Source organism: Brevibacterium sp. HMSC08F02, from assembly GCF_001807555.1.
Taxonomy (GTDB): Bacteria; Actinomycetota; Actinomycetes; order Actinomycetales; family Brevibacteriaceae; genus Brevibacterium; species Brevibacterium ravenspurgense.
Window position 1 is genome coordinate 36,022 of sequence record NZ_KV789340.1, and the last position, 57,671, is coordinate 93,692.

The 57,671-nt window shown below is 63.0% G+C and carries 49 protein-coding genes and 4 tRNA genes (1 of these 53 running past the window's edge); 15 read left to right on the top strand and 38 right to left on the bottom strand.

The window, feature by feature from the left end:
• Positions 1–788: 788 nt before the first annotated feature.
• A complete protein-coding gene (locus HMPREF3172_RS00400) occupies positions 789–4,667 on the bottom strand; it encodes a DNA-directed RNA polymerase subunit beta' (RefSeq protein ID WP_070514649.1) in 3,879 nt (1,292 codons plus the stop codon).
• A 59-nt stretch (positions 4,668–4,726) separates the two neighbouring features.
• Positions 4,727–8,209, bottom strand: coding sequence for a DNA-directed RNA polymerase subunit beta (gene rpoB / locus HMPREF3172_RS00405; protein WP_070423791.1), 3,483 nt, complete (start codon positions 8,207–8,209; stop codon positions 4,727–4,729).
• A 781-nt stretch (positions 8,210–8,990) separates the two neighbouring features.
• On the opposite strand from rpoB, the gene HMPREF3172_RS00410 reads away from it, so the two are divergent.
• Both HMPREF3172_RS00410 and HMPREF3172_RS00415 read left to right on the top strand, forming a co-directional pair.
• Positions 8,991–12,338: a hypothetical protein gene (locus HMPREF3172_RS00410; RefSeq protein ID WP_070514651.1), complete on the top strand. Its 3,348-nt coding sequence runs from the start codon at positions 8,991–8,993 to the stop codon at positions 12,336–12,338.
• Positions 12,339–12,362: 24 nt separating this feature from the next.
• Positions 12,363–13,145 carry an MBL fold metallo-hydrolase gene (locus tag HMPREF3172_RS00415; protein ID WP_070514653.1) on the top strand — a complete coding sequence of 261 codons (783 nt, stop codon included), beginning with the start codon at positions 12,363–12,365 and terminating at the stop codon, positions 13,143–13,145.
• A gap of 87 nt (positions 13,146–13,232) precedes the next feature.
• Here the strand turns inward: HMPREF3172_RS00415 and rplL are convergent, their stop codons facing one another.
• The 15 genes from rplL to HMPREF3172_RS00490 all read right to left on the bottom strand — a co-directional run bounded on the left by rplL (position 13,233) and on the right by HMPREF3172_RS00490 (position 22,042).
• Positions 13,233–13,622, bottom strand: coding sequence for a 50S ribosomal protein L7/L12 (gene rplL / locus HMPREF3172_RS00420; RefSeq protein ID WP_070514654.1), 390 nt, complete (start codon positions 13,620–13,622; stop codon positions 13,233–13,235).
• Positions 13,623–13,694: 72 nt separating this feature from the next.
• Entirely contained in the window at positions 13,695–14,219 is a 525-nt protein-coding gene (gene rplJ, locus HMPREF3172_RS00425) for a 50S ribosomal protein L10 (protein WP_019174622.1), read from the bottom strand.
• 309 nt (positions 14,220–14,528) lie between these two features.
• Positions 14,529–15,221: a 50S ribosomal protein L1 gene (gene rplA, locus HMPREF3172_RS00430; protein WP_019174621.1), complete on the bottom strand. Its 693-nt coding sequence runs from the start codon at positions 15,219–15,221 to the stop codon at positions 14,529–14,531.
• Positions 15,222–15,284: 63 nt separating this feature from the next.
• Positions 15,285–15,722: a 50S ribosomal protein L11 gene (gene rplK, locus HMPREF3172_RS00435; RefSeq protein WP_019174620.1), complete on the bottom strand. Its 438-nt coding sequence runs from the start codon at positions 15,720–15,722 to the stop codon at positions 15,285–15,287.
• Between the two features lie 240 nt (positions 15,723–15,962).
• Entirely contained in the window at positions 15,963–16,688 is a 726-nt protein-coding gene (nusG, locus tag HMPREF3172_RS00440; RefSeq protein WP_019174619.1) for a transcription termination/antitermination protein NusG, read from the bottom strand.
• Positions 16,689–16,754: 66 nt separating this feature from the next.
• On the bottom strand, positions 16,755–17,012 hold the full coding sequence (gene secE / locus HMPREF3172_RS00445) for a preprotein translocase subunit SecE (protein WP_019174618.1): 258 nt from the start codon (positions 17,010–17,012) through the stop codon (positions 16,755–16,757).
• Positions 17,013–17,075: 63 nt separating this feature from the next.
• A tRNA-Trp gene (locus HMPREF3172_RS00450) sits at positions 17,076–17,148 on the bottom strand.
• Positions 17,149–17,261: 113 nt separating this feature from the next.
• A complete protein-coding gene (locus HMPREF3172_RS00455; protein ID WP_070514655.1) occupies positions 17,262–18,338 on the bottom strand; it encodes a UDP-N-acetylmuramate dehydrogenase in 1,077 nt (358 codons plus the stop codon).
• On the bottom strand, positions 18,335–18,793 hold the full coding sequence (locus HMPREF3172_RS00460; protein ID WP_070514657.1) for a MaoC family dehydratase: 459 nt from the start codon (positions 18,791–18,793) through the stop codon (positions 18,335–18,337). Before HMPREF3172_RS00460 ends, HMPREF3172_RS00455 begins: the two co-directional genes overlap by 4 nt.
• A complete protein-coding gene (locus tag HMPREF3172_RS00465) occupies positions 18,786–19,235 on the bottom strand; it encodes an FAS1-like dehydratase domain-containing protein (RefSeq protein WP_061940627.1) in 450 nt (149 codons plus the stop codon). Before HMPREF3172_RS00465 ends, HMPREF3172_RS00460 begins: the two co-directional genes overlap by 8 nt.
• A 143-nt stretch (positions 19,236–19,378) precedes the next feature.
• Positions 19,379–19,452, bottom strand: a tRNA-Met gene (locus tag HMPREF3172_RS00470).
• Positions 19,453–19,478: 26 nt separating this feature from the next.
• Positions 19,479–19,551, bottom strand: a tRNA-Thr gene (locus HMPREF3172_RS00475).
• A 94-nt stretch (positions 19,552–19,645) separates the two neighbouring features.
• The gene (locus HMPREF3172_RS00480) at positions 19,646–20,437 is read right to left on the bottom strand and encodes a glycerophosphodiester phosphodiesterase (RefSeq protein WP_083281327.1); all 792 of its coding nucleotides are present in this window, start codon (positions 20,435–20,437) and stop codon (positions 19,646–19,648) included.
• Entirely contained in the window at positions 20,437–21,774 is a 1,338-nt protein-coding gene (gdhA, locus tag HMPREF3172_RS00485; protein ID WP_083281328.1) for an NADP-specific glutamate dehydrogenase, read from the bottom strand. Before gdhA ends, HMPREF3172_RS00480 begins: the two co-directional genes overlap by 1 nt.
• 186 nt (positions 21,775–21,960) lie before the next feature.
• Positions 21,961–22,042 (bottom strand) — tRNA-Tyr (locus HMPREF3172_RS00490).
• A gap of 151 nt (positions 22,043–22,193) precedes the next feature.
• Here HMPREF3172_RS00490 and HMPREF3172_RS00495 point away from each other — a divergent pair.
• Complete coding sequence (locus HMPREF3172_RS00495) at positions 22,194–22,964, top strand: ABC transporter permease (protein ID WP_070514660.1); 771 nt, start codon at positions 22,194–22,196, stop codon at positions 22,962–22,964.
• A 43-nt stretch (positions 22,965–23,007) separates the two neighbouring features.
• Entirely contained in the window at positions 23,008–23,496 is a 489-nt protein-coding gene (locus tag HMPREF3172_RS00500) for a YajQ family cyclic di-GMP-binding protein (protein WP_019174611.1), read from the top strand.
• Between the two features lie 99 nt (positions 23,497–23,595).
• On the opposite strand, the gene HMPREF3172_RS00505 is transcribed toward HMPREF3172_RS00500, so the two are convergent.
• Positions 23,596–24,984 (bottom strand): FAD-dependent oxidoreductase, encoded by a 1,389-nt coding sequence (locus HMPREF3172_RS00505; RefSeq protein WP_256173007.1) that lies wholly within the window; start codon positions 24,982–24,984, stop codon positions 23,596–23,598.
• Positions 24,985–25,103: 119 nt separating this feature from the next.
• On the opposite strand from HMPREF3172_RS00505, the gene rarD reads away from it, so the two are divergent.
• The gene (rarD, locus tag HMPREF3172_RS00510; protein ID WP_070514662.1) at positions 25,104–26,147 is read left to right on the top strand and encodes an EamA family transporter RarD; all 1,044 of its coding nucleotides are present in this window, start codon (positions 25,104–25,106) and stop codon (positions 26,145–26,147) included.
• A 29-nt stretch (positions 26,148–26,176) separates the two neighbouring features.
• On the opposite strand, the gene HMPREF3172_RS00515 is transcribed toward rarD, so the two are convergent.
• The 3 genes from HMPREF3172_RS00515 to HMPREF3172_RS00525 form a co-directional block, all read right to left on the bottom strand.
• Complete coding sequence (locus tag HMPREF3172_RS00515; protein ID WP_070514664.1) at positions 26,177–27,247, bottom strand: polyprenyl synthetase family protein; 1,071 nt, start codon at positions 27,245–27,247, stop codon at positions 26,177–26,179.
• Between the two features lie 80 nt (positions 27,248–27,327).
• Positions 27,328–28,650, bottom strand: a complete 1,323-nt coding sequence (locus HMPREF3172_RS00520; RefSeq protein WP_062022124.1) for a geranylgeranyl reductase family protein — start codon at positions 28,648–28,650, stop codon at positions 27,328–27,330.
• Positions 28,647–29,354, bottom strand: a complete 708-nt coding sequence (locus HMPREF3172_RS00525) for a demethylmenaquinone methyltransferase (RefSeq protein ID WP_062022121.1) — start codon at positions 29,352–29,354, stop codon at positions 28,647–28,649. The genes HMPREF3172_RS00520 and HMPREF3172_RS00525 overlap by 4 nt, the downstream gene beginning before the upstream one ends.
• 86 nt (positions 29,355–29,440) lie before the next feature.
• Between HMPREF3172_RS00525 and HMPREF3172_RS00530 the strand changes: the two genes are divergently transcribed.
• Entirely contained in the window at positions 29,441–30,784 is a 1,344-nt protein-coding gene (locus HMPREF3172_RS00530) for an isochorismate synthase (protein WP_070514666.1), read from the top strand.
• A 47-nt stretch (positions 30,785–30,831) separates the two neighbouring features.
• Here HMPREF3172_RS00530 and HMPREF3172_RS00535 read toward each other — a convergent pair whose 3' ends face one another.
• The gene (locus tag HMPREF3172_RS00535; protein ID WP_070514668.1) at positions 30,832–32,706 is read right to left on the bottom strand and encodes a thiamine pyrophosphate-binding protein; all 1,875 of its coding nucleotides are present in this window, start codon (positions 32,704–32,706) and stop codon (positions 30,832–30,834) included.
• A gap of 34 nt (positions 32,707–32,740) precedes the next feature.
• Here HMPREF3172_RS00535 and HMPREF3172_RS00540 point away from each other — a divergent pair, with 34 nt between their 5' ends.
• The 3 genes from HMPREF3172_RS00540 (at position 32,741) to HMPREF3172_RS00550 (ending at position 36,047) form a co-directional block, all read left to right on the top strand.
• Complete coding sequence (locus tag HMPREF3172_RS00540; RefSeq protein ID WP_070514669.1) at positions 32,741–33,709, top strand: CPBP family intramembrane glutamic endopeptidase; 969 nt, start codon at positions 32,741–32,743, stop codon at positions 33,707–33,709.
• A 158-nt stretch (positions 33,710–33,867) separates the two neighbouring features.
• On the top strand, positions 33,868–35,364 hold the full coding sequence (locus HMPREF3172_RS00545) for an alpha/beta hydrolase (RefSeq protein WP_070427725.1): 1,497 nt from the start codon (positions 33,868–33,870) through the stop codon (positions 35,362–35,364).
• Positions 35,365–35,381: 17 nt separating this feature from the next.
• Positions 35,382–36,047, top strand: a complete 666-nt coding sequence (locus tag HMPREF3172_RS00550) for a hypothetical protein (RefSeq protein WP_070427724.1) — start codon at positions 35,382–35,384, stop codon at positions 36,045–36,047.
• Here the strand turns inward: HMPREF3172_RS00550 and HMPREF3172_RS00555 are convergent, their stop codons facing one another.
• Positions 36,048–37,214 (bottom strand): o-succinylbenzoate synthase, encoded by a 1,167-nt coding sequence (locus HMPREF3172_RS00555; RefSeq protein ID WP_083281331.1) that lies wholly within the window; start codon positions 37,212–37,214, stop codon positions 36,048–36,050.
• Positions 37,215–37,301: 87 nt separating this feature from the next.
• On the opposite strand from HMPREF3172_RS00555, the gene HMPREF3172_RS00560 reads away from it, so the two are divergent.
• Genes HMPREF3172_RS00560 through HMPREF3172_RS00570 form a run of 3 tightly spaced genes read left to right on the top strand, consistent with a single transcriptional unit; the run spans position 37,302 to position 40,567 of the window.
• A complete protein-coding gene (locus tag HMPREF3172_RS00560) occupies positions 37,302–38,219 on the top strand; it encodes a 1,4-dihydroxy-2-naphthoyl-CoA synthase (RefSeq protein ID WP_070514671.1) in 918 nt (305 codons plus the stop codon).
• Between the two features lie 9 nt (positions 38,220–38,228).
• Positions 38,229–39,569: an AMP-binding protein gene (locus HMPREF3172_RS00565; protein ID WP_070514673.1), complete on the top strand. Its 1,341-nt coding sequence runs from the start codon at positions 38,229–38,231 to the stop codon at positions 39,567–39,569.
• Between the two features lie 59 nt (positions 39,570–39,628).
• Positions 39,629–40,567, top strand: a complete 939-nt coding sequence (locus HMPREF3172_RS00570) for a 1,4-dihydroxy-2-naphthoate polyprenyltransferase (protein WP_070514675.1) — start codon at positions 39,629–39,631, stop codon at positions 40,565–40,567.
• 25 nt (positions 40,568–40,592) lie between these two features.
• Here the strand turns inward: HMPREF3172_RS00570 and HMPREF3172_RS00575 are convergent, their stop codons facing one another.
• Positions 40,593–40,859: a DUF4229 domain-containing protein gene (locus HMPREF3172_RS00575; RefSeq protein WP_019174596.1), complete on the bottom strand. Its 267-nt coding sequence runs from the start codon at positions 40,857–40,859 to the stop codon at positions 40,593–40,595.
• Between the two features lie 44 nt (positions 40,860–40,903).
• Here HMPREF3172_RS00575 and HMPREF3172_RS00580 point away from each other — a divergent pair, with 44 nt between their 5' ends.
• Complete coding sequence (locus HMPREF3172_RS00580; protein WP_176746113.1) at positions 40,904–41,341, top strand: PLD nuclease N-terminal domain-containing protein; 438 nt, start codon at positions 40,904–40,906, stop codon at positions 41,339–41,341.
• A gap of 276 nt (positions 41,342–41,617) precedes the next feature.
• On the opposite strand, the gene ccsB is transcribed toward HMPREF3172_RS00580, so the two are convergent.
• The 13 genes from ccsB to HMPREF3172_RS00640 form a co-directional block, all read right to left on the bottom strand.
• A complete protein-coding gene (ccsB, locus tag HMPREF3172_RS00585) occupies positions 41,618–42,733 on the bottom strand; it encodes a c-type cytochrome biogenesis protein CcsB (RefSeq protein WP_070514678.1) in 1,116 nt (371 codons plus the stop codon).
• Positions 42,734–44,341 carry a cytochrome c biogenesis protein ResB gene (locus tag HMPREF3172_RS00590; protein ID WP_070514680.1) on the bottom strand — a complete coding sequence of 536 codons (1,608 nt, stop codon included), beginning with the start codon at positions 44,339–44,341 and terminating at the stop codon, positions 42,734–42,736. It lies immediately after the preceding gene.
• Positions 44,341–45,165, bottom strand: a complete 825-nt coding sequence (locus HMPREF3172_RS00595; protein ID WP_083281332.1) for a cytochrome c biogenesis CcdA family protein — start codon at positions 45,163–45,165, stop codon at positions 44,341–44,343. Before HMPREF3172_RS00595 ends, HMPREF3172_RS00590 begins: the two co-directional genes overlap by 1 nt.
• A gap of 2 nt (positions 45,166–45,167) precedes the next feature.
• Entirely contained in the window at positions 45,168–45,803 is a 636-nt protein-coding gene (locus HMPREF3172_RS00600; protein WP_070514681.1) for a TlpA family protein disulfide reductase, read from the bottom strand.
• A complete protein-coding gene (locus HMPREF3172_RS00605) occupies positions 45,800–46,462 on the bottom strand; it encodes a histidine phosphatase family protein (RefSeq protein ID WP_062022079.1) in 663 nt (220 codons plus the stop codon). Before HMPREF3172_RS00605 ends, HMPREF3172_RS00600 begins: the two co-directional genes overlap by 4 nt.
• The gene (gene hemL, locus HMPREF3172_RS00610) at positions 46,459–47,796 is read right to left on the bottom strand and encodes a glutamate-1-semialdehyde 2,1-aminomutase (protein WP_070427717.1); all 1,338 of its coding nucleotides are present in this window, start codon (positions 47,794–47,796) and stop codon (positions 46,459–46,461) included. Before hemL ends, HMPREF3172_RS00605 begins: the two co-directional genes overlap by 4 nt.
• Positions 47,796–48,257 (bottom strand): MarR family winged helix-turn-helix transcriptional regulator, encoded by a 462-nt coding sequence (locus HMPREF3172_RS00615; RefSeq protein WP_061940699.1) that lies wholly within the window; start codon positions 48,255–48,257, stop codon positions 47,796–47,798. Before HMPREF3172_RS00615 ends, hemL begins: the two co-directional genes overlap by 1 nt.
• The gene (gene hemB, locus HMPREF3172_RS00620; protein ID WP_062022073.1) at positions 48,254–49,249 is read right to left on the bottom strand and encodes a porphobilinogen synthase; all 996 of its coding nucleotides are present in this window, start codon (positions 49,247–49,249) and stop codon (positions 48,254–48,256) included. The genes HMPREF3172_RS00615 and hemB overlap by 4 nt, the downstream gene beginning before the upstream one ends.
• The gene (locus tag HMPREF3172_RS00625) at positions 49,249–50,856 is read right to left on the bottom strand and encodes a bifunctional uroporphyrinogen-III C-methyltransferase/uroporphyrinogen-III synthase (protein ID WP_256173095.1); all 1,608 of its coding nucleotides are present in this window, start codon (positions 50,854–50,856) and stop codon (positions 49,249–49,251) included. The genes hemB and HMPREF3172_RS00625 overlap by 1 nt, the downstream gene beginning before the upstream one ends.
• Positions 50,843–53,329, bottom strand: a complete 2,487-nt coding sequence (hemA, locus tag HMPREF3172_RS00630; RefSeq protein ID WP_062022067.1) for a glutamyl-tRNA reductase — start codon at positions 53,327–53,329, stop codon at positions 50,843–50,845. The genes HMPREF3172_RS00625 and hemA overlap by 14 nt, the downstream gene beginning before the upstream one ends.
• 102 nt (positions 53,330–53,431) lie before the next feature.
• Positions 53,432–53,698, bottom strand: coding sequence for a glutaredoxin family protein (locus HMPREF3172_RS00635; protein WP_019174584.1), 267 nt, complete (start codon positions 53,696–53,698; stop codon positions 53,432–53,434).
• Between the two features lie 131 nt (positions 53,699–53,829).
• The gene (locus HMPREF3172_RS10220; protein ID WP_005504750.1) at positions 53,830–53,928 is read right to left on the bottom strand and encodes a 30S ribosomal protein bS22; all 99 of its coding nucleotides are present in this window, start codon (positions 53,926–53,928) and stop codon (positions 53,830–53,832) included.
• Between the two features lie 171 nt (positions 53,929–54,099).
• Positions 54,100–55,296, bottom strand: a complete 1,197-nt coding sequence (locus tag HMPREF3172_RS00640; RefSeq protein ID WP_062022064.1) for an acetoin utilization protein AcuC — start codon at positions 55,294–55,296, stop codon at positions 54,100–54,102.
• Positions 55,297–55,404: 108 nt separating this feature from the next.
• Between HMPREF3172_RS00640 and HMPREF3172_RS00645 the strand changes: the two genes are divergently transcribed.
• Positions 55,405–56,811 (top strand): TrkH family potassium uptake protein, encoded by a 1,407-nt coding sequence (locus HMPREF3172_RS00645; protein ID WP_083281333.1) that lies wholly within the window; start codon positions 55,405–55,407, stop codon positions 56,809–56,811.
• Entirely contained in the window at positions 56,804–57,481 is a 678-nt protein-coding gene (locus HMPREF3172_RS00650; RefSeq protein ID WP_070427712.1) for a potassium channel family protein, read from the top strand. The genes HMPREF3172_RS00645 and HMPREF3172_RS00650 overlap by 8 nt, the downstream gene beginning before the upstream one ends.
• A 58-nt stretch (positions 57,482–57,539) precedes the next feature.
• On the opposite strand, the gene proC is transcribed toward HMPREF3172_RS00650, so the two are convergent.
• Positions 57,540–57,671, bottom strand: the end of a protein-coding gene (gene proC, locus HMPREF3172_RS00655) for a pyrroline-5-carboxylate reductase (protein WP_070514686.1). It continues 696 nt past the right edge of the window; the window shows 132 of its 828 coding nt (coding positions 697–828); its start codon lies beyond the right edge, outside the window; the stop codon is at positions 57,540–57,542.

The window sequence follows — 57,671 nt, forward strand, 5'->3', positions numbered from 1 at the left end:
CTAAGGGGAGTTTTTGTTGCTAAAGCGTGGGTGGCAGGGAGTGCCGAGGTGAGGGCTCAGGGGCTTCCGCGCTAGGCGGGGGCTCCCGAGGTGGAGTTCCAGTACCAGCTGAGCCGGCACCTCGTGAACTTGACCGGGCGGCACCTCGTACTGTGCCTTTCCCAGCGGACCCTGCCATTCTGAGCGAACCCTCCCAAACAAAAAACACCCGCAAGCCGGAATCTGCGCCTTAGCCGCAAGAAGACTCCCCTTAGCCGGGATCTGCGGCTTAGCAACAACTGCTAACGGGAGTTTTTGTTGCTAAAGCGTGGGTGGGTTTTCAGGAGGTGGAGGTCTGGTCCCTGCCTGAGCGACAGCTGTGGGTGAGGATTCAGGAGGTGGAGGTCTGGTCCCTGCCCGGGCGGTAGCTGTAGGTGGGGATTCAGGAGGTGGAGGTCTGGTCCCTGCCTGAGCGGCAGCTGTGGGACGGGACTCCTGAGGTGGAGGGCCAAATAAGCATGAAAGCCAGGGTTGGCCAAGGGCTCCCGAGGTGGAGGTCCAGTACCAGCTGATCCGGCACCTCGTGAGCTCAACCCGGCACCACCCCGTACCTCACCAGCTTTTGTGCCCGGCCCAACCCAACACGGCCCCGTACAACGCAAACGGCCCGGAGGGAAATCCCTCCGGGCCGCCTGCCACGGGTGAGAACCAGCGGGCTCTCCCCCGCCTATTCGTGCAGCTGATTCACCCTCGCGAGCGTTCAACCCCGCGGCTGAATCAGACGCATCAGCGCTTCGCGCTCAAGCGAATCAGATGTCGCCGAAGCCTCCGAAGTCGTAGTCCTCGAGCGGAATGGTCGACCCTTCGCCGGCGAATGCCGGGTAGAAGTCACCATAGGTGTTCGAGAACATTTCCTGCTTGGCTTCGTCAGTCGGTTCGACAATCATGTTGCGGTAGCGGTGCATACCGGTGCCGGCCGGGATGAGCTTACCGAGGATGACGTTTTCCTTCAGGCCGAGCAGCGGGTCGGACTTGCCTTCCATAGCTGCTTCAGTCAGCACGCGCGTGGTCTCCTGGAACGATGCAGCCGACAGCCACGATTCGGTGGCCAGCGACGCCTTCGTAATGCCCATGAGTTCGTCACGTGCGGAGGCCGGCTGGCCGCCTTCTGCAACGACGCGCTTGTTTTCGTCCTGGTAGCGGCCGCGGTCAACGAGTTCACCCGGCAGCAGGTTGGTGTCGCCGGACTCGATGACCGTCACACGGCGCAGCATCTGACGCACAATGACTTCGATGTGCTTGTCGTGAATGCCGACACCCTGCGAACGGTAGACCTTCTGGACTTCGTCAACAAGGAACTTCTCGGCGTCGCGACGACCGCGGATGCGCAGCACCTGCTTGGGGTCGATCGCACCTTCAACCAGCTGGGTGCCGGCTTCGATGTTCTGGCCGTCTTCAACCAGAAGCTGTGCGCGACGACCGACTGCGTGCTCGATTTCGTCAGAACCGTCAGACGGGATCACGATGACGTAGCGCGTCTTACGGCTGTCGTCGATCTTGACCTTGCCGGCTGCTTCCGAAATCGGCGCGTAGCCCTTGGGCGTGCGTGCTTCGAAGAGCTCGGTGACACGCGGCAGACCCTGCGTAATGTCACCGCCACCGCCGGCGGCAACACCACCGGTGTGGAACGTACGCATGGTCAGCTGCGTACCGGGCTCACCAATCGACTGTGCTGCGACGGTGCCGACTGCTTCGCCGATGTCAACGAGCTTGCCGGTTGCCATCGAGCGGCCGTAGTGCTCAGCCGAGATCTGCGCGTCGGAGTCTGCGGTGAGAACCGACAGCACCTTGACTTCGCGAACGCCGGCGGCAACCAGCTGGTCGAGCACATCGACCGAAATGTCGGTCTTTGCAGGCACCACGACGTTGCCTTCGGCGTCGGTGACGTCGACTGCCGTGAGGCGGCCCAGAACCGAGGTTTCGGCCCATTCGTGCACAACGAGGTTGCCCTTTGCGTCTTCCTGAGCGACGGGCAGCGTGATGCCGCGCTTCGAATCGGTGGTTTCGGTGCGGATGATGACATCCTGCGAAACATCAACCAGACGACGCGTGAGGTAACCGGAGTCTGCGGTGCGCAGAGCGGTGTCTGCCAGACCCTTACGAGCACCGTGCGATGCGATGAAGTACTCGAGGACCGACAGGCCTTCGCGGTAGTTCGACTTAATCGGACGCGGGATGATTTCACCCTTCGGGTTCGTCACAAGACCGCGCATTGCGGCCAGCTGACGGACCTGCGTCCAGTTACCGGAAGCACCGGACTCGACAAGGCGCAGAATCGAGTTCTCCGAAGTGAAGTTCTTCTGCATTGCCTCGGCGATCTTGTCGGTGGTGTCCGACCAGATCTTGACGAGTTCGGTACGGCGCTCCTCATCGGTGAGCGCACCGAAGGCGTACTGTTCTTCGACCTTGTCGACGAGCTCTTCGGCTTCGTTGAGCGACTGTTCCTTGGATTCCGGAGACACGATGTCGCTCATTGCGACGGTCAGACCGGAGCGGGTTGCCTGGTAGAAGCCGGTTTCCTTGAAGTTGTCGAGTGCCTGTGCTACTTTCACGCGCGGGTAGTTGTCTGCGAGGCGGTTGACGATCTTCGACAGCTGCTTCTTGCCGATGGTCTCGTTGACGTACGGGTAGTCCTCCGGCAGGGTCCGGTTGAACAGGGCACGGCCCAGGGTGGTCTCGAGGACGAGGGTGTCGCCCTGTTCCCAGCCTTCCGGCAGTTCCATCTTCCGATGCGGAACGATGTTGCTCAGGCGGATCTTCACCTTGGCGCCGAGGTCGAGTTCGCCACGGTCGTAGGCCATGATGGCCTCCGAAACCGAACCGAAGTCGCGGCCGATGCCGGGCACGTCTTCGCGTTCGGAGGTCAGGTGGAAGATGCCGATGATCATGTCCTGCGTGGGCATGGTCACGGGCTTGCCGTCCGAAGGCTTGAGGATGTTGTTCGCCGACAGCATCAGCAGGCGTGCTTCAGCCTGTGCTTCAGCGGACAGCGGCAGGTGGACTGCCATCTGGTCACCGTCGAAGTCAGCGTTGAAGGCGGTGCAGACCAGCGGGTGGATCTGAATTGCCTTGCCTTCAACCAGCTGCGGTTCGAAAGCCTGAATGCCCAGACGGTGCAGGGTGGGTGCACGGTTGAGCAGAACCGGGTGCTCCTGAATGACTTCTTCGAGCACGTCCCACACCTGCGGGTGCTGACGTTCGACCATGCGCTTAGCCGACTTGATGTTCTGGGCGTGGTTGAGGTCAACCAGGCGCTTCATCACGAACGGCTTGAACAGTTCGAGTGCCATGGTCTTGGGCAGACCGCATTCGTGCAGCTTCAGGGTCGGGCCGACCACGATGACCGAACGGCCGGAGTAGTCGACGCGCTTACCGAGCAGGTTCTGACGGAAGCGACCCTGCTTGCCCTTGAGCATGTCGGACAGCGACTTGAGCGGACGGTTGCCCGGTCCGGTGACGGGGCGACCGCGACGGCCGTTGTCGAACAGTGAGTCGACTGCTTCCTGGAGCATCCGCTTTTCGTTGTTGACGATGATTTCGGGTGCACCGAGGTCAAGCAGGCGCTTGAGGCGGTTGTTGCGGTTGATGACACGACGGTAGAGGTCGTTGAGGTCGCTGGTTGCGAAGCGGCCACCGTCAAGCTGCACCATGGGGCGCAGTTCCGGCGGGATGACCGGGATCGCGTCGAGCACCATGCCTTCGGGCTTGTTGTCCGTGGTCATGAATGCGTTGACGACCTTGAGGCGCTTGAGTGCGCGGGTCTTGCGCTGGCCCTTGCCGGTGCGAATGAGTTCGCGCAGCATTTCGGCTTCGGATTCGAGGTCGAAGTCCTTGAGGCGCTGCTGGATGGCAGCGGCACCCATGGAGCCTTCGAAGTAGATGCCGAAGCGGGCGACCATGTCGCGGTACAGGCTTTCGTCACCTTCGAGGTCTGCGACCTTGAGGTTCTTGAAGCGGTCCCACACCTGTTCCAGGCGGTCCAACTGGCGTTCGGAGTTGCGGCGGATGTTGCCGAGTTCCTTGTTTGCCTGCTTTTCGACCTTGCTCTTGGCCGCTGCGGTTGCACCGTCGGCTTCGAGTTCCTTGAGGTCGTCTTCCAGCTTCTTGGATCGACGGTCGAGGTCCGCGTTCATGCGGTCTTCGATCTGCTTCTTTTCGACGTCCACCTGGTTCTGCAGGGTGGGCATGTCGCGGTGGCGCGAGTCTTCGTCGACCGACGTGATCATGTAGGCCGCGAAGTAGATGACCTTTTCGAGGTCCTTCGGAGCCAAGTCGAGCAGGTAGCCCAGGCGGCTGGGCACGCCCTTGAAGTACCAGATGTGGGTGACGGGAGCGGCGAGCTCGATGTGGCCCATGCGCTCACGGCGCACCTTGGCGCGGGTGACTTCAACACCGCAGCGCTCACAGATGATGCCCTTGAAGCGCACGCGCTTGTACTTGCCGCAGGCGCATTCCCAGTCGCGGGTGGGACCGAAGATGCGCTCACAGAACAGGCCGTCCTTCTCCGGCTTGAGCGTGCGGTAGTTGATGGTCTCGGGCTTCTTGACTTCGCCGTGCGACCACTGGCGAACCTCATCAGCCGTAGCCAGGCCGATGCGCAGTTCATCAAAGAAATTAACGTCAGGCACGTAAATCCTCTTCCTTGGTGACCTTCAGAAGGTCAGTAAAAATTCGGGCTGGCTGGCTGTCAGACTTCGTCGACTGTCTGGGCTTCGTCACGCGAAAGGTTGATGCCGAGCTCTTCAGCTGCTCGGTACATTTCGTCGTCTTCGCGCATTTCGACGGCGTGGCCGTCTGCCGACAGAACTTCGATGTCAAGGCACAGCGACTGCATTTCCTTGATGAGGACCTTGAACGACTCGGGGATGCCCGGGTCGGGAAGGTTCTCGCCCTTGACGATTGCTTCGTAGACCTTGACGCGGCCGGGAACGTCGTCCGACTTGGTGGTCAGGAGTTCCTGCAGCGTGTAGGCCGCACCGTAGGCTTCGAGCGCCCACACTTCCATTTCGCCGAAGCGCTGGCCGCCGAACTGTGCCTTACCGCCCAGCGGCTGCTGGGTGATCATCGAGTACGGGCCGGTGGAACGAGCGTGGATCTTATCGTCGACCAGGTGGTGGAGCTTGAGCATGTACATGTAGCCCACCGAGACCGGGTACGGGAACGGTTCGCCGGAGCGGCCGTCGAACAGGCGGGCCTTTCCGGAGCCGTCGATCAGGCGCTCACCGTCGCGGTTGAGGCGGGTGTTGTCGAGCAGGCCGCGCAGTTCGGGTTCGTGCGCACCGTCGAACACCGGGGTTGCGACGTTGGTGCCGGGTTCGGCTTCGAGGTCGAAGCCGGCGTCCTTGAGGTCCTGTGCCCATTCGGGGTTGCCTTCGATCTTCCAGCCCTGCTTGGCTGCCCAGCCAAGGTGGGTTTCGAAGACCTGGCCGATGTTCATTCGGCGCGGAACACCGTGCGGGTTGAGGATGATGTCGACGGGGGTTCCGTCTTCCATGAACGGCATGTCTTCAACCGGCAGGATGGTCGAGATGACGCCCTTGTTTCCGTGGCGTCCGGCCATCTTGTCGCCGACGGTGATCTTGCGGCGCTGGGCCACGTAGACGCGCACCAGCTGGTTGACACCGGGGGTGAGTTCGTCGTCTTCTTCGCGGTCGAAGACCTTGACGGCGATCACGGTTCCGGTTTCGCCGTGGGGCACCTTGAGCGAGGTGTCGCGGACTTCGCGCGACTTTTCGCCGAAGATGGCGCGCAGCAGGCGCTCTTCGGGGGTCAGTTCGGTTTCACCCTTGGGGGTCACCTTGCCGACCAGGATGTCGCCGTCGGTGACTTCGGCGCCGATGCGGATGATGCCGCGGTCGTCGAGGTCAGCCAGGGCTTCCTGCGCGATGTTCGGGATGTCGCGGGTGATCTCTTCGGCACCGAGCTTGGTGTCGCGAGCGTCGACTTCGTATTCCTCGATGTGGATCGAGGACAGGACGTCGTCCTGCACCATGCGCTGGGACAGGATGATGGCGTCCTCGAAGTTGTAGCCTTCCCACGACATGAAAGCCACGAGGAGGTTCTTGCCGAGGGCCATTTCACCGTTCTGGGTGGACGGACCGTCAGCCAGCACCGCACCGACTTCGACTCGGTCGCCTTCGGACACGATGATCTTCTGGTTGTACGAGGTGCCGTGGTTGGAGCGGCGGAACTTCTCGGCTCGGTAGGTGGTCTGGGTGTCGTCGTCGTTCATGACGGTGACGTAGTCAGCGGAGACTTCGGTGACCACACCGGCCTTGTCGGCGGTGATGACATCGCCGGCGTCGATGGCCGAGCGGTATTCCATGCCGGTGCCGACCAGCGGTGCTTCTGCGCGGACCAGCGGAACGGCCTGACGCTGCATGTTCGCACCCATGAGGGCGCGGTTGGCGTCGTCGTGTTCGAGGAACGGGATAAGGGCCGTGCCGACCGAGACCATCTGACGTGCAGACACGTCCATGAAGTCGATGTCTTCCTTGGGCAGCAGTTCGGCTTCGCCGGAACCGCCCTTGGGGCGAGACAGGACGAAGTCTTCTGCGAAGCGCTGGTCGTCGGTCAGCGGTGCGTTTGCCTGTGCGATGTTGTACGGGAGTTCATCGTCAGCCGTGAGGTAGCGCGTCTTGTCGGTGACAACGCCGTTCTCAACGATGCGGTACGGGGTTTCGATGAAGCCGAACGGGTTGATGCGCGCATAGGAGGCGAGCGAACCGATCAGACCGATGTTGGGGCCTTCCGGCGTTTCGATGGGGCACATGCGTCCGTAGTGCGACGGGTGGACGTCGCGGACTTCCATGCCCGCACGGTCACGCGACAGACCGCCGGGACCCAGAGCCGACAGGCGGCGCTTGTGGGTAAGGCCGGCCAGCGGGTTGTTCTGGTCCATGAACTGCGACAGCTGCGAAGTTCCGAAGAACTCCTTGATGGCTGCCACGACGGGACGAATGTTGATGAGCGTCTGCGGGGTGATCGCTTCGACGTCCTGGGTGGTCATGCGCTCGCGGACCACGCGCTCCATGCGCGAAAGACCGGTGCGGACCTGACCTTCGATCAGTTCGCCGACCGCGCGGATGCGGCGGTTGCCGAAGTGGTCGATGTCGTCCAGGGCGACCGGGATGTCGACGCTTTCGCCGTCGCGCGTGCCCTTGAGAGTTTCGTGGCCGGCGTGCAGCGCAACGATGTAGTGGATGGCAGCGGCGATGTCGTCGGTGGTAAGCACACCCTGTGTGACGTCTTCATCGACCCCGAGCTTGCGGTTGACCTTGTAGCGGCCGACCTTGGCGAGGTCGTAGCGCTTGGGGTTGAAGTAGAGGTTCTGCAGAAGGTTTTCTGCAGCTTCAACAGTGGCCGGTTCGGACGGACGCAGCTTGCGGTAAATGTCGATGAGCGCTTCTTCGCGCGTTTCGACGGTGTCCTTGGCAAGGGTTTCGCGGATCGACTCGAATTCGCCGTAGCGTTCGAGGATTTCCGAGGAGGTCCAGCCAAGTGCCTTGAGCAGCACCGTGACCGACTGCTTGCGCTTGCGGTCGAGGCGAACGCCAACCTGGTCGCGCTTGTCGACTTCAAACTCCAGCCATGCACCGCGCGACGGGATGATCTTCGCGGTGAAGATGTCCTTGTCTGAGGTCTTGTCCGGGGTCGATTCGAAGTAGGCGCCGGGCGAGCGGACGAGCTGCGAAACGACGACGCGCTCGGTCCCGTTGATGATGAAGGTGCCCTTGGGGGTCATGAGCGGGAAGTCGCCCATGAACACCGTCTGGCTCTTGATCTCCATGGTGGAGGTGTTCATGAATTCAGCGGTCACGAACAGCGGCGCCGAATAGGTGATGTCGCGCTCCTTGCACTCGTCGATCGAGTACTTGGGCGGCTCAAAGCGGTGGTCGCGGAACGACAGCGACATGGATCCGGAGAAGTCTTCGATCGGGGAGATCTCTTCGAAGATGTCTTCGAGCCCCGAGGTTTCCGGAACGGAGGTGTCGCCGTTCTCGATTGCTTCCGCAACTCGCTCCTGCCAGGCTTCCGAGCCGATCAGCCAGTCGAAGCTGTCGGTCTGCAGTCCCAGGAGGTTGGGAACTTCGAGAGGTTCGTGGATCTTCGCGAAGGAAATGCGCTGAGGCGGGTTAGCGGTCCTGATGTTTTCGTTGGCGGCGGCCAATGGGTTCCTTCCACGTTGTGGTCATCACTCGTGCGCTGCAGCGTTGAATCACCCGAGGTCCGGCCGGGTCGCTTTGCGACACTCGCTTCCGCTGACGTCACGGCGGATCCGGTCAAGGTGTGCTAGTTTGATGCCCACCGCTATATGAAGGCACAGCAAACCCACTGCAACACAAACATTCAGAATAGCTGATTGAACCTGCTGTAGCAAGACCCCCTGTGGTAGGGTCGATCTTCTCCGCACTTTTTGCGCTCTGCACTGTCCGACGAAAGCCGTGACGAGCAGGGCGCTTTTTCGTTCCCAACTGCACTGCTGGGCAGCACGTCCTCCCACCCTGCTCCCACCTCGCCCACCAGCACTTGTGACCTATAGTCACCGTCCAAAATATTGGAATCGGGGGCAGTTTCGTTCGGCAGACGTGAGGGGCTTCACGTTAACCTGGGCCTATCTATTGGGAGGCCCGATGCACAACCTGCCGCTTATACCCGCATCACTCGGCTCGATGCCATTGCTGCTCTTGGCGGCGCTCGCCGCGCTCATATACAGCGCTGTTCAGTTGGTCCTGCCCTATCTGCACAGTCGGAGAATACCGGTCGGCGCCCAAGCCCGAGCCGCCGCTCCCCTGCCGCCAACCCGGCCCGGAGTTCCGACCCAGCCCCCAGTTCCGCCTCGTCAGCCGAGCGCCCCACCCCAACCACAGCACCGGCCTGCACATCGGCACGACCCAACCCCAACAGCACGGCCACAGCACCCAGCGGCCAGGCCGCCCTACCCGGCTGCTGTGCCTCAGGCACAGCCGAACAATGACGTTGCCCTCTACGCGAACCTGCTGCTGGGAGTTGCCTCTGCGTTCCTCGTGATCGCAGCGTTCATCTTCGTGGGCATCGCCCAACACGCACTGCTGCGGGCCATCACGGTCATCGGCGTTGCCGTCATCACCTACGGCGCAGGCCTCGGCATTGCTCTGCTGTCTTCGCGTCTGAAACCCGTCGGCATTGCCCTGACGGCGGTCGGCCTCGTCCTGCTTCCAATTTCGGGGGCCGCTCTGGGCGCCCTCGACATCACGGGGGCAAAAACCGCGTGGCTTGTGGCTTCAGTGCTTGGGCTGATCAGCTGCGCACTTGCGGCAGCGCTGCTGCGTTCTGAGCTCGTCACGTGGTTTGGTCTGCTGTTCATCGGCTCGACCGTGCTGTCGGTGATCAACTTCGGCGGGCCGTCGTTTGCCTACTACGGGGTCGGCCTGGTGGTCGTGTCGATGGTGTTCATCATCATCGGCCGTGTTCTCGAGGGCCCGTATACGGGCCGCAGGACTGCTCGCTCACGAGGTGCCGCCGACTTCCGCTCTTTCCTCTCTGCTGAGCGGGGTCAGAAGGTCCGCTGGGCGCGACCCTTTGTCCTGTTGGGACAGATCATCGCACCGGCATCAGGTGTGTGCGCGCTCATCACCCTGCCTGACGATTCACCGTGGGCGAAGGGTGTTTTCTGGCTGGTGCTGACGGTGTTCTACATCGTGTTGGGCATCTGCCGCAGCTGGACTTACGCACTCGGTGCCGCGCTGCTGACCAGCACGTTCGGCATCACGACGCTGACGGGATCACTGTGCCGTACCTCCGGCAGTCCTTCGTTCGGCAAAGGCGGCCAATACATGCCCGTGTGCGAGGTGGCAGTCTCGACCGCAGGAATCGCCGCTTCAGTCGTGCAGATCCTCGTCATAACCGCCGCCTTTGCGATGTTTGTGCGGCAGGGCCGGAAGCTCACCGTGCTCATCTCGCTGTACATTTCCGCGACGATCCTCACGGTGTCGACGCTGGCGGCCATGCGGAGGACCTTCTCCATCATCAGGTTCTATGAGGACACTGGTCGTCCTGATGATTTCGGCGCGGCAGTCGATGCTGTACAGCTGCCGCTGCTGCTGATCGCAGTCTTCTTGGTGCTGGCAGGGATTATCTGCGCGTGGGCGGCCTGGCGGGCAGACTCTGCCTTCCTGCAGGCAACATCCGCAGTGTCGCTTGCAGCCGCTCCCCTGCTGGGCACGGGCTTTTCGAGGCTTGGGCCCGATTGGACTTTCAGCGCAGTAATACTCACGCTGAACACCGTCATGGTGGTCGGCCACGGTGCGCTGACTTTTGCTGCGCGCACAAAAGCGGGCAGGCAGCGCCGTCAGCTTCGCTCAGTGTCCATGATCTCTGCCACCGTCATCAGCATTGCCGGGGGCCTGCCCTTCACGCTTCTTGTGTGGTCGGACAGTTCGACTCCGATGATCTGGGCGCTGTTCGCGGCTTCCGTGGTGGCGACTGCGATCTTCATTGGGGCGGCGTTCTTCTTCCGCTCTGCTGTCATTTCATTTACAGCACTGTGCGCAGCCTTCGGTGGGACCGGTGCGCTGGGCTTCATCATCAGCCTCTCTGCCGGAGCCAACTACAGCGCGGCTCTGTTCATCCCGGTGGCCGGCATCGGATCGGCTGTCCTGTGGCTCGTGTCGCACCACCTGTGGCTGCGGGGCCGGACCCGACGGTCGTGGATGGCATACGCCCTGTCGATCGTGTGGGCGGCCTCTGCCGCCTCCGGACTCCTTCGGCACACCTTCTTCAACGAAGACGGCCGGGTGTTCAGCGCCTCCGTCGTCATGATCACGGCGGGCATTGCAGCTGCCTGCGCCGCCGCGGGAGCACAGGCAGCCGTCGTCTACCTCCGCCGCACGTGCCCCGCGGTGCCCAACCGGCGCTATCTGCTCACGGTTCCGGTGCTGATCTTCACCGGCGCGCTCTGGGCCGTTCTCATCACCCGGTTCTTGGGTCTTCCGCTTGCAGTAGTTTCCATCGCCTTCGCTCTGACCGCACTTGCGATCGCCTGGATGAGTCTGAGCCTGTCCATTCAATGGCTGCAGCTGCCCGCGGGAGCGACGCTGTTTGTCAGTCTGCTCTTCGCATCCAGCGAACTGACAACCAGCTATTCACTCACCGTGCTGCTTGCAGCCTGGGGCACATGGGCCGTTGCCTATGCCGGTCACTGGATTCTGGCCCTGTTGCACCGCAAAGTGTTGGCTTCTCTCATCACCGCCGCGCTTGCGCTTGTAATGGCACTGTTCTCACTGCCTTTGGTCACATTCAAGGAAACGTGGCTGCACGATCCCAAGCGCGCCGCAACGGGAGCGACGATCGCGATTCTTGCGCTCATGGTGTTTGGCGCCGCGCGTTTCTTCAAGAATCCTCGGCACCGGCTGGGATGCCAGGAAGGCGCCTCCTATCTTGGCGCGATCGCGCTCATGCTGGTGATCGACGGTTTTATCGACACGCGCTTTGTTGTCCTGTGGCACGTACCCGTCATCGTCGCCCTCACATGGGCTCTGTATCTGGCCCGCCGCGGCAGGCAACAACAGGCCCAGTTCCCTGCAGCAGATGAGTTTTTCAACCTCTTCGACCTGCGGATCCTCCTTGCGTGGCTGGTCTTGACGGTTGCCGGAATAGCCGCGGCGACGACCGGCCCCGGTTGGCTGACTGTGCTGTTCCTGGCCGACCACGTTGCACTGTTGGTGCTCGGCGCGCTCACATCCCGCCAATGGGCTCTGTGGTGGGGACTCGCTGCCTGCGCCGCAGCGGTGTTCTGGGGTCTGCGCAATCTGGTCTGGCTGGCTCTCGTGCTTCTGGCGCTCATGCTCATCGGCATTGTCGTGTGGATGCTGCTCCGGCCGAAAAAGGAAAAACCCGCACCGGCAGCATTTGCTGGACCCCCTCAGCCGGGCGCGGCACCCCAGCCCCACCCGGGAGGCCAGGCACATCCCGGTTCTGCCCCACAGCGGATGCACAGGCCGGCACAGCGGCCTCAACCGCAGGGACAGGTTCAGCCACAGTGGCAGCAGGGCCACTCCGGGCCACCCATGCCGCAGCAAACGCCCCACCCGCAGGGACAGCAGCCCTCGACAGCGCCCCCGCGAGGACCGATGCCGCCCGGGCTGCCGCCTCGTCAGCCCGGACAGCCACCTCGTCAGTCCGGACAGCCGGCTCGTCAGTCCGGACAGCCACCCCAGCAGCAGCCACCTCGGTCTTCTGGTCGCGGCAAACCAGACACCGCTCCGCCGCCCGGGCCGGGCTTCGGGCACACAGGCGATCCCCGGGGCCCCGGCCAGTAGACTTCAAGGGCACACAGGAGGACCATGGCAGACAGTTCTGAAGAGCAGACCGGCATCTACGCCATAACAACCGACCCGGCCGCGCTGAACAGCTACCTTGTAGTCGGCACCAGCCGCGCACTGCTGGTCGACACCGGATCGGGGCCGCAGCAGGCAAGCCGCATCTTCGAGACTGCGCGCACCGTCACAGGCCTGCCGATTTCCGTGCTCAACACGCACGACCACTGGGACCATTTCTTCGGCAACGCCCGCATGCAGGGCGAAGGTGTGGACGAATTCTTGGCCAGTGAGCGCTTCGCCCACGATCAAGCCGCAAGCACATGGCTTCAGCTGGCAGAAGTGCCGGCGACAGACGAACCGGACCTCCCGGCCGACCCCACCGAACTCATCGTCGAGCCCACACAAATCGTTGCCCACGGCGACACAATCGACCTCGGCGGCACAGTGGCCACAGTGCGCGAATACTCCGGGCACACAGAAAGCGACCTCGTCCTGCAGGTGTCAGATGTGCTCATCGTGGGCGACCTCATTGAAGAAGGTGCTCCCCCACAGTTCGGCGATGACGCTCAGCCCAGCGCGTGGGCACAGACCCTTCGGGACCTTCTCGCGATCGACGGGATCAGCGTCTACTGCCCCGGCCACGGCGAACCTGTCGACAGAGCCTTCGTCCAAGCACAGGCTGACGACGTTGCGGCTGTCGCAGCACAGCTGGCTGACCCTGACGCTGGTGATGCAGAGGTGAGCCTCCGTCAAGCCCAGCCGTTCACGTACCTGCCCAGCATAGGCGAGGCAAAGCGAATCAGGTGAGCGGCGCCTCGTAAGAAGAACCCACAAACAGCAAAACCCCCGGGAAAAATCCCGGGGGTTCGCTGTAGAACAGTCAGTGACCGATGATCACTTGAGCGAGACGGTTGCGCCTGCAGCTTCGAGCTGTTCCTTAGCCTTTTCAGCGTCTTCCTTCGAAGCGCCTTCGAGGATCGGCTTCGGAGCCGAGTCAACGAGGTCCTTGGCTTCCTTGAGGCCCAGCGAAGTCAGAGCGCGGACTTCCTTAATAACCGGAACCTTCTTGTCGCCAGCGGATTCGAGGATAACGTCGAATTCGCTCTTCTCTTCAGCGGCACCGCCGGCGTCGCCGCCGCCAGCAGCCGGAGCAGCTGCAGCAGCAACCGGAGCAGCTGCTTCAACTTCGAATTCTTCTTCGAACTTCTTGACGAAGTCGTTGAGTTCGATGAGGGTCAGTTCCTTGAAAGCTTCGATGAGCTCTTCGGGGGTGAGCTTAGCCATTGTGGCAAAGTCCTTCCATTAATGGGTCTACAGCTTTTGGGCTGTAGGAAAACCGGGTTGTGGTTATGAAGCTCAGGCAGCTTCCGATTCCTGCTTGGCGCGCAGAGCGTCCACGGTGCGAACTGCCTTGATGGCAGGTGCGGTGAACGTGTAGGCGGCCTTGTAGAGGCTGCCCTTCATAGCGCCGGCTGCCTTGGCAAGCAGCACCTCGCGGGATTCGAGTTCCGCCAGCTTCGAAACATCCTCAGCTGTAAGAGCAGCACCGTCGAAGTAACCGCCCTTGATGACCAGCTTGGGATTCGCCTTGGCAAAGTCCCGCAGGGCCTTCGCAGCGTCAACAGGTTCGCCTTCGATGAACGCGATGGCGGTCGGGCCGTTGAGCAGACCGTCGAACGCGTCAATTCCAGCTTCCTTAGCCGCGATGGCCGTCAGCGTGTTCTTTACCACGGCGTAGGTGGTGTTCTCACCCAGCGAACGACGCAGTTCCTGCATTTCGCCCACTGTGAGACCACGGTACTCGGTCAGCACTGCAGCGGAGGAGTTGTCAAAACGGTTTTTGATCTCCTTTACCGCGGCTGCCTTGTCAAGCCTCGCCATGGTATTCCTTTCAATACATCTGTTGGTTTGCCCAAAACAAAAAGCGCTCCGCATGCAGGTGCGGAACGCTTGGCGTTCGACTGACAGCACAGGTTATGCGCTTTCAGCTTTGTTCTCACCTGCGTGGGTCACTCTCATGAGTCTTCGCCGGATCCTGCTGCTTGCGCGGCATTTTCCGAGACCGACGGTCTTGGGCAGATTCAATAGTAGAGCAGGACGGTGCTTAGACGCAAATCCCGCCCCTTACGAGGCGGAGCTCGCCTTCCCGCTGGGAAGACGAGCTCCGCTCTTACTCACCTGGGCGCTGGATCAGCGCAGGGAGGCAACGTCCAGCGGGATGGCCGGACCGTTGGTCGTGGTGAGCGTCGCCTTGGTGACGTAGCGACCCTTGGAGGACGACGGCTTCAGACGTGCGATCTCTTCGACAGCGGCTGCGAAGTTGTCGCGCAGCTGGTCTTCCGAGAACGAAGCCTTGCCGATGATGAAGTGCAGGTTCGCGTGCTTGTCAACACGGAACTCAATCTTGCCGCCCTTGATGTCCTGGACAGCCTTTGCGACGTCCATGGTGACGGTGCCGGTCTTGGGGTTCGGCATGAGTCCGCGGGGACCCAGAACCTTACCCAGACGGCCGACCTTGCCCATCATGTCCGGGGTTGCAACAGCAGCGTCGAAGTCAGTGAAGCCTCCGGCCACCTTTTCCAGCAGGTCATCGGAGCCGACGTAGTCAGCACCTGCTTCACGGGCAGCTTCAGCACGGTCTCCGGCTGCGAACACCAGGACCGTAGCGGTCTTACCGGTGCCGTGCGGGAGGTTCACGGTGCCGCGCACCATCTGGTCGGCCTTGCGGGGGTCGACGCCCAGACGGAATGCAACTTCGACGGTCGAGTCGAACTTCGAAACGGCGGTTTCCTTGGCCAGGGCTACTGCCTGGTCCGGGGTGTAGTTAGTGTCAGCCGCGATTTTTTCGGCTGCGGCCCTGTAGGCCTTTGAGCGCTTTGCCATCTGCTATCTCCTTGCAGTTGTGGTGCGGGCCGCGCCGGCCCTACCACGTTTGGGTATGCCTGATCAGGCCTTGATGTCGGTGGTGATGCCCATGGAACGAGCGGTGCCGGCCACGATCTTGGATGCGGCGTCGATGTCGTTCGCGTTGAGGTCAGGCATCTTGGTTTCGGCGATTTCGCGCACCTGGTCAGCGGTCAGGTGACCGACCTTGACGGTGTGCGGGGTTGCCGAACCCGACTTCAGTCCAGCTGCCTTCTTGATCAGCTGAGCAGCCGGCGGGGTCTTGGTGATGAAGTCGAACGAGCGGTCTTCGTAAACGGTGATTTCAACCGGAACGATGTTGCCACGCATGGATTCTGTGGCCGCGTTGTAGGCCTTGCAGAATTCCATGATGTTCACGCCGTGCTGACCAAGGGCAGGACCGACCGGGGGTGCCGGGTTAGCAGCGCCCGCCTGGATCTGCAGCTTGATCAGACCGACAGCCTTTTTCTTGGGTGCCATGTTGGTCCTTAATCTGGTAGTTGTTCCCACGGTCAGAACGGCCGTGGGCTTTGGACGCGGTTGTCCGCTCCGATGAGGGCGGACGGAGTCCAAACCACAACATTATTCCACGCCCGCCCGATTTTGTTAAATGCGGGTGCCATGCACCACATAGGCCTCAGCTGGGCAGCCATTTCCAACAGAAGCAAAAGCGGGTGCCCGGCGTTAAGCCGTGCACCCGCTTTCAGCGTAAAAACAAGATCAGATCTTGGAGACCTGGTTGAAGCCGAGCTCCACGGGAACGTCGCGTTCGAAAATCGACAGAAGAACCGTGAGCTTCTGCTGTTCGGGGCGGATTTCCTGAATGGTTGCAGGCTGGCCTTCGAAGGAGCCTTCCTTGACCATGACGGATTCGCCGATTTCGAATTCGGTTTCGATGGGCGTGCCGTCTGCTGCGGCCTGTTCGCCGGCGGCCTTGGCAGCCTCTGCCTGCTGTTCTTCGAAGATCGGGGCGAGCATGCCGGCGACCTCGTCGATGCTCAGTGGGATCGGGTCGTACGCGTTGCCCACGAAGCCGGTGACGCCGGGGGTGTGGCGGACAACGCCCCACGATTCGTCAGTGAGTTCCATGCGAACGAGCACGTAGCCGGGCACACGCACGCGGCGAACGGTCTTGCGCTGACCGTTCTTGATTTCGACGACTTCTTCCATCGGCACCTGGATTTCGAAGATTTCGTCTTCTGCGTTGAGCGATACCGCACGGTTTTCCAGGTTGACCTTGACGCGGTTTTCGTAGCCCGCGTAGGAGTGGATGACGTACCAGTCGCCGTCCTTCATGCGAAGGTCGGATTTGAACTCTTCGAACGGGTCGACTTCCGGTGCAGACTGCTGGTCTGCAGCGTCCACGCCGTCGGCAATTTCGCCCGTTGCGGGGTCGAAGTTCTCTGCCTGTTCGGCTTCGACGTTTTCCGGAGTGTTTTCAGACACCGATTCTCCTTTGTTTTCGCGGTCGGCGGCGCGGGTCGTGTTCAGTGGTTCAGCTGTACTTGGGTGTTACCAGAGCGGCCACAGCGGCGAGCCCGCGAAGATGAATCCGGCAAGTTTGCCGAACACGAAGTCGAGGATGGTCACAAGCACCATCATGAGAGCCACGAAGCCCAGAACGACGAGCGTGTAGTTGAGCAGCTCCTTGCGGCTGGGAGTGACAACCTTTTTCAGCTGGTCGAAGACTTCGCGAATGAACTGAATGATGGCGCCGAAGAAGCCCTGCTTCTTCTGCGCTGTTTCGGAGTTTGCCTGAGATTCAGCCACTCGTCCTCATTCTTCCGTCTGCGTTCCCGACCTTCGGGCTTTCCCGGCCGCGCCGGGTAAGAGCAGGGGTGACAGGACTCGAACCTGCAACCTACGGTTTTGGAGACCGTTGCGCTACCAATTGCGCCACACCCCTATGCGAGCACCGGTTCATCATAGCCGCATTGCTGCAGCTGATGGAAACGGGGCGTCACCGACACAACATATTAGCCGTTCGGTGTGCTCGCGTCGAACTGAACCGGCTTTCGCCTACAGTTCCAGGCCAACGAGGTTCGGTTCGGGTACCAGTGTGATCCCGAATCGGCCCTGCACGCCATCGCGGATGTGCCGCGCCAGTTCGATGATTTCCTGTGCCTGGGCACCTCCCGTGTTGGTCAGCGCCAGGGTGTGCTTGCTCGACAGTGCAGCCTTGGAGCCGTCGAGTCGGAAGCCTTTGGCAAAACCCGCCTGCTCAATGAGCCACGCCGCCGAGGTTTTGACCACCGAGGGGTCGTCTTTGCCCGTGCTGGGGTCCACGACCGGATAGCGTGGGGCTCCTTCCGGCAGTGCCACCTGTTCGACGTCGAGGATCGGATTGGTGAAGAACGATCCAGCCGACCACGTGTCATGATCTTCGGCGTCCAGCACCATGCCCTTTGAGCTGCGCAGTTCAAGCACGGCTTCGCGCACCGCGGTGGGGCTTGCGGTGTCGCCGACTTCTACGCCGAGAGTGTTGGCCAGCTGGGCGTACCTGATGGGTACTCCCCCGGTTCCGCTGGCTTTCGGCAGGTTGAAGGTCACGGAGAGCACCACGTAGCGCGGCTGTCCGTGGTGGTGCGCTGTGCGCTTGAGGACCGACGTGCGGTAGCCGAATTCGAGCTCTGCTTTGCGCACAATCAGGGTGCGGCCGAACTCGCGGTCGAACAGGTATGCCGATTCGATCGTGGAAGACACCTCGACGCCGTAGGCTCCTACGTTCTGCACGGGTGTCGCGCCCACGGACCCGGGTATCCCGGACAGCGGTTCCAGGCCGGTGAGGCCCTGTTCAATGGTCCAGGCGACGAAGCTGTCCCAGTCTTCACCGGCGTGGGCCGTTGCGCGTGCGGTGCCGCGGCCGCGTTCCAGTTGGACGCCTTCCGTGCGGATGATGCCCACGGGACCTGCAAAGCCGTCATCGGAGACCACGAGGTTGGAACCGCCGCCGACCAGCAGTGCGGGCCCGTCTTGCAGGCGGTAGTCGTCTGCGAATGCTACGAGTTCGTTTTCGGTGGTGAGGATTTCTGCATTGGCAGCGGGGCCGCCGATCCTCAGGGTGGTGTACTCGGCAAGGTTGATGGGTGTGCTCATGCCAGGCGCACCTTGACCTGGGTGCGACCGAGGACCGAGGTGTCTTCTGCTGTGACGTTGACGTCGAGCCGGACTGTGCCGTTGTCTTCGTCTACTGCGCCTACTGCCGCTGTGACTGCGAGCTCAACTGTGGGCTGTTCGGGTGATCCGTTTTCGGCGTCCGGCACAACGACGGGCTTAGTGAAGCGTGTGCGGTAGTCGATGACGGCACCCGGGTTGCCGGCCCACTGGGTGATGGGTCCGACGGCCAGGGCCATGGTGAGCATGCCGTGTGCGATGACGTTGGGCAGGCCGACTTCTTTTGCGAAGCGTTCGTTCCAGTGGATGGTGTTGTAGTCGCCGGAGGCTCCCGCGTAGCGGACCAGGTCTGCTCGTGAGATCGGGATGGTGCGGTTGAGCACTTCCTGGCCGACTTCGAGTTCTGTCAGGACCGGAGCTTTCGAGGTGTCAGTCATCGTCGCCTCCTCGTACAACAATGGTCGAGGTCACGGTGGCAACGTGGTCGCCCGCTGCGGTGAGCTCGGTTCGGGTGGTGATCATGGCGTGACCGCCGGCTTCGCGCAGGCCGTCGACGTGGGTGACGCATTCGAGTTCGTCGCCGGCGACGATCGGCCGGCTGTAGGTGAACTGCTCTCCGCCGTGGACTACGCGGGAAAAGTCGATGCCGGAGTTTTCATCGAAGATGTAGCGCTGTTCTGAGCGCTGAGCTGGGATGACCGCGAAGGTCGGCGGGGCGACAAGGTCGGCGTATCCGGCTTCGCGAGCCGCGTCTATGTCTGTGTGGGCCGGGTGTTCGGCGCCTGTGGCGCGGGCGAATTCGGCGATGGCTTCGCGTGAAACCACGTACGGCTGCGGAAGGCGGTATTCGGCACCCTGCAGCTCGGTGTTGACTGCCATAGTTTCCTCCTCGTTCAGGGATCAAGTCTAGGCGGTCTTGGTGACGCGGAAAGCACACAGGCCATTCTGCGGCACACTCGTCTTCCCGCGTTCGGGCATAGAAAAAGGCTCCCAACAGAAATCTGCTGGAAGCCTTAGACAAGTAGCGGGAGCGGGGCTCGATCCCGCGACCTCACGATTATGAGTCGTGCGCTCTAACCACCTGAGCTACCCCGCCACAGTGCAGCGCGGTGACTACACCAGAGCCCCAAAAGGGAATCGAACCCTTGACCTTTTCCTTACCATGGAAACGCTCTGCCGACTGAGCTATTGGGGCAACGGGAACTAACTTTACACATCAGAATCGCGAATGCAAAATCCGCACAGAGAGATTAGACCGAGACCTTCGTCACAGGCGCTGACCCGGCGGCTCACACGTCAAACTTCGCGGCCAGATAGCCCTGCAGGCGTCCCAACTGGTTCGTGATGATCCCGCTGACACCAGCCGACAGAAGCGCATCCCAGCCTTCGGGAGCGTCAACCGTGTGCACATTGACGCACAGGTCAAGTTCGCGGATCTCCTCAACCAGTTCACGGCGCGATTTGAAGCCGCGGAACGACGGCGCGTAGCCGATCCCCTCAAGGCGCTGCACAAGCTCGACATCGCCCTCTTTCGGCACCACCCGCAGCAAGATCCGCGGAATGTGCCCGGCGATCGCCTGACAGTTGTGCAGGGTGTGCTGCGAAAAGCTCTGCAGAACCACGCGGTCTGCCATCCCGTGCTGGGTGATCAGGTCGACGACAGCGGCTACTCCCCCGGCCTCCCAGTCGCCCTTCAATTCCAGCAGCAGCCAGCCGCCTCGAAAAGACATGCTGTACAGAACAGCATCCAAATGCGGAATCCGCTGCCCGGCAAAACCCGGACCAAGCCACGATCCAGCATCGGCCAAAGAGATCTGCTCATCCGACAGGTTCGCAACAGCACCGGACGCATCAGTGGTGCGGTTCAGCGTGGGGTCGTGCAGCACCAGCGGGGTGCCGTCAGCACTCAAGTGCACATCGATCTCAATGAAGTCGGCCTCAAGAGCACGCGCAGCATCGATTGCGGCCATCGTGTTCTCGGGAACCGCACCCGAATAGCCCCTGTGCGCAATCGCCCAGGGCTTACCGCCTCGGCCGGGCACCCTGTCAATGCCCCGGTCCCGCAGGAACTGCGTGAACATCACACCACCCCAAAGGCGAGCATGGCATCGGCAACCTTGCGGAAGCCGGCAATGTTCGCCCCCATCGCATAGTTGCCGGGGTGGTTGTACTTGTCAGCCGTAGCCAAGCAGGTTTCGTGGATGTTCTTCATAATCTGCGTCAAACGCGCCTCCGTGTACTCAAACGTCCACGAGTCACGTTCAGCGTTCTGCTGCATTTCCAGCGCAGAAGTCGCAACACCACCGGCGTTGGCCGCCTTGCCCGGGCCGTACGGCACCCCGGCATCGGCGAAGATGGCAACCGCATCGTGCGTACACGGCATGTTCGCGCCTTCCGCAACAACGCGCAGACCGTTCTTCACCAGCTTCGCGGCCGACTTACCGTCGAGCTCGTTCTGCGTGGCACACGGCAGCGCGATGTCCATCGGGACTTCCCACACGCAGCCGTTCTTGACGTACTTCGCGTTCCCGCCGCGGCGCTGCGCGTATTCGCTGATGCGACCGCGCTCTTCCAGTTTGATCTGCTTGAGCAAGTCAAGGTCGATGCCGTCGGAGTCGTAGACATAGCCACCGGAGTCGCTGGCGGTAACAGCCAGACCGCCCAACTGGTGAACCTTCTCGATTGCGTAGATCGCCACGTTTCCAGCCCCGGAAACACCGACCCGCGCACCGTCAAAAGACCCGCCGATGCTGGCAAGCATTTCGCCGGCGAAAATCGCACAGCCGTAGCCGGTGGCCTCGGTGCGGACCAGCGAACCGCCCCAGGACAGTCCCTTGCCGGTGAGCACACCGGATTCGTAGCGGTTGGTGATCCGCTTGTACTGGCCGAACAGATAGCCGATCTCACGGGAGCCAACCCCAATGTCACCAGCCGGGACGTCGGTGTATTCACCCAGATAGCGGTACAGCTCAGTCATGAACGACTGACAGAAGCGCATGACTTCGTCATCGGACTTCCCGTGCGGATCGAAGTCAGCTCCACCCTTGCCGCCGCCAATAGGCAGGCCGGTCAGGGAGTTCTTGAAGATCTGCTCAAACCCCAAAAACTTGATGATGCCGAGGTTGACCGACGGGTGGAAGCGCAAGCCGCCCTTGTAGGGCCCGAGTGCTGAGTTGAACTCAACGCGGAAACCTCGGTTGACCTGCACCTGACCCTTGTCATCAACCCATGGGACGCGGAAGATCAGCTGGCGCTCCGGTTCGCACATCTGCGCAACGATTCGCGCATCGGCGTATTCCGGATGGCGGTTGCCCAGTGCGCGCAGCGAGCTGAGGACTTCGCGGACAGCCTGGTGGAACTCGGGTTCTGCCGGGTTGCGGGCAATGACCTTTTCCTGCAGGTCGTCAATCGTCTCCAATGGCACGCGGTATCTCCCCTCGCTTCGGACCTCGAATGGGCCGGACCGTGTGGCGGTCTCATCCGAATAATATTCTTCCGCCTGGATCCATGTGCATGCGACCATGATTTGGACCACTTCGTTTGCGGATGTTGTGTTCACAGATGCAGAAAAGGCCCCGACCGCGTGGTCGGAGCCTTTTGGCTGTGGCAGATGAAGGATTCGAACCTTCGAAGGCAATGCCGTCTGATTTACAGTCAGATCCCTTTGGCCGCTCGGGCAATCTGCCGGGATTATGCTCTGCTTTCGGCTGAGCACTCGTAACACTATAGACGCTTAAAGGTGAAAAGCGAAATCCTGTCTCGGCCCAACACCACCGCTCGCCTCATCGCAGACCGAGCACTGCTTGTGCGCCTTTTCCGCCGACTACACTTCGCGGTGTGTCCGTCGTTCCTGATCTTCTGACCTCTCTGCCCGCGGCAGTCGTTCTTCTGGCCCTGCTCACCGGGCTGCTGCTGGCTGCCCGCATCCGCGCCCCGTGGTCATCTGCCTACGCCGTTCTCCGCGGAACCGTGCAGCTGGCCGTGCTCGCGTTCGTACTCACCGGTGCGCTCACATCCATCGGCTGGGTTGTCGTCTTCCTCTTCGTCATGTTCGCGGTCGCCTGGAGGGCCGCGTTTAAACGCGCTCGCGCCCTTGGTGAGTCGGTCGGTCTTAGGCGCACTGCCGCAGTCATCGGAATCGGGATGTTCACAGGCACCGCTGTCACTCTGCTGACGGTGTTCGGTCTGCGCGGCCTCGAGTTCTCCCCGTCGTATCTGCTGGCACTCGGCGGAATCGTCATCGGCAACTGCATGACGTTCTCAACTCTCACGGTCCAGCGTCTGCGCTCTCTTCTCGATGACCGCTGGCCCGAGGTCGAGGCGTGGCTGGCTCTCGGCGCCACTCCCCGGCAGGCGACTGCTCAGCTGGGGCGTGAGGCCGTGTACTCGGCTCTTGTTCCGAACGTCGACAAGACCCGCACGACGGGGCTGGTCACGCTGCCGGGTGCTTTTGTCGGCGCGCTCTTCGGCGGATCTCCCCCGTACGAGGCGGGGCTGTTCCAGATGTTCGTGCTCATCGGCATCATGACTGCCGGGGCGGTCGTGTCGATCACGATCACCACAACGCTGGCGCCGCGCGCCAAGAAGCCCGTGTTCGACAGCGACTAACGCTTAGACTGTGGTCGATTCGTTGACGAACTAGGAGGCACTGATGGCTGATTCAAGCTTTGACATTGTCAGCAAGGTCGACAAGCAGGAAGCGGACAACGCTCTCAACCAGGCGGCGAAGGAAATCCACTCCCGCTACGACTTCAAGGGTGTGGACCCCTCAATCGAGTGGTCTGGCGAAAAGGTCCTCATGAAGGCCAATTCAGAAGAGCGCGTTTTGGCTGTTCTCGACGTCTTCCAGTCCAAACTGGTCCGCCGCGGCATTTCGCTGAAGTCGCTCGATGCCGGCGATCCCTTTGCGTCCGGCAAGGAGTACCGGATCGAAGCGGCCATCAAGGAGGGCATCGAACAGAAGACCGCGAAGGAGATCTCCAAGATCATCCGCGAGGAAGGCCCCAAGGGCGTCAAGCCGCAGATCCAGGGCGACGAACTGCGCGTCTCCTCAAAGAAGCGCGACGACCTTCAGGCTGTCATCGCTCTGCTCAAGGGCAAGGACCTCGACGTCGACCTGCAGTTCGTCAACTACCGCTGACGGTTCCAGGTGAGCGCAAGCCGCGCCACCGGCAGCCGGAACACAGAGGGCGAGGCGGAATTCCGCCTCGCCCTCTGTGTTCGGGAAATCTGGTCTGAACTAGGCCATCTTCTTGGCCGCGTCGACCATTGCCTGGCGTGTGGCCAGCTTGATGCGCTCACGGCCGTGAGGTTCACCGGCGGCCTTTTCGGCAGCCTCAATGCGGTGGTAGCCCTCCCAGTCGATGTAGTCGATGCCCTTGTCGGCCAGCAGGTCGACAATCGCGTCTTCTTCCGGCTTCGCCGGCTGGGGCAGGCGGCCTGCTTCGTAGTCTTCGATGATGTGGCCGATGGTCTCCAGGGCATCACCCTTCGTGTGGCCGATCAGGCCGACCGGACCGCGCTTGATCCAACCGGTGGTGTACAGGCCGGGAATGTGGTCTTCCGCCTGGGCGGTGGCCATTGATTCACCGTCGATGACTCGGCCTTCGATGTTCGTGATGACACCCCGGCGCTCATCAAACGGCAGCTCCGGCAGCTTGGTTCCGAAGTAGCCGACCGCGCGGTACACGGCGTCCATCGGCCAGTCGGTGGTCTTGCCGGTGCCGTTGACACCGCCGGATCCGTCGAGTTCCTGACGCTCCGTGCGCAGGGCTGTCACACCGGTTTCTTCGTCGCCGACGATTTCGACCGGAGCTTCCAGGAAGTGCAGGTGCAGGCGGCGCTTAGCGCCGGTGTCTTCGCGCAGTGTGAAGTCGGTGAGGGTTTTGGTGACCTGTTTGACCTGGTTGGATGTGCGGATGGCCTCCATGGAGCCTTCGTCGAACTCGAAGTCCTCCGGGTACACCACAATGTCGACGTCGTCCGCCTGACCGAGTTCGCGGATTTCCAGCGGGGTGAACTTCGCCTGCGCCGGACCGCGACGGCCGAAGATGTGCACGTCGGTGACAGCACTCTTCTTCAGACCTTCGTACACGTGGTCGGGAATCTCTGTCGACAGGAGGTCATCAGCCTGCTTGGCGAGGATGCGCGCAACGTCCAGAGCGACGTTTCCGTTGCCGATGACGGCAACCTTTTCAGCTTCCAGCGGCCATTCCTGTGACACGTCCGGGTGGGAGTCGTACCAGTTGACGAACTCTGCGGCACCGTAGGACCGCGGAAGGTCCACACCGGGGATCGGCAGCTTCGTGTCGATGAAGCAGCCGGTGGAGAAGATGACCGCGTCGTAGTGCTCCTGCAGTTCCTCCAGCGTAATGTCCGTGCCATAGTCGACATTGCCGAACAGGCGCAGCTGGTGGCGGTCCATTACGCGGATGAGCGCGTTCGTGATGCCTTTGATGCGGGGGTGGTCGGGTGCGACACCGTAGCGAACAAGACCGAAGGGCGCCGGCAGGCGCTCGAAAAGATCGATGCTGACATCGAAGTCACGTTCTTCTTTGGTCATGAGATCAGCGGCGTAGATACCCGCCGGACCAGCACCGACAATGGCCAAGCGCAGAGGACGACTCAAAGTATCACCTTTCCCTATATCCGACCGTCAATTGTACGCACCGCGATTTAGGAAATGAAGCTGTGCTCTATTAAGGAATACTTGCTTTCCCATCCACGTGCGGGTCTACACTCGCGAATGTGACCGACGACTCAGCTTCTTCACCGATTCAGGCCACTGCGGCAACGACGCCTGCCAGCAGCGCGTCCACCGCGAGCACAGAGCTTCCCTTTGACGAAGCGCGCCGCCGCCGCGATGGGCTCATTCTGGGCATCGGCGGATACCTGTTCTGGGGAAGCATGCCGCTCATATTCGCCGCAGCCGCCCCGGCAGGTGCCTTCGAAATCCTGGCCCACCGGATCATCTGGTGCTTGGTGTTCTGCACGCTACTGCTGGTTTTTGCCCGCGGTCTAGGACGCACGTGGAAGCTTGCGAGCAAACCGAAGATCTTCGGAACTCTGGCAGCCGCGTCTCTTTTTGTAGGCATCAACTGGCTGGTGTTCATCCTCGGCGTACAAGCCGGCCGCGTGACAGAAGTCGCGCTCGGCTACTACATCAACCCGCTGATCACAGTGGCGCTTGGCATCATCTTCCTGCGTGAGCGCCTGCGGCCCCTGCAGTGGGCCGCAATGGGACTGGGGCTCGTCTCGGTTCTCGTGATCACAATCTCCGAGGGCATCGTGCCCTGGCTGGGCCTGGCAGTAGCCGTCAGCTTCGGCCTCTACGGTCTTGTGAAGTCCAAGGTCGGTTCCCGCGTCGGCGCACTCGAGGGCCTGACAATCGAGTCCTTCATCCTCACGCTCCCCAGCATCGCCATGCTCGCTGTCGTAGAATCACAGGGGCTCGGCACTTTCACGACGGAAGGCGCCTGGCACACCGTCCTGCTTGTACTCATGGGACCGATCACCGCCATTCCCCTGCTGCTGTTCTCTGCGGCCACACGCCGGATTCCGCTCAGCTGGGTTGGCATGATGCAGTACATCACCCCGACCTTGCAGTTCCTCACCGCACTGCTGATCTTCGGTGAACACATGTCGCGCGGACAGTGGTGGGGCTTCATCATCATCTGGGTGACGGTCGCACTCATCGGTGCGGATTCGATTCACGCCGGCAATCGTGCACGCCGGGCAAAGCGGGCGGTGCTGCACACCGCTGCAAACGTGGACGAACCGACTGCCGGCTGAAGTCGGCTACGCCGCGAGCGCTGAGGAGATCAGCCCACCCGGTTGACCACACCGGCGGCGAACAGTTCGAAAGCCGACTTGATGGGCCCGTCAGGAAGGTCGCGCAGAGCGTCAACGGCCTTGGCCGACCAACGGCGAGCCTCAGCGCGAGCAGCCTCCATTACGGGGTGGGCAACAAGTGCCGTGCGCGCAGCCTCAAGAGCTTCGTCCGAGGACAGGTCGGCATCCAGCAGCTCGACAATCCGCTGCGCTTCGGAATCCCCCGCCACGGCTTCGCGGCGCAGCAGCAGCGTCGGCATTGTGGGCACGCCCTCGCGCAGGTCAGTGCCGGGAGTCTTGCCGGAATCGGCTTCGTCTGAGGCCAGATCGATGATGTCGTCAGCCAGCTGGAAGGCAACGCCGACGTTTTCGCCGTACTCGCGCAAAGGCTCCACAAGTCCGGGCGAACCGCCGGAAGCCAGAACCGCAAACTCGCCGCACGCGGCAATGAGCGAGCCGGTTTTGTCCGAAAGGACGCGGATGTGGTGCGCAATCGGGTCAGCGCCGTCTTCGGGGCCGGTGTACTCACTGAGCTGGCCGAGAACCAAACGCTCAAAGGTTTCAGACTGCAGCAGCACGGCACGCGGCCCCAGTTCAGAGCACAGGCTGGAGGCCCGGGCCAGAAGAACATCGCCTGTGAGGATGGCCACCGAGTTGTTCCACACGTGGTGCGCTGCCGGGGCTCCGCGGCGAACGGGAGCTTCGTCCATGACGTCATCGTGGTAGAGCGTGGCCAGGTGCGTCAGTTCGACAACGGCACCGGCTTTCACAACGTCAAAGCTGTCAGCGTCAGCCCCGGGGGTCAGCTGAGCTGCCCACTGCGCGGCCAGAAGAACCAGCGACGGGCGTACGCGCTTGCCGCCGGCAGACAGAAGATAACGGGACGATTCGTCAGCCAGACGGCTGGTCTGGCGCACGGTTTCGTTCAGGAGCGTCTCAACCTGCTGAAGCTGACGATCGAGGTTGGCGCTGAGATCAGCGCCGACAGCGGCGAAAGCACCCGGTTTGGGCTGTGTCCCCGGCTGTGCGGAGGGCGCGCTGGCTTCGCCAGAAGGTGCCATCGTCGTCTTCTCTTTCCTCAGGTTGTCAGTCGTTTCGGCTGTGCCGTGGGTCTACGACCCCTCAGTCTACGTTCACTCCGCTATTGATTCGAGGTGGCCGGCACAGCGGTGATGAGTGCCTGAACCGCGCGGTCGTGCAGGTCGCGGTGTGCCCGCGGATCGTCTTCGTAAAGATTAGCCAACAGTTTGACCGCAAAATTCATCAGGTGGCGCGAACCCATACCGTATTTGAGTCCCAGTTCCATGACCTTCGGCTGGCCGATGAGGTGGGCGAAGCCCCGCCCCAGCGTGAAGTAGCTGCCGTACTCGTCCTTAACGGCTTTGCTGAACCCGGCGAGCTTGTTCCTGTAGGCCGCCTGCGGGAAGCCGCGGTAGGTGGTGATGATCTCGGCGGCAATCCGTGCCTGCTCGAAGGCGTAGTCGATGCCCTCGCCGTTGAACGGATTGACCATGCCCGCGGCATCGCCCAGCAGCATGACGCCGCGGTCAAAGTGCGGAGTGCGGTTGAACGCCATCGGCAGCGCGGCGGAGCGGATGGGCTGGCGCATTCCCTCGGTGCCGTCCGCACCGCCGATGCCCCATTCGCCGCCCATTGCGGCAATCCAGTCCTTGAGCACGTTCTGGTAGTTGACCTTGCCGAACTGCGGGCTGGTGTTGAGGATGCCGAGCCCCACGTTGACGGTTCCGTCTCCCAAGGGGAAGAGCCACCCGTAGCCGGGCATGGGTTCCCCGTCGGGGCTGCGCAGCTCAAGCCACGATTCGATGAAAGGGTCGTCATGCCGCGGTGAGTCGTAGTAGGTGCGCACTGCCACGCCCATGGGTCGATCGTCGCGTTTGCGGTGGCCCATCTGCACTGCGGTGCGGGCGCTCACGCCGTCTGCCGCAATCACGATGGGAGCACGAAAGAAGACTTCCTCCGCTGCCTCACCGTCCTTGTCAGCACGCAGCTTCCTGCCCTTGGCGTCAGCGGGAACTGCGCGGATGCCGGCAATCCACCCGTTGTCGAAAACGGGTTCTTCCGCTGACATCTGCTGGTACAGGACAGCACCCTGCTTTTCGGCATGCCGGGCCAGCTGTTCGTCGAGGTCCATGCGAGCGCGCGTCAGACCGTAGGACGGGAAGCCCGTCACGTCCGGCCACGGGATTTCCATTCGGTGGCCCCCGCCGATCAGCCGCAGGCCGCGGTTGCGGTGCCAGCCCGCCTCATCGGGTAACGAGAAGCCCAGGTGACCGAGCTCTTTGACCGCACGGGGTGTCAGCGCATCACCGCAGATTTTGTCGCGCGGGAACGCGGTCTTCTCCAGCAGCGCCACATCGAGCCCGGCGTGAGCCAAGTGTGCGGCCGCCGCGGATCCAGCGGGCCCGGCGCCGACGATGACAACATCGGCATCGACGTTTTTCACAGTGCATCACCGGAGGGCTTGAGAGCGTGGTGGATGGCGACGATGCCGCCGGTGAGGTTGCGGTACTTGACCTGATCAAAGCCTGCGTCGCGGATCATGTGGGCAAGCGGCAGCTGGGCCGGCCACGCGCGGATCGACTCAGCGAGGTACACATAGGCTTCCGGGTTCGAGCTCACGGCCTTTGCCACTGCCGGCAGCGCCCGCATGATGTACTCCTTGTAGAAGCGCGCAAACGGGGTGAACGTCGGGGTGGAGAACTCCGCGATGACCAGTCGGCCGCCGGGTTTGAGTACGCGCAGCATTTCCTTCAGCGCCTTCTGCGGCTCCTGCACGTTCCGGAAGCCGTAGGTGATGGTGACGACGTCGAAGGTGTTGTCGTCGAAGTCAAGATCAGTCGCATCGGCGTACTGGAACTGGATTTCGGGATGACGGCGCCGGCCCACAGCAAGCATTCCCTCACTGATGTCACCGGCGATGACGGTGGCTCCGCGCTGGGCGTACGGCACCGAGCTGGAGCCGGTTCCAGCCGCCAGGTCGAGGATGAGCTCACCGGGCTTCGGGTCGACCGATCGGGTGATCTCCACGCGCCACCAGCGCGAAATGCCGAAGGTCATGGCGTCGTTGGTGATGTCGTAGCGTTCGGCAACAGCGTCGAACATCGATGCGACGTCCGCCTTGTTCTTATCCAGGTGAGCGCGATTCATGTGTCTCATAATCTCAGCCCCGCCCCGCGGGGAGCTAATCGGGCCGGTACAAGCACCGTGTCAGCGCCCCTCATTAGACTGGCCGTGTGCTCAGCGATTCAGTTTCCCTGCGGGTGCGCTCGTGGTTCATTGACGGTGTTGACCCCCACGCGCCGGCGCCCTTTGCCCACGGTCTGCCGTCGACCGTACACGAATTCTTGGCACAGCTGCCCCAAGACACGTTCAACTGCTGGGTGCGCGGCCACTCTGGTCTGGTGGGCTTCGGCCGGGTTGCACGACTGCGCGCCACAGGCGGTGAAACCGTTGAAGGCCGCACGCGTTTCGACCAGCTGTCACAGCAGTGGCGTACGGTGGCACAGCGCGCGCTGGTCGAAGACTCGGTGAATCTGCCGGGATCGGGCCTGGTGGGCTTCACGGCAATTTCCTTCACGGATGATTCCGACACGGATTCCGTCATTGACATTCCGCGCTTCATCATGGGCCGCCGGCACGAACGCGTATGGCTGACCTCCATCAGCCCGGAAGGCGGCGCTGACGACGATTTCACGCTTGAAGCCGCAGCTCTGACCCCGGTTACGGGTGCCTCCCTGCACGATGGGCGCATCAGCCAGGAACAGCACATCCGCAATGTGTCCGAAGCCGTCGAACTCATGCGGGCGCCCGGCAGCCAGTTCAAGAAGATCGTTGTTGCTCGCGACGCGGTTGTCGATACAGAGCACGACATCGATGTGCGTGCGGTGCTCGGCGCACTCAACGCCGCCTACCCCGCCACGTGGACATTCAATGTAGCCGGCCTAATCGGGGCGACACCGGAACTTCTGGTGGGTGTGCAGGACGGCGTTGTGCGCTCTCGCGTTCTTGCCGGCACTTATCAGGTGCGCGATGACGCCCAAGCTGAACTTGCGCAGGCCCGCCAGCAGCTCGCCGGTGCGAAAGACTCCCAGGAGCACGTCTACGCCACCCGCTCCCTGGAAGAGTGCCTGCGGCCCTACAGCAGCGACCTCCACGTTGACGAACAGCCGTATCTGTTGACCCTGCCCAATGTCATTCACCTGGCCAGCGATGCCCACGGCACTCTCGATTCCCCGTCCGGCAGGCCAGAGGACCGCCCGTCGATCATCGATCTGGCCAAGAGCATTCACCCCACAGCTGCGGTCGGCGGAGTGCCGCGCAACGAGGCCATGCGCGAAATCGCACGCATCGAACGGGCTGACCGCGGTCGCTACGCAGGGCCAGTCGGATGGATTGACGGCGCGGGCAACGGCCAGCTGGGCATCGCTCTGCGCTGCGGCCAGCTGGAATCGCGCACCCGCATTCGGCTGTGGGCCGGCGGCGGAATCATGCCGGATTCAGACCCGCAGTCAGAACTCGCAGAGTCATGGGCGAAGCTTGGCCCCATGTTGCAGGCGCTCGGCCTCCGCCGCCCCTAACGGTCCATGGCTGACAGCTCAGCCTCAACAAACGCCCCGCAGCAGATTCAGTCCAGCGGCACTTCGCAAAGCCCAGCGCTGCCGGCCTTCGCCAGGCGGCGCAGACCATCGACCGTCGCCTGCTGATACGGCCAGTCATAGGCATCGGCGAGCGCGCGGAAGTTCCGTCCGTGCCGGGTGGCGAAATACCGCGCAAAATGTCCGCTGAGGTGCTCGGCACCGTGTTCCAGACCGCCGAAAATCGCTCCGCCGTCGTCATTGAGGACGAAAATCTGCAGGGTGGGCAGACCGTCATCTGCACCCTCGCGCAGCAGTCCGCCCACGTCGTGCAGGGCAGCGACGTCCCCGATGATCAGCCGCAGCGGGCACCCCTTCGATACGGGCCCGGTCAGCGCCATACCGGCCGCTGTCGCGATCAGCCCGTCAATTCCCGCGAGTCCCCGGCTTGCGCTCATCTGCACGTGTTTCAGGGCCTCGTTTCCGGCGAGCGCGGAAGCGTAGCGGCCCGAATTCGAACTGGCGAGGAAAACCTGAGCCACGGTGCCGTGTTCGGCAGCATTCTGGGCGGCCCCGCGGACAATCTCCCCGACCACCACCGCTCCGGTTGGCTGTTCTGCCGAGGTGGGCGGCACCTCGTGCCACTTGGCTGCTGCTGCACGGTGCTGGGAGTGGATGTCCGAGGTGACGCTCAGCTGATCTGCGATCTCACCTGTGCTGCGGTTCAGCAGGGTTTCGCGCACGCCGGCGGCCCGCTGGATGTGGGATTCCGATGCGGCGCTGCGAGCCCACCGCTGCGTGTCGGCGTCTGCGGCCTGGCCGGCGAGCCCGGCCGAGGCCAGGTAGGAGCCGTATTCATCTGCGAGCGCCCAGTCGAGGTCAGCTTGGATTTCTGCTGTGGGCACGCGCGCAAGCAGTCGCTGGTCCTGGCGGTACTGGGTGAGCCTGCCGGTGCGCACAACACCCGTGATGGTTTCGGCCAGATCGCCATCAAGAACCCCCGGGTGGCCTGGCACCGACAAGTGGAACAAGGGTGAGGAAGGTTCCGCAAAAACCGGCACCCCGAAGGCTGCGGCAAGCTCTTCGACCCTGCGCGCGCCGTAGTCACAGTCGTTGCCTGCCAGCAGAACAGTCCCCGGACGGATGAGCATTTCGAGTGCCTGCGCAAAGCCGGCATGCACGTGCGGGCGGTGTTCGAGGCGCTCGACCTCGCCGACTTCCGGACGCCACGGCATGTCTTCTGCCTCCGGCGTAAGTTCCCCGTCGAACTGCACGTTGAACTGGACGGGCCCCGGTGTGGACAGGCCGCGCAGTCCAGAGCTCATGGCGTAGGGGGCGTTCATGCCCGCTCCGGCACCCTCAGAGCCGACCGCAGCGGCAGCCGCCGCGTGCACGGCGGAGGTGAGCGACGCCTCGTCAGCTTCGACCGGAACATCAAAGCGCAGCCGAACATCGCTCAGCAGGTGCGACTGCCTGTCGATCGTCTGGTTGGCTCCCGTGCGGCGCAGGCGCTCGGGCCGGTCAGCGCTGAGGATGAGCAGCGGAATCTGCGAGTACGAGGCCTCCAGCACCGCTGGGTGGAGGTTCGCGACCGCGGTGCCCGATGTGGTGAGCACTGCGACCAGGCCCGGTGTGCGCGGGGCGGTGTCCCCAGCGGCGCCGCCGGTCTCAACGGCGGCCGCCTCTGCCACAGCCGCTTCAGCCACCGCCGTCCGGCGCAGCCCCTTGGCCAGTCCCAGCCCGAAGAACGCAGCGTCGCGTTCGTCAATGCGCACGTGGGTGTTCACCAGCCCGGCGTCGGCGAGTTCGGCGAAGGCGTAGGTCAGCGGTGCCGAACGGGAGCCGGGAGCAATGACAACGTGCTCAAGACCGCGCTGGATGAGGTTCAGAGCGATCGTGCGCGCAGCTGCGGTGGAAGTATTCACGCACCCGATTCAACCAGACTCTAGAATGGCCCTCATGGTCTACCCTCCCAACCCCTATGCGGACGCGCCGACGCCGGAGATCCCGGATTTCAAGCGTCCCGACTCCCACCGAATCTGGCAGCTTGTTGCCGGCATCGCAGCTTTTGTCATTGCACAGGTGGTGACGATTCTCGTCTACGCGGCGATTGTGGGGGTTGGCCGGCTGGACTCCCTGACCGCTGGTTTGGGACCAGAGGCCACGGATTCGTACGGCTTCGGGTTCGGGCTGATGGCCGGCGCTGTCACCATGTTCGTCCTGTACCTGCTGATCATGCGGTTTATTGCGGGCGCTCCCGGCCACGGCCTGCGGGGTAAGAACAAGGTGACGGAAATCCTCATGGGTACCGGTCTCACTACTGCTGTTCTCGGTGTTTCTGTTGGTGTTATCGCGCTGTTCGGCGGCTTCCGAATCACTGGTGTGACGCCGCGTGAGGAGCTTCTGCCGGCTTTTGTCCTGGCTCTGGGGGTTGGTCTTGGGCCGGCGTTTACGGAGGAGCTGCTGTTCCGCGGTTTCCTCCTGCGCATCTTCGACGCCTGGTGGGGCTGGGTGCCCTCCCTGCTGATTACGAGCGCGATCTTCGGCCTTGTGCACCTGGGCAACCCCGATGCAACGGTGTCCGGCGCGATTTTCATTGCGATCGAGGCGGGGCTCCTGCTGGGTGGGGCCTACCTCCTGACCCGCCGCCTGTGGTTGGCGATCGCCATTCACGCCGCGTGGAACTTTGTGCAGGCGTTCATCTTCGCATCCCCGGTTTCCGGGACGGGCGAGGCGGTGGGCCTGTTCCAGGTTGAATGGTCGGGCTCGCCATGGCTGACGGGAGGGGCGATGGGCCTGGAAGGCTCTGTCATCACGGCCGTCCTTGGTCTGCTGGCCGGCATTGGGCTGCTGCTTCTGGCTGGCAAGCACGGAACTCTGCTGCCGCGCGAAGCTGTCATCCGCAGGGAAAAAGCAGCCAAGCGCTGAGGGCACTCTGCTGACCTCAACATCTCTGCTGCCCTCACACAGGGCTGCGCTGTTTCTCCCGTCGGCTTTCCCCTCGGTGCGGTTCCAAGGACAGTCCAAGGTGACCGTTACTTCCAGTTCACGCATGCGCCATAGCCTGAGGGCTGCGGAGGTGGTCCATGGTGAAGCGCAGTCTGCGAATGTCCGTCGGAGCACGCGCGGTGCGAGCACTCACAGCCCGCCGCAGTGCGGCCGGCCTCTACCCGGCGTACAGCGAATCAACATCGTTTCTCGGCCCTGAGCCCACCGGCTTCGAAGCCGCCCACGTTCACGTGCGCGAAAAGCGCAAACTCTCACGCCGCCTGCGGGAGTTCTTCGTCTACTCTCCGGCTCTCGGCAGGACAGTCGGCGTGCGAGTTCTTCTGCCCGGCATCCCGCAGGAGCACGCTGTGCCGCTGTTCCTGTTCCACGGCGGGGGCGATGATTTCCGTTCGTGGACGGACTTGGGGCGGGCGGAACTGCACACCCGCGGCAGCCGTTTCCTCGTGGTCATGCCCGACGCCGGGGCGGCCGTCTACTCGCGTCACGAACTGGCACCCGGCCATGTCGAAGACTGGCCCGAATTCCATGTGCGCGAACTGCCCATGCTGATAGGCGACCTCTATTCGACATGCCCCGAACTGCGCGTGGCCGCGGGGCTTTCCATGGGCGGCTACGGAGCCATGAAGTACGCCGCCTGGCGGCCCGACCTCTACGCTGCCGCCGCTGCGTTTTCCTCCCCGCTCATCCCACAGGCCGCTCCCCCGCTGTTTGAAATCCTCGCGCTGCGCGCCGGAGCACCCGCGGATTCGCTGTTCGGTTCGTTCAAAGACGGCGATGCCCGGTGGGAGGCGAACTCGCCCTACGACCTCGCAGAAAACCTCCGCGGGCTCGACATCTGGCTGTCAGCCGGGTCCGGAACTCCCGACGACGCTGAAAACAGCAGCGAAAGCGCCGACGTCATGGAAGCCCACCTGCACAACCACGGCGGGCGCTTTGCCGAAAGGCTCGGCGAACTGGGCATCAAACACGCGTGGGCTCCCCGCGAGACCGGGATGCACAACTGGTTTGCCTGGCAGCGCGAACTCAAGGCGTGGCTTGCCCACGCCACACAGGCGGACCTCGATCGCAGCCCCACCGGCACACCCAGCCGCGATCCCCGGCCGCGATTCTGGACGAGTGTGGCAGACGGGGCGCCGTTCACCTTCATCAGCGGTCTGCCCGTCTTTGAGATCTACGGGTGGAAAGTCGAAATATCGCGCCGCCGCCCGCAGATCGTCACCTTCGGCGATGTGAGCCCCTCCGGCTTCACACTCAACGGCGCCGGGACCTTCCGAGTCACCTCCCCGCCCATGTTCATGCCCGGCGCGGAAGCATCCATCACCGTCAGGAGCCCGCTGGGAGTCAACCCGTACACAACCCGGGCCGACGCCTCGGGAGCCATTTCGATCACCGGACAGATGGGAGCGGCCCTGCACGACCCGATCGTGCCCGGCAACCGCACAAAGCACTTCCGCACGTGGGGCCAGGCCGCGGTGACAGAAGTCATCATCCGGGGGCAGAGAAAAGACTCAGACAAATCTGCAACCATGGAACGCTCACGCAAACCAAAAAAGCTGCCCAAAGGCGGCGGCTGACAACAGAAGGGATCCGGATGAAGCGGCTCACAGCAAGTCTGGCAGTCACCGCACTCGCACTGACGGGATGCGGCCAAGCCGGGAACGAGCAGAGCGGTCCGGCAGCTGAGCAGACAACGGCCAGCAACTCCCAACAGGGCGCAGATGAAGCCGTGCACTCCACCGGAGACCTGCGCCGGGCCATGGAAGCCGCAGGAATGGAGCCGTCCGAAGTCAGTCCCGAAAACGCCGATCCCGGACAGCTTCTCGAAAGCGCATCCGTCGAACCAGAACAGTGCCGTGTGCTGCTCGATGCCACTCAGGGTGCAGATCTGGGCACAGACGCCGGGCTGAGCGCAAAAACTGATTCGGCATCCTACTTCGCAGCCGCCAACGCGGAGGGCGCCAAGCTCACGTCCGTCGTTGAGAACGCGCGCAAAGCCGGGCAGGACTGCTCAACCATGAAAGTGACAATCGCCGACGAAACGGTTGAAACCAGTGTCACGGTTGAGGACGTCGAGGTCGACGGGGCTGACGACGCTGTATCGACGTCTGCTGACGTTGACTTCCACGGGCAGAAGCTCAGCATCACCACCATCACCGCGGCAAAGGACAATACGGTCGTCGCGGCAGTCATCAACCACAGCGGCAAGCCGGAAACTGCCGCGAAGACCATCAGCAGCATCGTCAGCAAGCTCGACTGATCACGCTTCCCGCAGCAGCTTCCAGCAGGCGGCCAGGCGGGCAAGCCACCACTCTTGCGCTTCTGCCGGGGCCCGGTGGTCTTCGGCCAGCTGAACGCTCACGTCCATCGGGTCGGTGCTGATGGTGCCGCCGTGAGGCCTGCGCGGGTGATCAACAACATCGGCGGCCAACAGGGACGCAGTGCCCAGACCGGCAGCCCAGGGTTCACGTTGCCCGCCGAGCTGTGCAAGGGCGAGCGCCAGCTGAGCTCCCGCAGCCAAACCGATGGATGATTCCAGAGCGCTCGACACGGTTGCCGGCAGACCGCAGGACTGAACAATCCTGACCGCCGCGGCAACCCCGCCCAGCGGTTGGGCCTTAACGACAATGTGATCGGCCGCGCCCAACTGTGCGACCCGCAGAGGGTCATCAGAGCGGCGAGTGTTTTCATCCGCCGCAATCCTGATGCCGCACAGTTCGCTGTCGGCCTGCAGTCGTTCGCGCAGCCGAGCCATGTCCTCGACGTTCGCAACCGGCTGTTCGACGTACTCCAGCCGCTGCACAAAACCGTCCAGGGTAATAAGTTTCCGCAGGTGTGCCACGGCTTCGTCAATGCTGAGTTTGCCGTTGGCGTCCAGGCGGATCTTCGCGTTCGGGGCTGCTGCCAGGACTGCCCGCACGCGCGCCACGTCAGCGTCTTTGCTGGCAGCACCGTGTTCGGCGATTTTGATTTTGAAAACGCCCACGCCGTCAAAGCGGTCAAGCACCCCAGGAACGTCTTCCGCACTGACCGCGGGGACGGTGCCGTTGACCGGCACCCGGGCCCCCGACAACCGTCCGGAATAAGCGGGTGCCGGCGGCACCTCGTGAGCTTTGGCAGGTGAGGCTGACGAGGTGGAGGTCCCCGGGGTCAGCAGACCCGCGGACCCGTGCGGGTTGAGTGAGAACTCGATGGCCGCGGCCAGCCAGCGGTGAGCCTCCTGTGGCCCGTATTCGGGGAAGGGGCTGAACTCGGCCCAGCCTTCCGGTCCGCGCAGCAGGCACACCTGCCGCGATGTGATGCCGCGAAACCGGGTGGTCATCGGCAGTTCGACCACGCGAACATCGGTGAAGAACTCGCGCGGGTCAGCTGGCAAATCAGAAGGCAGATCAGCGGGCAGATGGGCGGCAGACAGCGAATACGGCATGGCCCCAGAGTAGCGATCGCGGGCTGCAGGCGGCGGTGTTCGGCCGTTATGTGCGGCGGAACCAGGTGAGCCTAATAGAGTGGGAGCATGAGCGTTTCGGAAATCTTCAACCCCAGCCGCTGGCGCGAAGTCCAGGGCTTTGACTTCACCGACATCACGTACCACCGGGCCATTGACGAAAACGGTGCGGACATCGGCGCGGTGCGCATCGCCTTCGACAGGCCCGAAGTGCGCAACGCCTTCCGCCCCCACACGGTCGACGAGCTCTACCGCGCCCTCGACCACGCCCGCCAGACATCCGACGTCGGCGCGGTGCTGCTGACCGGCAACGGCCCCAGCCCCAAGGACGGCGGTTGGGCGTTCTGCTCCGGCGGTGACCAGCGCATTCGCGGTCGTTCCGGCTACCAGTACGCATCCGGTGAAACGGCCGAATCGGTCGACCCGGCACGTGCAGGCCGTCTGCACATTCTTGAAGTTCAGCGTCTCATCCGCACCATGCCGAAGATCGTCATCGCAGTTGTGCCCGGTTGGGCAGCCGGCGGCGGTCACTCGCTGCACGTGGTGTGCGACATGACGATCGCCAGCCGCGAACACGCCAAGTTCAAGCAGACCGATGCTGATGTCGGCTCCTATGACGCGGGCTACGGTTCTGCGTACCTGGCGAAGATGGTCGGCCAGAAGAAGGCACGCGAAATCTTCTTCCTGGGCCGCACGTACTCGGCGCAGGACATGGCCGATATGGGTGCTGTCAACGAGGTCGTCGACCACGCTGAGCTTGAAGAAGCCGCCCTGCAGATGGCTCGCGAAATCTTGGGCAAGTCCCCCAACGCTCAGCGCATGCTGAAGTTCGCGTTCAACCTGGTGGACGATGGACTCATGGGCCAGCAGGTGTTTGCCGGCGAGGCCACCCGCCTGGGCTACATGACGGACGAAGCCGTTGAGGGCCGGGACAGCTTCCTTCAGAAGCGCGACCCCGACTGGACACCGTTCCCCTGGTACTACTGACGGCCGCCAGTGCCCACCGCATTCCCCTCACCCACACCGGCTGAGGCCAGCCGCGTCTTCGCTGACGCGCTGGCAGGCCGGCACATTGCCGTGTTGCCAGGCGGTGGTGTCAAGCACCTGACCGCCTATCCGCTTTCCAGCTGGCGAGGCGCCGGGAGCGCTGGCAACGCCGACTCACCTGGGAACGGGGCGACTGAGGGCGCTGCGAGCACACCGCCGGCGCTGGTTGTTTTCACTTCCGGTTCGACCGGCCGCCCGAAGGGCGTGGCGCTGTCAGCTGAGGCGCTACGGGCGTCAGCGGCGGCGACCGAGGACGCCCTGTCCGGGCCTGGCCGCTGGTTTCTGTGCTTGGCACCGGACCACATTGCCGGAGCCCAGGTGATTCTTCGTTCGCTGCGCTCCGGCACCGTGCCATATGACGGCCGCGGGCACTTCACGGCTGAACGCTTTGCTGACCAAGCCGAGGAATTCTTCGGTGCCGGTCAGTCAGAACCCGCCTACGCCTCGTTGGTTCCAACCCAGCTGACCCGCATCCTGCGTGATCCGCGGGCAACAGGGCAGGCAGCCCGGTTCGATGCGCTGCTCGTGGGCGGGGCATCACTGCACCCGCACACAGCTCAGGCCGCACGGCAGGCTGGTCTGCGGGTTGTCCGCACCTACGGCATGTCTGAGACCGGCGGCGGGTGCGTCTATGACGGCCGCGCGTTCCCGCAGGTTGACGTGCGCATTGAGGATGACGGACGGGTTGCCCTGAGCGGGCCCGTCGTCGCCGACGGCTACGTTGAGGTGGAACCCGACTCGATTACGCCCAAACCAGACCCCAGTTTCACTGCTGACATCAGCGGAAGGCGCACGTTCCTCACCTCAGACATGGGGCGCCTCGACAGTGCGGGGGTGCTGTCGATTACCGGGCGGGTCGACGATGTCTTCCAGTCCGGCGGCACTAACGTGTCTCCCCTGGCTGTCGAGGCGGTGCTGCTTTCTGAACTGGCCGATGACGGGATTGACGAGGTTCTTCTGGTACCCGTTGAGGACCGCGAATGGGGACAACTTGGAGCGCTCCTCGTGCGCGGTCCGGGCGCGGAGTACTATCGAAACTCGGCAGTAGGTCTGAAGACCAGATTCCGGCACCTTTTGGGCCCGGCTGAGATTCCCCGATGGGTGCTCCCCGTCGATGCGATTCCGGCCAAGGGCATCGGAAAACCCGACCGTGCCGCGGCGCGCGTGCTTGCGGAGCGGATTGTGCGGGACGAGGTAGAGCCCGGCTTGGCTGAGGACGGCTGGGCTGAGGACAGTGTCCCGGTCGGAGGGATTGCCAGAGGTGAGACCGACTGGCGCAAAAGACGCTGACCTGGCAGAGTCAGCACCCGGAATAATTCAAGATTCAACGGACACGAGGACGGACAAACGTGGCGAATAGATTCCAGCTGTGGATTTCCGGAGCACGGCTTCGGACGTTGCCTTTGGCCTTCGCACCCGTTGTCCTCGGCGCAGGCGCGGCCCTCGGCCAGCTGGGCGGCCTGTCCGACCTGGTGATCGGCTCAGTGGACCCCACGATCGACGACAACGTCAACGGCTGGATGCTTCTGCTCAAAGCGCTGCTGGCCCTCATTGTGGCTCTGGCCCTGCAGATCGGCTCAAACTACGCAAATGACTATTCCGACGGCATTCGCGGCACAGACGACGACCGTGTGGGCCCCATGCGGCTGACCGCCAGTGGACTCATCCCACCCGAACAGGTCAAACGGGCGGCCTTCATCTGCTTCGGCTTTGCAGGCTTTGCGGGGCTCCTGCTGACAATTCTGTCGGCCGCCTGGTGGATGCTTCTGGTGGGCGCGGCTGCGGTTCTTGCGGCCTGGTACTACACGGGCGGCAAACACCCCTACGGCTACATGGCGTTGGGCGAAGTCTTCGTCTTCATCTTCTTCGGCCTGGTGGCCACTCTCGGCACCACGTACACAATGGCCGGCGGGCTCAGTGCTGCCGCCTGGACCGGAGCTGTTGCCGTGGGCTTCTACGCGTGCGCTGTTCTCATGGTGAACAATCTGCGCGATATCCCCACCGATATCGAGGCAGGCAAACGCACACTCGCTGTGCTTCTGGGTGACCGTCGTTCGCGCATCGCCTATCTGGTGCTCGTGTTCCTGCCGTACCCGCTGCTGGTCGTGCCGATCCTCACGGGCTATTCGGGCGCGCTGCTGGCAATCGTCTCTGTCATCCTCGTGATGAGGCCCGTACGCGCACTGGTGCACCAGCGGACCGGTCAGGCGCTGGTTCCGGCCATTAAGCACACCAGCTTGGCCGCGCTCGTCTACGCGGTGCTGCTGAGCTTGGGCCTGGCACTCTGATTAAGAGTGCTGCCCGCGGGTGGGTTCAGCGGTGCTGTTCGTCGATTTCGTCTTCGATCGCTTCGTCGCTGCCAGCTTTGGGGCCGCGATTCCTGCGCTGGGCGGTCCACTCCGTCATCGACTGGACGGCCTTCTGCTTCATCCCGTTGAGCAGCAGGTAGCTGAGCAGGGTTGCGACAATAACGGCCACGACCGTCGACAGAAGGCTGGGGCCGCTGAAGTACCAGATGACAGCAACAGAAACGGCCAGCAGACCGATCCGGGCGGCGTTGTACAGAAGGAAATCACGCATGGTGCCTACATTGTAGTCGGGTGGGTGCCATTACCATGGGGTGCATGGCCCGCCTGCTGATCGCAATCATCGTCATTTACACGGCTCTTGCCCTGTACAGCCTTTTCGACTGCATTTCCTTTGAATCCTCTCGGGTCAAGATGATGCCGAAGGCTGCCTGGGCTGCGATCATCATCTTCCTGCCGATTGTGGGAATTGTGCTGTGGTACCTGTTCGGACGCGGAGGCCTCGCGCAGAAAGCCGATGCCGGCGAGGCTGTGCCCGCCGCACCTGACAACGACCCGGAGTACCTCAAGAAGATCTCCGACGACCTTGAACTGCGTCGCCTGCGCGAACTGCAGCGCCAGCAGGAAGAACAGCGTAGGGCCGAAAAACTCCGCGGCAACGGACCCGAACCGCGCACGTACTCGAAGGGTGATGGCAACGGTTCGGAAGACGACCGCCCTGAGCCCGAGGAAGACTCTCCCCGCAACGACAGCTGACCGGCACCTCGTGCCCTTTTCAGCACCCACACACCGCTTAGCCGGATTCTGCGCCTTAGCAACAACTGCTAAAGCGCAGATCCGTTGCTAAGCGGTGTGCGCATGCGGCTAACCGGTGTTTTCGTTGCTAACGGGTGGATGTCGGCTGGAGCGCGGATGCCGGCTAACGGATGTGGCCAGCCGGCCCACCCATGCCAAAACAGAACGGGTGCATCCGCATGAGCGAATGCACCCGGCGCAGAGTTCAGGGCTGCAAGGGCTGAGCCAGCCTGCTGATCACAGGCCCGAGTATGAGTGCAGGCCGTTGAAGTACACGTTCACGACCGTGAAGTTGAAGATAATCGTGATGAAGCCGATGAGGTTGAGCCATGCGATCGTCGTCAGGCGAAGACCACGGGTGGCACGCGAGTGCAGGTACGCAGCGTAGACAACCCAGATGACGAACGTCCAGATCTCTTTGGCATCCCAACCCCAGTAGCGGCCCCAGGCGACTTCAGCCCAGATGGCTCCGGCAATCAGGGTGAAGGTCCACGTGATGAAGCCGACCGCGGCCAGACGGTAGGACACAGCTTCGATCGATGCGGCCCGCGGCATGCGCTCGAGGAACGACAGCCAACCGGCATCGCGGCCAGCGGCAACCCGCTTTTCGCGAGCACCCTGCAGCAGCTGCACCGTGGCCAGCGCCGCCGAAACCGTCAGCAGGCCGGTCGACAAAATGGCGATCGGAACGTGAATCAGAATCCAGTACGACTGCAGTGCCGGAACAAGCGGAGCCGCAGGCGTGTAGAAGACCGTCGTCGCAAGGCCGATTGACACCAGAAGGAACCCGGTGACGAATGTGCCCAGGTAGCGAACATCCTTGTAGCGCAGCGTCACAACATAGACAACACCGGCAACAGCGCTGGCGATCAGCGCGTACTCCATCATGTTGCCCCACGGTGCGCGCATCACCGAAATGCCGCGCGTGACAATCGAAGCGATGTGCAGAAGCAGCGCCAGAACCGTCAGGGACGTGCCGACATTGGCAAACACGCGACGCTTGGCATCGGCGGCGGAACCATCGCCGTGACCACTGCCGTCACCCGCATCGTCAACGCGGTTGGAGTACACCCGGTCAGCAGGTCCGTCGAGGTTTTCCTGCACGAGCGTGCCAACAGCGCCGCCCTCGTCTGCAGATCCGCCTTCAGCCGAAGAGCGCGTGCGAGCGGTGCGCTTGGCACCCTTTGTCGCCGCACCAGCCGAAGCACCAGCGGATCCAGCGGCCTTCCCAGTGCGCTTCTTCTTGCCTCCGAAAAGGTCAAAAGCGTAGACGATGAAGGCGAGCGCATAGACCGCACCAGCTGAATAGATCAGAAGCATTGACCAGCTGGCGAGCGTGACGTTGACTTCCACTTATCCCTCCGCGGATTGGTGATCAGCAGACGAAAGTCTGTCTTTCAATTCTACGCCACAGCGTTCTGCCGCCTGCTTGACGCGTGGGTCTTCGCTGCGGGCAAGAGCGCCGACTTCGACTTCTCCGTCGCGCACGCGCACCCACATGCGGCGGCGCGGAATGAACATTGCCAGCGCAAGGCCAATGAACATCACCGTGGTCACCACAAGCATGAGCCCCTGCACGGGGTCGTGGCGCACATCGAGGCTGACGAACTTCGCGATCCGCTCGAACTCGATTGTGCCCAGCCCGTCGGGCAGCTCTGCCGTGTCTCCCGGCTGCATCTGGGTGATCCACTGCTGACCGTCGGGACCGTTGACGGCTTCCATGCCCGCGGTGTCGAGTTCGTAGACGTTCTGCGGAATGCCGGTATCCAGGCCGAGGTCGCCCTTGTAGAGGTTCATGACGAGTACGGGGTTGCGCAGCTCTGCGAACTGCGAGTACAGCTCGCCCTTGTCGTTGACGCCGGCTGTCGGCAGCAGGATGCCGGAAAAGCCCAGCTGGTCTTTGCCGGCCCCTGTGTCGGGAACTTTGATGACACCGCGGGATGTGTAGACGCCGTCTTCGGGCACGAACACCACGGGTCCGGAGAAGGTCACCTTGCCCTGTGCGTCGCGCACTGTCACGACTGGCGCATAGCCGTTGCCGGTCAGGTACACGCGTGCACCGTCTACGCGGATGGGCTCGTTGACCTTGAGGTTGTGCTTGGTTGAAACGCCGTCTTTCGTTTCCGTGATGACGGCTTCGAATGCGCGCGGCTGACCGAACTGGGCGCCTTCGCTGGTCGAGTCGAACTTCGAGTCGAAGCTGTCCAGGCGCAGGCGGAAGTTCGTCAGGTTGTCGGCGTCGAAGTATCGGCCGGGCTCAAAGGAGTCGTAGGACACGAGCGAGTTGGTGAACGTGTCACCTTCGACAAGCACGCGCTGGCCGCCGTAGCCGAAGATCGCGCCGATCGCCATGACGATCGTCGCGCCCAGAATGCCGAGGTGGAAGAGCAGGTTGCCGGTTTCTCTCAGGTATCCGCGTTCGGCGGCGATGTGGTCGCCGCGGTTGACCGTGCGATAGCCGTTCTTCTTCAGGTATTCCTGCGCTGTGTCGAGGATCTCCTCAGCCGGCGCGGTGCTGACGAAAGTCTGGTAGCCGGGCATCCGGGTGAGCCTGCGCGGGGCCTTCGGCGGCTGGGAGCGCATGGCTTTCCAGTGCTGTTTGGTTCGCGGCAGAACACAGCCCACCAGCGAGATCATCAGCAGAATGTAGACGGCGGAGAACCAGAACGACGAATAGACGTCGAACATCTGGAACTTGTCGAGGATTTCGCCGGTCCGGCCGTTGTCGATGATGAAGTTCTGAACCTTCGCCGGGTCCTGGATCCGCTGCGGCAGGAGCGATCCGGGGATCGCCGCCAGTGCCAGGACAAGCAGCAGGATGAGTGCGAACTTCATGGTGGTCAGCTGGCGCCACGCCCACCGGAGCATGCCGACAAAACCGATGTCCGGCGCTTTCTGGGACGACTTTCGCGCCGCAGTGCTTGTCGCGGTCGCGTCTTGTGTCGTCGGTTTGTCAGCCATCACACCACCGTTTCGAATCCGCCGATGAGGTTCTGCATGTTGTTCATGATGATGGTCCACACCCCGGTGATCATGAGCAGGCCCAGCAGGATGAGCATGACACCGCCGAAGATCACGATGCTCCGCTGGTGCCTGCGGAGGAATTCCAGGCGCCCCATGCCCTTGTTCAACAGGTAGGCCACGATCAGGAAGGGCAGGCCAAGCCCCACACAGTAGGTGAAGGTCAGAAGCATCCCGCGAGCGGTGCCGCCGTCAGCACCGAAGCCCGTTGACAGGGCCAGCACCGCCGCCAGGGTGGGGCCGATGCAGGGCGCCCAGCTGAGTGCGAACGCCGCACCGAGCAGCGGCGCACCCCACAGTCCGGCCTTGGGTTTTTTGGCAATCGGCTTATTGGTCTGAAAAGCGCGAATACCGCCCAAGAAGACGACACCGGCCAGGATGACGACAACGCCCATAACGCGGGTGACTATGTCGATCCAGTCATGGAGCAGACTGCCGAGCGCCCCAAAAGCTGCGCCCAGGGCAACGTAAACAGCTGCAAAGCCCAGCACGAACAGACCAACCCCGCCGAGTACTGCCGAGGTGCGTTTCTGTTCGACCGTTGTCCCGGTCATCCCGGTGACATAGCCGATATAACCGGGCACCAGCGGCAGCACGCAGGGCGACAGGAATGACACAACCCCGGCAATCGCCGCGACCGCCATGGCCAGCAGCAGCGGTCCGTTGAGAACTGTCTGCGCGAAAGCCGAACCAAGATCAGCGGCCTGCACGAGTCCAGAGGCATGCACCACCTCGGCTGCCTGCACCGTCCCGCCGGGGATCACCGTCAGTCTTCTTTCATCGCGTCGTCAATGAGGCCGCTGAGCGTGGATGCCTCAACGGCGCCGACGACGCGCGCAGCCGGCCGGCCCTCAGAATCGAGGACGACGGTCGACGGGGTTGCTCGAGGCGGCAGAACATCAGACAGCAGTCCGACCATTTCGCCGTCACTGTCGAGCATGACGGGATAGGACACATTGAAGTTTTCGACAAAGGCCTGCGCGGCAGCTTCTTGATCACGCACGTTCGCGCCGATCAGCTGGGCTTTGCCCTCGTACTTCTCGGCAACCTCTTCGAGTTCCGGAGCTTCTTTGCGGCACGGCGGGCATGCGGCGTACCACAGGTTGATCACCGTGATGGTGCCGTCCTTGCGAATGTCCGCAAGCGAGGTCTTCTTACCGTCCAGCTGAGTGAATTCGAGGTCGATCGGCTCTGTGCGCTCGCTCTTCGGGATCTGCGTGACAACCCCGCTGCCGGACACGTAGCCCTGCTGGGAGCCTGCCTGTTCGGCCACTCCCCCGGTTTCTGTGTTGCTGCACGCTGCGAGTCCTGCTGCGAGAGCACAGGCAAAAACAGCGCCTACCGTACGGCGGACGTGCTTGCGAATTCCAGCGCGGATTGCTGATGACGATGCGGGCCTCATGCTCCTGCCACCGCTTTCTTGGGCTGCAGGTCGGCGTTGACGTCGGTGTAGTCAACTCCGACGAGCTTGGCGCCGTCAAAGCTCAGAGTGGTCACAGAACCCAGGTTGCATTCGCGGTTGCGCGGATCGTGTGCCAAGGGCCTGCCCTCGGCTGCCATGCGCGACATCCAGATGGGCAGCTGGTGGCTGACGATGACACCGTCGACCACATCGAGGCCCTCCGCCTTTGCCACGGCCTCAACCCTGTTGCGCAGAGTGAAAATCGCAGCCTGCATGCGGCGCACCTGGCTGATGTACGGTTCTCCCCACGACGGGCGCAGCGGGTTCCACACCAGCGGCAGATTGGCCGGTGCGAAAACCGAGGAGCGGTTGACCTTCTGACCCTCAAAGCGGTTGCCCGCTTCGATCACGCGCTCATCGACAACGGGTTCGAGCCCGGTGGACTGTGCCAGCGGCGCAATCGTCTGGGCGGTGCGCAGCAGCGGCGAGCGCACCAGGCCGCGCACGTTGAAGCGGTCGTCAGCGAAGTAGTCGCTGATCCGCTCGCCCATCTGGCGTCCGCGGGCTGTCAGCCCGAAGCCGGGCAGCCGCCCGTAGAGGATGCCGTCGGGGTTGTCGACTTCGCCGTGGCGGACCAGGTGGATGCGCGAGGTGGTCATGCGGACTCCCCGTCTGTCACCTGGGCTGCTGCCTTGGCTGCGGCAGGCAGCGCGGAGACCACGCGGTCAAGGATCTGCGGGGTGTGAGCTGCTGAGAGGAACCACACTTCGAAAGCGCTCGGCGGCAGGTGGACTCCCTGTTCGAGCATCGAGGTGAAGAACGCCGAGTAGGCGGCGGTGTTCTGTGCCTGGGCATCGGCAAAGGTGCGCACTTCGCGGTCGGTGAAGAACACCGAGAACATGGAGTTCGCCGACTGGATAGTGTGGGGAACGCCCTCTGCGCTCAGTGCTTCCGTGATGGCCGGACGCAGAACATCGGCGGCGGCCTCGATCGTCGGGTAGACGTCGAGTTCGCGGGTCAGCTGCAGAGTGCGAAGGCCCGCGGCCGAGGCCACCGGGTTACCGGAGAGCGTGCCCGCCTGGTAGACCCCGCCCTTGGGAGCCAGCGCGTCCATGACGTCCTGGCGACCTCCGAAGGCTGCGATCGGGAAGCCGCCGCCCATGACCTTGCCGAATGTGAACAGGTCAGCCGGGCCATCGGGGTAGCCCAGGGTTTCGCTTTCGTAGCCGTACCACCCGGCTTCGGAAACGCGGAAGCCGGTCATGACCTCATCCGAGATCATGAGTGCGCCGTGTTCCTTGGTGAGCGAACGGATGAGGTTGGTGAAGCCATCACGCGGCGGGACGACACCCATGTTGCCCGGGGAGGCTTCCGTGATGACAGCGGCGATTTCGCTGCCGTGCTCTTCGAAGGCCCTGCGCAGACCGTCCTGGTCGTTGTAGTCGAGGATGATGGTGTCTTCCGCGGTGCCCTTCGTAACACCGGGGGTGTCCGGCAGACCAAAGGTGGCAAGGCCGGAACCGGCAGCGACGAGCAGCGAATCGACGTGCCCGTGGTAGCAGCCGGCGAACTTCACGATCTTGTCGCGGCCGGTGTAGCCGCGGGCCAGGCGGATAGCCGACATGGTGGCTTCCGTACCGGAGTTGACCAGCCGCACCTCGTCAACCGGAGCAACCCTGTTTGAGATCTCCTGGGCCAGTTCGACTTCCGGAACCGAGGGGGTGCCGAACGAAAAGCCGCGCGCAGCGGTTTCCTGAACCGTGCTGAGGACTTCCGGGTGTGCGTGGCCGACGATCATGGGCCCCCACGAGCCGATGAGGTCAACGTATTCGTTGCCGTCGACATCGGTCAGCAGCGCACCGTCGGCAGAGTGCATGAACCGCGGGGTTCCGCCGACAGCGCCGAAAGCGCGCACCGGCGAGTTCACACCTCCGGGAATGGCTTTCAGGGCGCGTTCAAAGAGTTCCTGGGACTTCTGCGTGGGCTGGGTCATCACACTGCCTTTCTCAGATGTTCAGCTGCCCGGGTGAAGACGTCTGCCAATACCTGGGTCTCTTCGGGAGACATGAGGTCGATGAGGTGCTCGCGCACGCCTTCGACGTGAATGGGGGCGATCTTCTGCATCAGCGCCCACCCTTCGTCGGTCATGCTGCAGTTGACACCGCGGCCGTCACCGCGCGTGGAGGTGCGCTTGAGGATGCCGCGCTTCTCCAGCCGAGCGACGGTGTGCGACAGGCGGGACCGGGAAACGCCGACTTCTTCGGCGATTTCTGCCATGCGTCTGGTGTGGCCGGGTGATTCCGACACGATGACGAGGACTTCATAATCAGCCAGCGCAATGCCGGCGAGTTCGCGCAGTTCGCGGTCGAGGACAGTCTGCAGAAGCGATTGCCCCTGCAGCATCGCCCTCCAGAAACGCTGCTGCGTTTCATCCAGCCATCGTGTGGAAGTCATTGTTCATTAAGCCATTCAGCGGCTTGTGTCGCGTAGTAGGTCATAACTGCGTCAGCCCCTGCGCGTTTGAATGCGAGGAGCGATTCCAAGACCGCGGGTTTGCGGTCAATCGCACCGGCTGCCGAGGCGAACTCCAGCATGGCGTACTCACCGGAGATCTGGTAGCTCCACACCGGCACCGGCGAGGCTTCTGCGACATCTTTCAGGATGTCCAGATAGGGCAGACCAGGCTTGACCATGACGATGTCTGCACCCTCGGCCAGGTCGAGCTGGAGCTCGTGCAGTGCTTCGCGCGCATTCGCGGGATCCTGCTGGTAGGTGCGACGGTCACCGGAGAGCTGTGAATCAACAGCCTCGCGGAACGGACCGTAGAACGCCGAGGCGTACTTGGCTGTGTAGGCCATGATGACGGTGTTCGTGAAGCCGGCTTCGTCAAGAGCTTCGCGCACAGCGCCGACTTGGCCGTCCATCATGCCCGACAGCCCCAGAACATCTGAGCCGGCACGAGCCTGGGCAACAGCGATCGAGGCGTAGCGCTCCAGCGTGGCGTCGTTGTCGACATCGCCGTGTTCGTCGAGCACACCGCAGTGGCCGTGACTGGTGAATTCATCCAGGCAGAGGTCCGTCATGACGACGGTGCGATCACCGACGGCGTCCTTCACCCGGCGCACGGCAACGTTGAGAATGCCGTTCGGGTCATCAGCCTGAGATCCGCGCTCGTCGTATTCAAGCGGAATGCCGAACAGCATAATGCCCCCGACCCCCGCCTCGACCGCGCGTTCAGCGGCCTCAACCAGGGAGTCAAGAGTGTGCTGGCGCACGCCCGGCATCGAGGTCAGCTCAACGGGAGCCTCGAGCCCCTCCTTGACAAACAGCACCTCGATGAGGTCCTCGGGCTGCAGCTTCGTTTCCGATGTCAGCCGGCGCATAGCCGCCGACTGGCGCAGACGACGCGGACGAACCGCACCGATTGGGAGGGACCTGTCAGACATCAGCCTCTGCTCCTTCGTGAATTCCTGCGGTCCTGCGAGGGGCGGACCGGAACAATTCCTTCGGCCAGCGCGTCATCGCGGCGTTTGCGGGCGAAGTCAGACAGACCGGCGATGAGCACCGGGAGGCTGGCTTCGCCTGCCAGGACGTCGACGTGCAGGCCGTGATCCTGTGCCGTCTGAGCCGTGGCCGGCCCGATGGCTGCGATAACAGTAGACGGGTGGGGTTTTCCGGCGATGCCCACCAGGTTGCGGACCGTTGAGGACGACGTGAACAGCACGGCGTCGAAGTCGCCTCCCTTGATGGACTCGCGGATGGGCTTCGGCGGCGGGGCGGCGCGCACGGTGCGGTAGGCGGTGACGTCGTCAACCTTCCAGCCGCGTTCCGTCAGGCCCTCCACGAGCACGTCCGTGGCGATGTCGGCACGCGGCAGGAGGACCCTGTTGAAGCCCTCTTCGTCGTCAAACACCGGCCAGTCTTCGAGCATGCCGCGGGCAGACTGTTCGCCGCTGGGCAGAAGCTCCGGTTCGATGCCCCACTCGCGCAGGGCTTCAGCGGTCTTGTCGCCGACAGCGGCAACCTTCACGCCCGCGAGGCTGCGCACGTCCAGGCCAAGATCGGCAAGCCACATTTTGACCGCGCGGACCGCGTTGACCGAGGTCAGGCCCAGCCACTGGTAGTCGCCGTCGACAAGAGCGTGAATTGCCCGCTCCATCTGGCGAGGTGAACGGGGAGGCTGGATGGCGATGGTCGGCACCACCGTGCCCTCGGCACCGTACTCGGCGAGCGCCTCGACGGTTTCGGCTCCCTGTTCGCGTGTGCGGGGTACGAGAACCTGCCAGCCGAACAGCGGCTTGGACTCAAACCACGACAGTTCGCGGCGCTGCTCAACAACCGCGCCGAAGATCGTCTGCACAACCGTGTCAGCGTCAAACTCTTCGCGCAGTCGGTCCGGCAGCTGACCCAACGTGGTTTCGATTGAGTGCTGGTGGACGGTCGACACACCGGCGACGACCAGTGCGGGAGTGTCGGCCTCCCATTCGTCGCCGAGCATGCCCTCAACAGCCGTGATGGTGTCGGTGACAGTGCCGCTGATGACATGACCGGTGTTGGCAAACCGCGAAACATCGCTGCGGGTCATGTCAGTTGCAGACACGTAGCGCACCGAACGGACGTTTGCGTTCGTCAGGGGTGTTCCCGTGAACGCGGCGGCCGACGACGACGCCCCGACACCCGGGACGATCTCAAAGCCGACGTCACTGCCCGACAGCACCTGCGCCTCGGCGGTCGTCGACGTGAACAGCAGCCCGTCATCGGCTGCCAGTCGTACGACCATGCCGTGCTCCTGGGCGAGTTCGCCCAGTCGGCGACCGCGGGTGTGCGGCTGCACGCCCATTTCCGAAACGGGACGCAGCAGTGTGTCTTCCGGCACGTAGGTCTCAATGATGTCCCGATGGAGTTCGTCTTCGTGGACGACAACGGCCGCAGATGCCAGGAGCTCGGCACCGCGGATGGTCAGCAGGGAGGGATCGCCGGGGCCGGCGCCCAGGAAGAACACCTTGGGCACGGCCCGCTGCGGGCGGTTCTGCACAGAATCACCGCTGGTCACGGTCACCTCCGGGAGTCATAACAAGATTCGTTTCTGGGGCGTTGGCACCGCTTGCCGTGCCGGGTACAGCACCGAGGGTGCTGAGAAGTTCGTCTGCTGTTCGATAGCCGAGTTCCCGGGCAATCCGGCGCGATTCCGACTGGATTCCGCGGGACAGTTCGACCATGTTGTCGGTGACTTCGTCCGGCAGGGTGGCGATTGTGGACAGCCGGCTGAGCTTGCCTTCGTCATCGGCCATGACCGCTGCGAGTGTCAGCGCGGTTCCGTCAATTGAGGCCAGGGCGCCGATGGGGGCCGAACAGCCGGCCTGCGAACGTTCGAGGATGGCGCGTTCGGCGTAGACGGCGAGGCTCGTAGCCGGGTCGTGAAGGCCTTCGAGGGCTTCGCGGATCTCCTGGTCGAAATCGCCGTGCGCGGCATCGGGTGCGCGGCATTCCACGGCGAGGGCTCCCTGGCCTGGGGCCGGAAGCATGACCGAGGAGTCGAGGAAATCGGTGACTTCGCCCAGGCGTCCCAGACGGCGCACACCGGCGGCTGCCAGGACGACACCGTCGAGCCGGCCTTCCGTCACGTGGTTGATGCGGGTTCCCACATTGCCGCGGACTCCAGTGACGGTGATGTCGGGGCGGGCGGCCCGCAGCTGGGAGGCGCGGCGGGGTGAACCGGTGCCCACGACCGAGCCGGGCGGCAGTTCGACCAGGCTGAGACCGTTGCGGGCGATGAGCACGTCGGAGGGATCCACACGAGGTGGCACCGCCGCCATCTCGATTCCTGCGGCTGGGGCTGTGGGCAGGTCTTTCAGCGAGTGGACCGCAATGTCGACCTTGCCGGTCAGCAGGGCGGTGCGCACCGAGGACACGAAGACGCCGGAACCACCCAGGCGGGCCAGTGGCGTCATGTTGACGTCGCCTTCTGTGACGACTTCGACGATCTCGATGCGCCAGCCGGTGCGGGCGGCCAGCTGCTGAGCGATCGCGGTCGACTGGCTGCGCGCCAGCTGACTGCGGCGGGTGCCCAGGCGAATGGTGCGGCCCGTGAAGTGTTCGGGTTCGACCACGTCGAGGGTGTGATCGGCCACCGGCGTTGTGCCGTCGGCTTCGATGTGGCCGCTGCCGCCCTCTTCGGTCTGTGCGACAGAGCCGACCTTGCTGGCGCGGCGGTCCGTTTCGGGTTCGCGGGTGCGGGCACTCAGGTCGAACAGCATGTTGAGCGCGGCCGCGTAGTCAACGCCGGAATCCGCAGAAGCGAGTTCTTTCACCTTGACGGTCGGCGTGTGGATGATCTTGTCGGCCGTGCGGTGCAGGGTTTTGCTGATTTCGGCGATTGCCGCGTCGCTGACAGATGCGCCGAGTTTGTTCTTCAGACGCTCGAATTCGGCGTCGACGATCATGATGGCCTGTTCGCGCAGCGCCGTGACGGTCGGTGAGACCCGGCGGGCTGCGCGGCGCGCGGCGTCGTCGACCATGGCCTGCTCGATGAGGGCGCGGGCTTCTGCGATGACGCTGAGCACAGATTCCGACTGCGCGTGTTCATTAGACGCAATGAGACGGCTGATGCCGTCGAGGTTGAGCACCCGGATGTGCGGAAGTTCGCCGACTTCCACCGCGATGTCATAGGGCAGCGCCAGGTCGATGAAGAACTTGTTGAGCTTCTGGTCGAGGTCCTGCTGCAGCGAGGCGATGACGGTGTCTTCGTCCAGCACAATGCCCCGGGCGCCGGTGACCGACACGATGACGTCGGCCTGGGCGATTTCGCGCACCAGGTTTTCCTGTGTCAGTTCGACGGCTTCACCGCCGACGGACTGAGCCAGACGCAGAGCCTTGTCGAGGGTGCGGTTGATGACCCGAATGCGCTTCAGCCCGTGATCTTTCAGCGTTTTGGCCGTCAGCCCGGACATCGCACCGGCACCGACGACGAGGGCGTTTGCACCGGCGAGGTCACCAACGTGGCCTTCGGCTTCTGCCAGCGCGGTGTCGAGCAGTGACAGCGAAACGGACGACAGCTTGGTTTCTGAGTGCACGCGCTTGCCGACTTCAAGAGCCGACTGGAGTGCTTCGCTCAGACCTCCGCCGACTGAACCGCCGCGTTCGCCTTCGTGCAGGGATGCGCGCAGCTGGCCGAGGATTTGGGTCTCCCCCAGGGCCATGGAGTCAAGACCTGCCGCCAGCAGGAACAGGTGCTCCTGGGCCTTGTCGTCGAAGTGGACGTAGGTGTGGGAGAAGAGTTCGGACCACGGAAGTCCGCTGACGTCGACCAGGGCCGTGCCCAGGTCGGCCAGTCCGCCGTGGAAGGACGTGACGTCGGCGATGATCTCGAGCCTGTTGCAGGTGGACAGCACAACGGCGCTGTTGACGAAATCGCGCTCTGCCGCCGATCGGCGCAGCAAGTCTGCGCGCTCAGCGTCCAAGGCGAGCGCGTCAAGCACGTCAAGAGGTGCTGAGTGATGGGATATCCCCAGAACCAGCAGTGTCAATGGTCTTGCTCCCTCATTGCGAACGACTCCCGTCGATCGCGGTTTTTACGCTCACCGGACTCCCGTGAGCAGAACAGCGTCCAGGCGCTGTTTCATTCCCGATCAGCCGCGTTCGTGTGCTGCGCGCAGAGCCTGCGCGAACCGCTTGGGGTCCACGCGGTGGAAGCTGTGCTGGCGGCCGTTGATGAGAACAACCGGGACATCCCAGTCGTATTTGGCCTGCAGCTGTGCATCGGAATCAATGTCGATGACGCTCAGCCGCACATCGAAGGTTTCCGGCTGGTCTGCGAGCACATCTTCGACAACTTCGCGAGCCGTATCACACAGACCGCAGTTTTCACGCGTGAGGAACTCAACAACGACGCCCATATAAGCCTTCCCGCGCCGTTGGCCCCACTCAGATACGGGGTGCGGCACGTCCGCGGTGCAGAGAAATTCCGCACCGGTTCATTCAGCACGAAACCCCGCCGGATCGCTTCGACGGGGACGTGTGGAGTTGATTACTTCTTGTTGCGGCGCTGGTGGCGGGTCTTGCGAAGCAGCTTGCGGTGCTTCTTCTTGGACATACGCTTACGACGCTTCTTGATTACCGAACCCACGTTTAACCCTCGCGATTCCGACGATTTCCCCGCTTACAGCGGGCTGACTTAACCGCTCAATCCTAACGGGCAACCGGGTGGAAACCCAAACTTAAACAACCGGCCATATGAACTCAAGGCTCGCGGTCTGGTATAAGGGCCCACACTGCGGGCACACTGTGGGCGGCGAAATCAGTCGTAGTAGGCGTCCAGCCCATAGAACGGGAAGATGTTCTTTCGCGTGCTCATGACGGTTCGGTCAAGGTCGGATTCGGGATCGTAGCCGCGCTCCCACGTGGAGAAAGCGGCGTCGGAACCGTCGGTCATCCGCTTGGGGGCATCGCGGCCGGTGAGGCTGTAGACGTAGTCGCGCCAGCGGTCGGGCATTTCTGTTGCGGGCTTGAGTTCGATGCCGCCGGCGATTGCCACGAGGTTCGTCCATGCGCGCGGCACAACGTCGATGATGGCGTATCCGCCGCCGCCAACGGCCAGCCACTTGCCGTCCGCGTGCTCTTCTGCGAGATCGCGCACCCACTCTGCGGCCCGGCGCATAGCGTCAACCGACAGGCGCAGGTGCGTGAGCGGGTCGAGGTTGTGCCCGTCACAGCCGTGCTGGGAGACGATTGCCTGCGGTTTGAATTCGCGGATCACCTGGGGCACAACACCGTCGAGCGCGCGCAGCCAGTCGGCGTCTGAGGTGCGCGGCGGCAGGGCGATGTTGACGGCGCTGGCGGCGGCTTTCATTCCGCCGATTTCAGATGCGTAGCCGGTGCCGGGGAACAGGAAGCGGCCGTTTTCGTGCAGGCTGATGGTGAGCACGCGGGGGTCGTCCCAGAAGAAGTGCTCGGTTCCGTCGCCGTGGTGGGCGTCAAGGTCGAGGTAGACCACGCGCTCGTATCCGGCGTCCAAGAACTCTTGGATTGCCGCCGCGCAGTCGTTGTAGACGCAGAAGCCGGCGGCTTTGCCGGGCATCGCGTGGTGCATTCCGCCGCAGAAGTTGACTGCGCGGTTGTACCGACCGGACGTGATTGCCTTGGCCGCTTCGATGCTGGCCTGGAAGAGCCTGCCGGAGGCTTCGTGGATCTGATCGAAGCGGGGAACGTCTTCTGTTCCCACCCCGTAGGTCTGCTGGTCTTCTTCCGAAATCGAGGAGGAGGTCCCCGCTGCTTTGACGGCGTCGATGAACTCCTGCGTGTGCAGACGGGCGAGCGCTTCTTCGTCGACCTGCGGCACGGACTGAATGTGGATGTTGGATGCGTCGAACAGTCCGAAGTCCTGCGACAGCTTGGCCGTCAGGTCCAGCCGCAGCGGGTGCATTGGGTGGTGCGGACCGAAATTGTATTCGGTGAGGGATTCATCCCACATCACCAGAACTTCTTCTCTGCTCATACTCGTACTGTAGCCAAACGTGATCCGCTTCACGCACAGCGGCTCACTTCCCGACCTCCCCCAGTGTCCCTGGGCGCGTGTGCGCGCGTGAGACTATGCTGGCTCTCTGTGAAGAAGAACGGCGAAAAGAGGCGCAGTCTGCTCACTGCGGCGGCACTGCCGGCCCGTGCTGCGCGAGACTTTGTCGACAGGGTCGCAGAGCAGTCGCCCGCCCGTTTGGCGATGGTCGCGTTCATTGTCGTCATCGGCTTCTTCACCGCGCTCCTCTGCCTTCCAGCGGCCCACCGGGACCCGTCTGAGTTTTCGTTCGCCAACAGCCTGTTCGTTGCCACCTCGGCCGTGTGCGTGACGGGACTGACTCCGGTGACCCTGCACGAGTACTTTTCAGATTTCGGGCTCACGATCATCGCCGCCGGCGCGCAGATCGGCGGTATGGGCATTCTGACTATTGCGTCGATGCTCGGCATGCTCGTGTCCAAGAAGCTCGGGGTACGGCAGCGGCTCATCGCCGCACAGGCAACCAACACCTTCAAACTCGGCCAGATGGGCACCCTGCTGCGCACCGTCATCAGCACGGTCCTCATTGTGGAAACCGTCGTGTTCTTCGGCCTGCTCATCGGCTTTCTGCGCCGCGGCGCCCAGTTGGGCGACGCTGCGGCCAACGCGGCCTTCTACGCCATTTCCACCTACAACAACGCCGGCTTCTCGATTCACGATTCGGGCATGATCGCCTTCGCTGACGACTACTGGATCATCTCCGTGGTGATGTTTTCGGCGTTTGTCGGTTCGCTGGGCTTCCCTGTGGTGCTCATCATGGGAGTTCTATGGAATCGCCCCCGCCAGTGGGACCTCCACACCAAGCTGACTCTGACGACTTCGCTCATTCTGCTGGCCGTGGGAAGTGTTCTCATTGCGATCTTCGAGTGGGGCAACGAGAAGACGATGGCCGGAAGCGGCTTCGTCAACTACGGGTTCCAGTCTGTTTTCATGTCTCTGACCGCCAGGTCTTTGGGCATGAACACCGTCGATGTCTCTTCCATGTCCGACGCCAGCCACTTGGCTCTCGATGTGCTCATGTTCATCGGCGGCGGTTCGTCGTCAACCGCCGGCGGCATCAAGGTCACCACCCTGGCTGTGCTCGTGCTCGCAGCGTGGGCGGAAGCGCGCGGTGCCCGTGACGCTGTGGCCTTCAAGCGCCGCATCGACCCTTCGGCTATTCGCCTGGCGATCTCTGTGACGATTGCCGGGTTCATCATCGTGATCGGCGGAACCATGGCGATGCTGGCCATGACGCACGAAGATCTCGATGATGCGCTCATGGACGTCATATCCGCTTTCGGCACGTGCGGGCTGTCGTCCGGGTTCACTGAAAGGGCCCCGGAGCCCGCGCTGTACATTCTGAGTCTCCTCATGTTCTTGGGCCGACTGGGTACGATCTCACTGGCGGCCGCTCTGTCCCAGCGCGACTCGCTGACCCATTTCCGCCACCCGGAAGAAAGGCCGATCATTGGCTAAGCGCAAACAGAAGATCGACAACTCCTCTGTGCTTGTCGTCGGCTTGGGCCGTTTCGGCGCTTCGACCGCTGAAAACCTGATGAAGCTCGGCCGGCAGGTGCTCGCCATTGAGCGCGACCCGAACAAGGTCGCGGAGTTCACGGGCAAGCTCACCCACATTGTCGAAGCCGACGCCACCAATCTCGAAGCGCTGCGCCAGCTGGGTGCCGAGGACTTTTCGACCGCTGTTGTCGGCATCGGCACGTCGATCGAGGCGTCTGTGCTCACGACCGCGAACCTCGTCGACATCGGTGTTGAGCAGGTGTGGGCGAAGGCGATTTCGAATTCGCACGGCAAGATTCTGCACCGCATCGGCGCTGAACACGTGCTCTACCCGGAATCTGAAGCCGGTGCGCGTGTGGCCCACCTGGTGTCATCGCGCATGCTCGACTACATCGAGTTCGACGACGGCCACTTTGCGGTCGTGAAAATGCGTCCGCCGAAAGAAGTGCAGGGCTTTACACTCGGCGAATCGAAGATCCGCGATGACTACGGGGTCACGGTTGTGGGCATCAAGTCTCCCGGCCGCGATTTCACCTATGCGGAACCGAGTTCGCGCATCGGCGAACACGATGTTCTGATCGTCGCCGGGCACGTGGAGCTGCTGGGTCGCTTCGCCGGCCGCCCGTAACGGGGCACCCGAGGCGCCAGCGCCGGGTGCTCGCAAGCTCGGTTGAGCGGGGCTCCGGTCAGCGGTTTTCGCGCTCCATGTCAGCGGCTTTTTCAGCTGCGGCCCGTGCCGCGCGGACGACGCTCGCTTCGAAGCCGTCGGCTTCAAAGGAGTCGACCGCAGCGGCCGTAGTGCCGCCGGGGTGGGCGAC

Bases quoted from the DNA above. Each gene is read 5' to 3' on its own strand.
- HMPREF3172_RS00560 (WP_070514671.1), top strand. From the start codon at position 37,302: ATGAGCGTTTCGGAAATCTTCAACCCCAGCCGCTGGCGCGAAGTCCAG.
- HMPREF3172_RS00515 (WP_070514664.1), bottom strand. From the start codon at position 27,247: ATGGCACCTTCTGGCGAAGCCAGCGCGCCCTCCGCACAGCCGGGGACA.
- HMPREF3172_RS00640 (WP_062022064.1), bottom strand. From the start codon at position 55,296: ATGAGCAGAGAAGAAGTTCTGGTGATGTGGGATGAATCCCTCACCGAA.
- HMPREF3172_RS00500 (WP_019174611.1), top strand. From the start codon at position 23,008: ATGGCTGATTCAAGCTTTGACATTGTCAGCAAGGTCGACAAGCAGGAA.
- HMPREF3172_RS00615 (WP_061940699.1), bottom strand. From the start codon at position 48,257: ATGACTTCCACACGATGGCTGGATGAAACGCAGCAGCGTTTCTGGAGG.
- HMPREF3172_RS00460 (WP_070514657.1), bottom strand. From the start codon at position 18,793: ATGACTGACACCTCGAAAGCTCCGGTCCTGACAGAACTCGAAGTCGGC.
- rplA (WP_019174621.1), bottom strand. From the start codon at position 15,221: ATGGCAAAGCGCTCAAAGGCCTACAGGGCCGCAGCCGAAAAAATCGCG.
- rplL (WP_070514654.1), bottom strand. From the start codon at position 13,622: ATGGCTAAGCTCACCCCCGAAGAGCTCATCGAAGCTTTCAAGGAACTG.
- rplJ (WP_019174622.1), bottom strand. From the start codon at position 14,219: ATGGCGAGGCTTGACAAGGCAGCCGCGGTAAAGGAGATCAAAAACCGT.
- HMPREF3172_RS00575 (WP_019174596.1), bottom strand. From the start codon at position 40,859: ATGCGTGATTTCCTTCTGTACAACGCCGCCCGGATCGGTCTGCTGGCC.
- HMPREF3172_RS00455 (WP_070514655.1), bottom strand. From the start codon at position 18,338: ATGAGCACACCCATCAACCTTGCCGAGTACACCACCCTGAGGATCGGC.
- HMPREF3172_RS00545 (WP_070427725.1), top strand. From the start codon at position 33,868: ATGGTGAAGCGCAGTCTGCGAATGTCCGTCGGAGCACGCGCGGTGCGA.
- hemL (WP_070427717.1), bottom strand. From the start codon at position 47,796: ATGACCCAGCCCACGCAGAAGTCCCAGGAACTCTTTGAACGCGCCCTG.
- HMPREF3172_RS00465 (WP_061940627.1), bottom strand. From the start codon at position 19,235: ATGGCAGTCAACACCGAGCTGCAGGGTGCCGAATACCGCCTTCCGCAG.
- HMPREF3172_RS00590 (WP_070514680.1), bottom strand. From the start codon at position 44,341: ATGGCTGACAAACCGACGACACAAGACGCGACCGCGACAAGCACTGCG.
- HMPREF3172_RS00555 (WP_083281331.1), bottom strand. From the start codon at position 37,214: ATGCCGTATTCGCTGTCTGCCGCCCATCTGCCCGCTGATCTGCCTTCT.
- HMPREF3172_RS00540 (WP_070514669.1), top strand. From the start codon at position 32,741: ATGGTCTACCCTCCCAACCCCTATGCGGACGCGCCGACGCCGGAGATC.
- HMPREF3172_RS00550 (WP_070427724.1), top strand. From the start codon at position 35,382: ATGAAGCGGCTCACAGCAAGTCTGGCAGTCACCGCACTCGCACTGACG.
- HMPREF3172_RS00480 (WP_083281327.1), bottom strand. From the start codon at position 20,437: ATGTTCACGCAGTTCCTGCGGGACCGGGGCATTGACAGGGTGCCCGGC.
- HMPREF3172_RS00635 (WP_019174584.1), bottom strand. From the start codon at position 53,698: ATGGGCGTCGTTGTTGAGTTCCTCACGCGTGAAAACTGCGGTCTGTGT.
- rplK (WP_019174620.1), bottom strand. From the start codon at position 15,722: ATGGCACCCAAGAAAAAGGCTGTCGGTCTGATCAAGCTGCAGATCCAG.
- HMPREF3172_RS00415 (WP_070514653.1), top strand. From the start codon at position 12,363: ATGGCAGACAGTTCTGAAGAGCAGACCGGCATCTACGCCATAACAACC.
- HMPREF3172_RS00605 (WP_062022079.1), bottom strand. From the start codon at position 46,462: ATGACCACCTCGCGCATCCACCTGGTCCGCCACGGCGAAGTCGACAAC.
- hemB (WP_062022073.1), bottom strand. From the start codon at position 49,249: ATGTCTGACAGGTCCCTCCCAATCGGTGCGGTTCGTCCGCGTCGTCTG.
- HMPREF3172_RS00580 (WP_176746113.1), top strand. From the start codon at position 40,904: ATGGCCCGCCTGCTGATCGCAATCATCGTCATTTACACGGCTCTTGCC.
- HMPREF3172_RS00600 (WP_070514681.1), bottom strand. From the start codon at position 45,803: ATGAGGCCCGCATCGTCATCAGCAATCCGCGCTGGAATTCGCAAGCAC.
- HMPREF3172_RS00525 (WP_062022121.1), bottom strand. From the start codon at position 29,354: ATGAATCGCGCTCACCTGGATAAGAACAAGGCGGACGTCGCATCGATG.